Genomic DNA, 47,488 nt, shown 5'->3' with positions numbered 1-47,488 from the left:
GGCCGTCCGCGCCGCCGATAATGCCGATGGCCGCCGCCTGCGGCAGGGTGAAGGCAATCAGGCCGAAGTAGTTCAGCGTCAGCGCCCCCAGCACCGTGGCGAAGATGCCGAACTGCGCCGCCGCGCCCAGCAGCAGGGTGCGCGGGTTGGCCAGCAGCGGGCCGAAGTCGGTCATCGCGCCCACGCCCATAAAGATGACCAGCGGCGCGACACCGGAGCCAATCGCCACTTTGTAGAACAGCGCCAGCACCCCCGGCGTGTAGCCCATGTCCACCGCCAGGTTCTCCATCTGGCTCTGCACCGACGGCAGCGCCAGCGCTAATGCCTCTTTAATGGCGTGCACGTCCGGCGCGCAGTTAAGCTTCGCGGCAATCACCGCCAGCTGCCCGGCGTCGTGATGCGCCAGCAGGCTCTCCAGCGCGGTCAGCGCCATGCCCGCTTCCGGGATGTTGGAGAGCAGCCCGCCGAAGCCAATCGGCAGCAACAACAACGGCTCGAACTTCTTCGCAATCGCCAGCCACAGCAGCAGCAGGCTCACCAGCAGCATGATGGCCTGGCCTGCGCCAAGGTGCATCAGCCCCATGCCCTGAAGCAGGGCGTTCAGACTTTCCATTTCAGTTCTCCGTTACGCCAGCGTCATCAGGGTGTCGCCGACGGAAACCGCGTCCCCGGACTTCACCGCGATACCGCGTACCGTCCCGGCCTGCGCGGCGCGGATTTCGGTTTCCATCTTCATGGCTTCCAGAATCAGCAACACATCGCCTTCGGCCACCGTCTGGCCCTCGGTGGCAATCACCTTCCAGATGTTGCCCGCCAGCGGGGCGGTGACCGGGGTGCCGGCGCCTGCCGGGGCGGTGGCAGGAGCAGAAGAGGCAGCAGGTGCAGCCGCAGTGAGCTGGCTGATATCGCCGCCGTCGCTGACCTTCACCACAAAGGCTTTGCCTTCCACTTCCACGGTGTAGATACCGGAAGCGGCAGGCTTCTCTGCTTTTGCCACCGGCTGCGCGGCTTCCGCCTGCGGCAGTGGCTCAAACGCCGCCGGGTTATGGCGGTTTTCGAGGAATTTCAGCCCAATCTGCGGGAACAGCGCCACGGTGAGCACGTCGTCAATGGCGTTTCCCGCAAGCTGAATGCCCTTCTCCTGCGCCTGGCGCTTCACGTCCGCTTCCAGTTCAGCCAGTTCCGGCTTCAGCAGGTCCGCCGGGCGGCAGGTCACCGGAGCGCCCCCTTCCAGCACGCGGGCCTGTAACGCGGCGTTAACCGGCACCGGGGTGTGGCCGTACTCGCCTTTCAGAATGCCGGCGGTTTCTTTGGCGATGGTTTTGTAGCGTTCCCCGGTCAGGACGTTGAGCACCGCCTGGGTGCCGACAATCTGCGAGGTGGGGGTCACCAGCGGGATGAAGCCGAGGTCCTCGCGCACGCGGGGGATTTCCGCCAGCACCTGGTTCAGTTTGTCCGCCGCGTTCTGCTGCTTCAGCTGGCTTTCGAGGTTAGTGAGCATTCCGCCCGGCACCTGCGCCACCAGAATACGGCTGTCGTAGCCTTTCAGCTGGCCTTCAAAGGCGTGATATTTTTTGCGCACCTCGCGGAAGTACGCGGCGATGTTTTCCAGCTTCAGGATATCCAGCCCGGTGTCATATCCGGTTCCGGCAAGCGTGGCGACCAGCGCTTCGGTGGCCGGGTGGCCGTAGGTGGCGCTCATGGAGGAAATCGCCGTGTCCACGCCGTCAACGCCCGCCTCGATAGCCTTCAGCAGGGCCATCTCCGCCATCCCGGTGGTGGCGTGGCAGTGCAGGTGCAGGCGCACGTCATAGCGTTTTTTGATTTCGCTGACCAGCTCATACGCCGCCACTGGCGTCAGGATACCGGACATATCCTTGATGGCGATGGAATCGACGCCGGTTTCCAGCAGTTGCTCCGTTAAATCCAGCCAGGTCTGCAGGGTGTGGGCCGGGCTGGTGGTGTAGGAGAGGGTGCCCTGGGCGTGCGCCCCGTGGCTGCGTACCGCCTGCAGGGCGGCCTTCATATTGCGCGGGTCGTTCATGGCGTCGAAGACGCGGAAGACGTCCATGCCGTTTTTGACGGCGCGTTCGACGAAGCGTTCCACCACGTCATCGGCGTAGTGGCGATAGCCGAGCAGGTTCTGGCCGCGCAGCAACATCTGCAGCGGGGTTTTCGGCATGGCTTTTTTGAGCTCGCGCAGGCGAACCCACGGGTCTTCGCCGAGGAAGCGGATACAGGCGTCAAAGGTGGCGCCGCCCCAGCACTCCAGCGACCCGTAGCCCACATCATCGAGCTGAGCGGCAATCGGCAGCATATCATCAAGGCGCAGGCGGGTGGCGAACAGGGACTGGTGGGCGTCACGCAGGACGACGTCGGTAATGGCAATAGTCATGGATCCCTCCGGGAAATTAAACGTGGTGGCGGTGATGGTGAATGGCGGCGGCAATCACCGGCTTTAAGCGGGTGAAGTCGTCCACGACGGGAACGGCGCGCGGTGCGGGCGCGGCGACGGGTTCCGGGAAGAAGCGAGTAATCACGGCGGACATGCCGCGGATGGCGAAAATCAGCAGGAACAGAAACGCCAGCACGAACCCCATGCCGAGGAACATCAGGGTGAAGCCTTCACCTAATAGCAGAGCTGCATTAGTCATAAAATAGCCTTCAGGCAGGAGGCACGATAATGGGGCTATTTATGACGATGAAATAATAAGGGTGGATTTCCCTGAGCCGCCCCCGGCCAGAGCCCTTGGTTATTATTATCGTCATAACGTATTACCACCATTATCGTGCAATTTACGTAATCAGGTTTATTTGATGAAACTTACGTTCTGGCATATTTCATCAGCGACGATCTCTTTACGCTGATTAAAAATAATTTTGTTCTGTTCAAACAGATTATTCCCATGGGTATCAATAGAAACAATCAGCGGGCCAAACTCTTTAACCCGACAGACCCACAGCGTTTCCGGCATCCCCAGATCGCGCCATTGGGCATCTTCAATTTCTTCCACGCACACGGCGGCTACAACCGCACAACCGGCAGGGAATACGCAGTGCAGCGCTTTGTGTTCAGCACAGCCCTCTTCGGTACCTTTACCCATACCGCCTTTACCCACAATTAATTTCACGCCAGTCTGCGCAATAAATTCTTTTTCGAATTTCTCCATACGCATGCTGGTGGTTGGGCCAACGGAGACCATTTCAAACTTATCGTCTTCGCCTTTAATTGGGCGGACAATGGGGCCAGCGTGTAAAATAGCGCCGCCGCGAACATCTACCGGAAGTTCGCGACCACCTTCAATTAAACGGCGATGGGCTACGTCACGGCAGGTAACAATATGACCGTTGAGATAAATAATATCGCCAGCCTTAATATCCGCTAAATCTTCATCTTTAATTGGCGTAGTCAGGATTTTTTTAGTCATCAGAAATTCACTCCGCTGTGAGACGTAATGGTGTAATTCAAATCTTTATCGAAAACGATATGCCCTTTACGGTGCGACCAGCAGCCGACGTTTACCGCCACGCCGATGGTAGAAGGATGACGCGCGGTGTTTTCAATGTTCACGCCCATAACGGAGGTATTACCGGACATCCCCTGCGGCCCCAGGCCAATTTTGTTAATGCCGTCTTCCAGCATTTTTTCCAGCGAGGCTGCACGCTCATTCTCGTTATGCGAACCGATCGGACGCATCAGCGCTTTTTTCGATAGCAGTGCCGCCGTTTCAACAGAGGTCGCTACGCCCACGCCAACCAGCAGCGGCGGACACGCGTTGAGGCCGTAGCTGGTCATCACATCCAGTACAAAGCGGGTCACACCTTCATAGCCTGCACCCGGCATCAGCACCATCGCTTTCCCCGGCAGAGAACAACCACCGCCTGCCATATAGGTATAAATGCTGCACTGATCGGAATTGGGAACGATTTCCCAGAAGACCGTCGGCGTACCTTTACCCACGTTTTTACCGGTGTTGTATTCATCAAAAGTTTCTACGCTGTTGTGGCGCAGCGGAGAATCTACAGTTGCTTTGATCACCGCCTCACGCAACAACGCTTCCAGCTCGCCAATCAGCGGAAAGTTCGTCCCGCACTCCACCAGAAACTGAATGACACCGGTGTCCTGGCAGGAAGGTCGATCCAGCTCTTTCGCCAGACGCTGGTTCTCAATCATGGTAGTAAAGATGACGTCGGCCAGTTTACTGGTCTCTTTCTTATGCAAATCTTCCAGTTTTGCAGTGACATCATCAGGCAAAACTTTGCCGGTATATCCCACAAACTTGGCCATAACGTCGGTCATATGGGATATCTGTTCACTTTTACTCATAAATGCTCCTTAGTCAGAACAGCTTCCGTTAATTACGGATGAAAAGGGAAAAGGATTGGCAGCAGGATCAAGCTGACAATGGTTGAAACGATAATCAGGGGGATACCGGCCTTAGCGTAGTCGACAAATTTATAGCCACCCGCGGAGAGCACCATCATGTTGGCAGGCATACCGATAGGGGTTGCGTAGGCGCAGGAACCGCCAATGACCGTCGCCATCAGAACCGCACGCGGGTCGGCCCCCATGCCTGCGGCAATCGACAGACTTACCGGCACCAGCAGCGCGGTCGTGGCGGTATTAGACATAAAGTTGGTCATGATGACGGAGAGCGCAAAAACCGCGACCAGTAGCATGAACGGCGAGGAGTTTTGCCCCAGCATACCGATCACGCAATCCGCAACCAGTTTGCCCGCGCCGGTCATTTCCAGCGCTTTTGCCAGCGCCAGCGTACCGCCGAAGATAAAAATAGTTTGGGAATCAATGGCTTTATACGCCTGTTTTTCACTCAGCACGCCGGTCACCACCAGCACCAGCGCGCCGATACAGCCGGTAACCGCCAGACTAATACCAATCTGCTTTTCAAAAATCATGCCGAGGATCGTGACGATCAGCACAATTAACGACAGGAGTTGCTTCCAGCGCGGAACATGGCTGTAGTCATGCTGCTCGCCGATGCTGCCTACAGCGCCGCTGTTTGGGTTATTCGGCAGGAACTTATAGCCGATGGTCAGGAAATACAGGATACCGCAAACCAGCATCGGCAAACCCACTTTGGCGTATTCAAAGAAACCAAAGCCGCTGCCGATATTCTGCAATGCCGATTGCGCAATCAGGTTGCCCGGCGCGCCAATTAGCGACAGGTTACCGCCAAGCGCAGCAGCGAAAACCAGCGGCATCAGCAGGCGGGAACGGGCAAAACCAGATTTCGCCGCGACGCCGATAACAACGGGAATCAGCACCGCTGCGGTACCGGTATTGGAGAGAAAACCGGACATCACGCCGACCACCACCATGATGGTGAAAATCAGCTGTTTTTCAGTCTTTGCGAAGAGCGTAATCACGCCGCCCACTTTATTCGCCATTCCGGTTTCAAATAGCGCACCGCCGACGATAAACATCGCAACAAAGAGGATGACGTTGGTGTCGATAAAGCCAGCGAACGCCTGCTTCAGGTCCAGCACGCCGGTGAGGACTAACGCCACGCAAACCACCATGGAAGTGACCGCGAGCGGTATTTTCTCCCACACGAACATTGCTATAGCGAACACCAATAAACATAAGGTAAGGGTAATGGGTTCCATATTTATAATTATCCAATCAATGATATATGATATTGTATCCAATATTGACAGGGAGAAATTATTCCCATACAAAAACTAAGTCAAATCGTTTCTCAGGAAAGATGCAGGAGTGGGATCTACATCAAGATCGTGGTTAGATCGTTACTGGACGTGATTAATAGAATTGAAGAATTGGTTGAAGCGCCTGCGATGCTCACGCAGGCGAAAAGATCAGGCAGAAGGGTCACCAACATAGCGGGTCAGCATATTCTCCATCGAGCGAATAATGTGTTCGCGCATGCGCTGGCGTGCCAATGTTTCATCATGAAGTTCAAGAGCTTGCAGAATACTTTTATGTTCCTGAATGGAAATCACGGCATACTCTTCTTCGGTGACCTTATGGCCCATCGACAGGCCGTTCCACATATTACAGAGCAACATTTTCATTTTTTCGTTGCCAGCAACATTCCATATTTCCATATGAAATGCCTGATTCAGGTCGGAGTATTCCGCCGAGTTATTTTCCGCGAGAGCCTTTTCAGCGGCATAATGCACCTGGGCTATCCGCGAGATATCGGTGCCAGGACGAGAAGCTTTAGCCACCGCCTCACTTTCTAACAGCGCGCGAATTTCATAGTGTTCACGGATCGTTTGTTCATTGATGCCCAACACCACCGCCCCTTTATTAGGGCGCACTTTTATCAGCCCATCCGCCGCCAGAATCTGAAACGCCTCGCGCACTGGCATACTGGACACGCCGACCATTCCGGCAATGCCTTCTAACGTAATCTCCTGCCCTTCCACTAACTCCCTCGAAAGAATCGCTTTACGCAGCACTGCCGCGACCTGTTCTTTCGCTGAAAGAAGCTTAATCTTTCCTAACTTAGGCTTCTGCACTTTCCCAATCCTTCATATGTTGACGCATTATTTCTGCTAAAGAGAGGAAATAACGCTGCATAACTTGCCCAATCTCATCACGCCGCCCCTGGCGTATGACGTCAGCCAGTTCAGCGAAAAGCTGCGCCGACTCCTGATTATCTTTTTTCAGATGCAAAATAACATAAGAGACATAACCGTCCAGGAACTGCTGATACACCTTTTCCAGATAGCGGTTATTCACATAAGAAATCAGCATCGCATGACACTCCAGTTCGCAGGATTTATCTTCTGCGACAGCCAGCGCTTGCGCACGTATCAGGAGGGCATCGCCTACTTCGCTGGGTATCAGCGAAAACATTTCGGCAGCCATCGCGGCAATCACGCGAAAAATATGACTCACGCGATCGGCCTCAAGATGCGCGACCTGCATGTGCCTGTTGGGCAGTCGGATTAAAAAACCTTCCTGTTCGAGTGACTGTAGCGCTTCTCGAACCGGCATTCGTGAAAGACCAAGCTGCTCCGCAATACTTTCCTGCGCGAGTTCTTCTCCCGCTTTTATATTGCCGGAAAGAATTTCATAGCGAAGCATTTGCGTAATGTGATCGCGGGTTTGCGTTCTTTGGATCTTTTTCACGACGTTCTCGTTAATAACCGATAAGACGTGAGGAGTTTAGCAGATTTAGTACTTGATTTCGTGGCTTGTTTACAGTCAAAGAAGCCGGAGCAAAAGCCCCGGCATCGGGCAGGAACAGCTTATTTATTAATAAAATCTTCACCCAACTGAATATCTTTTTTCAGCGTATCCAGCATAGCGTCCAGCGAATGTTGCTCGAAAGCGCTCAGTGTGCCGATGGATTTACGCTCTTCTACACCGTTTTTACCCAGCAGCAGCGGCTGAGAGAAGAAACGGGCATACTGACCGTCGCCTTCCACATAGGCGCATTCCACCACGCCTTTTTCGCCCTGCAGAGCGCGAACCAGTGAAAGACCGAAACGCGCGGCAGCCTGACCCATAGAGAGGGTTGCCGATCCGCCGCCGGCTTTCGCCTCGACGACTTCAGTACCGGCGTTCTGAATACGTTTAGTCAGCTCGGCCGCTTCTTGTTCGGTAAAACTTACGCCTGGAATCTGCGACAGCAGCGGCAGAATCGTCACGCCGGAGTGTCCGCCAATCACCGGCACTTCAACTTCCGTTGGCAGCTTACCTTTCAGCTCTGCAACAAAGGTATTAGAGCGGATGATATCCAGCGTGGTAACGCCAAACAGTTTGTTTTTGTCGTATACGCCTGCTTTTTTCAGCACTTCCGCCGCAATCGCAACGGTGGTGTTCACCGGGTTGGTGATAATGCCCACGCACGCTTTCGGGCAGGTTTTAGCGATCTGCTGCACCAGGTTTTTCACGATGCCGGCGTTAACGTTAAACAGGTCGGAACGGTCCATACCCGGCTTACGCGCCACACCCGCAGAAATCAGTACTACGTCAGCGCCTTCAAGCGCCGGGGTTGCGTCTTCACCGGAGAAACCTTTGATTTTTACAGCGGTGGGGATGTGGCTCAAATCAACGGCCACACCGGGAGTCACTGGAGCGATGTCGTACAGGGAGAGTTCTGAACCTGAAGGCAGTTGGTTTTTTAAAAGTAATGCCAGCGCCTGACCGATACCACCAGCAGCGCCGAGGACTGCGACTTTCATCCTAAACTCCTTATTATATGATTAGCTAAGTGTCTATTGCTCCGCGGCGGCGACCTTAATTCACAAATTCAATGATTACAATCCTCACTCATCAAGAATGCGGAGTCGCGCAATTTTGGCTTTTATGCATTTAATTTGCGTAATCCGGATCGACTGCAACCAGAGAGCAACGTTCCTACAGGTGGTGACAATATACCCTACTATCCTCTCAAAACAACATCATTTTGATAACAATTAATTTACTTTTAATCTTATTTGCGAGGCGTGACACAGGCATGTTTCTTGATAACGAAATTTGATAAAATTCCGCTCTTTCATAACATTATTTCAGCCTTAAACAAGGCAGACTGTTTGCATAAAAATTCATCTGTATGCACAATAATGTTGTTTCTACTGCCATATTACGGGTGACTTATGCGAAGCTCGGCTAAACAAGAAGAACTAGTAAGAGCGTTTAAAGCGCTCCTCAAAGAAGAAAAATTCAGCTCACAGGGCGAAATCGTCCTCGCGTTGCAGGATCAGGGCTTTGAAAATATCAATCAGTCCAAGGTCTCGCGCATGTTGACTAAGTTCGGCGCAGTGCGTACACGTAACGCAAAAATGGAAATGGTGTACTGTCTTCCGGCTGAACTGGGCGTCCCAACAACATCCAGTCCGTTGAAAAATCTGGTGCTGGATATCGACTATAACGACGCTGTCGTGGTGATTCATACCAGCCCCGGCGCGGCACAACTCATCGCGCGCCTGCTGGATTCACTGGGGAAAGCAGAAGGTATTCTCGGCACGATTGCCGGCGACGATACTATCTTCACTACGCCTGCCAGCGGCTTTTCCGTAAGAGATCTGTACGAAGCCATTCTGGAACTTTTTGAACAAGAGCTTTAGTCCCACTTCCTCCGTCGTCGTACGGCGGAGGCACCTTTTTGTCCTCTCCCCTCGCCGCTTTCCTGTACAGCTATCATTTGGCAAATCATGCCCTTAAACATTCACCACATGAATGACAAATCAAAAAAACGCACAAAATGTCAAATTTTTTAACCGATTGATTTTCTTTTATTTTTTAAACAGCAGCGGCGAAAAACAGCAATTTTAATTCCATAACGTTATAAAAAATAAAATTTTTAATGTCTTTAAAAAGCAGAAACAATTAGCGTGGTATTAATTAATCGCGTGATTAGTGTATACTTAATTTTGTGATGAGGGTCACGAAACAAAGACCCCAGTAAAGGAATTCGACGAGGTAAAAATCATGAAAATCAAAACCACTGTTGCAACATTAAGTGTTCTGTCCGTTCTCTCTTTTGGCGCTTTCGCCGCAGAACCTATCAGCGCAGAGCAAGCGCAAAATCGTGAAGCAATCGGATCGGTTTCAGTCAGCGCTATCGGCTCATCGCCTATGGATATGAACGCCATGCTGAGCAAAAAAGCGGATGAACAAGGCGCTACGGCCTACCACATTACCGAAGCGCGTAGCGGCAGCAACTGGCACGCCACTGCCGAACTGTACAAATAAAATTCACCTGCCATCGCATATAACGTGTCATTGCTTCGCGGAGATATCGCATAAGAAAAGCCCATTAATCCGCGAGGTTGACCCTATAAAGGAATAAAAGACCATGAAAACGAAATACATTATCGCATCACTCGGCCTGGCCACTCTGCTCTCTTTCGGCGCAAATGCCGCAGTACACCAGGTCAACGCGGAACAGGCGCAGAATCTGCAACCGATGGGCACCATTTCCGTCTCGCAGATTGGCAGTACGCCAATGGATATGCGCCAGGAGATCGTCGCTAAAGCCGAAAAAGCAGGCGCTAATAGCTATCGCATCATCGAATTAAAAGAAGGTGATAACTGGCACGCCACCGCCGAGTTGTATAAGTAAACCCTCGTCGTCTAACCCGACGACTTGCCCCCGCCTGTCGGGGGCTTTTTTATGCTTTTTCAATGCCGGACATTAAATCGTAGCCGTCCCTCCAGCTCTTCTTCCGCTTCATCAAAGAGTAAAATCAGCGCCCCGTAGCGCCTGCGCAGTTTATCAGGCAGGTGAACGAACTCAATCTCTAGCGGTAGGGGTAAGATATCGCTCATTACCGCATCCCATAATGTATCAAGATCGCTTACTTTCTCACTGGCAAGACCAAACGTCTGCGTAAACTCGCGATAAAAATCGCTTTGGTTTTTAATATCATTAAAATCAAAAGTATAGACATTCATAGCCAGCCACCATCCCCGACAGACAATTGTCTGTTTTACTACTAAGCATCATTATGCAGAGGTTTCACTTCCAGAAACGCTTTTAGCCCCGGAGCACTCTTGCGCTGTTTTTGTATCTCAAATAAGTATAGTCATAAAAAAACCGACGCTTTTGGCATCGGTTCTTGTGGGTTAGCTATCGGTAAGCGCGTTCTGGTATTTATGTAACATGCCCGTCAGGCGTTTAACCGGTTCCGTCACCTGCGGCGGCGCCTCCCAGATACGTAATTTCTCCTGATAGATATCCAGCTCATCCAGCAACTGACCAAAGTAGCGTCGCCGTTTATCATCGCTTCCGGCGGAAATAACATGGTCTGCGGTACGACGAAGCTGACGGTGGAACACTGACAGATCTTCATTAACCGGTATCGGCGCGTCGCGCAGACGTTGATGAGCAATGATCATCGTTAGCGCCAGGCGAAACTTCGGCAAATCGCCAGGGAATTTATTCATCAGCAAAAAGAGTTGCTGATATAACGCAGGCAGACGGTTTTCTTTACGACGTACCACGTTGGTCGTCATTGCCGAGACCGCAGCGGAAACAAACTGATTAAGCAGCACGCGACCGGTTCGATCTTTGGATTTATCACGCACCAGCAGGATGACGATAAACGCCAGCATACAGCCGACAATTTGCCCCAACGCGCTATCGAGGAACTGGCTGAAATGGAACGTCATCGGATTATCCAACACAATAATGTTAATCGTACTGGCCAGCGCCCCCATCGACCCCAGACGCCGTTTCTGGACCTCAATGCCGATAAAGAACCCCAATACCGCCAGGCTCAAACATAACAACAGCATACTTTGCTGCGTATTGGGAATAATCACCAGGAAATAGAGCAATCCCAGCGGCAACGCCGCCAGAGTGCCATAAATAAAATCAATGCAGACCATGCGCGGATTGGGTAAACGCATCGCCAGCGAGGTCACCACGGCAATCATCACCATCGCGCCATTACCCGATGTCCAGCCGGTCCATAGCCAGAATAATGTCCCCAGAATGCAGGAAAGCGTGGTGCGCCAGAAGTTCACCATCGCATGGTGACGTTCAGCGGATTCCACTTTAACTACGGGCTCGCCTTGCAGGATCTCTTCTTCCGTCGCGCTGATTTTGGTGTTGCTGATCACGCCGCGTTTAAGCAGCAGATAGCGCGTCGCAGCGCCTACCCAACTATAAAGCGTGACGGGCGTTTCGCGCTCGCCGGTCCAGACAATAACACGCCGCATCCGTTTTAACTGCCTGTGGACGTCCTGTACCGTTTCAACCGGCGTCTCGAACAGTTCCCGGAATGTATCGGTAATCAGTTCCGGCCGCGTGTTTTGAATAAGATAAGTTTCACAGGATTGCGTAATCAGCGTGAGCGAAAGCGTATTCAACGCTTTCAGGCGGCGGTTAGCGCGTACCCAGCGCGAAGATTCCATATTCAGATTACTTCGCATCCCCTCCAGCGCCGCCGTGCGTCGCACCAGATCGCCCCAGGCGTTGTCGACTTCTTCGCTGTCGCCATGCTTAATACAAAGTTGCATTAGCTGATATTGCGCTACCAGTAAACTGTCCAGTTCGCGATCAACCTCCTGCTTTATCGATCGCGGCGAGAAAAGCAGATCCGCTAAAATAGCGCAGCCAATGCCGATGACGATTTCGCTACAGCGCTCAAGCGCAAATTGCGGCGTGAGCAGCGGCTCCGTCTGAATGGTAATCACAATGATCAGCGCAGTATAACCTGACAGTCCCCACGCATAAGAGTTTTCGATCCGTACTAAAGAGGAGATCCAGGTACAAAAACCGGCCCAGACACAGCACACCAGAATCATCAATAGCGGCGCGCGGATCATAGAGATAATAATGATAAGCGCGGCGATACAGCCAATAAACGTCCCGATAATACGCAACATTCCGCGATAACGGATAGCGCCGGAATAGGGTTCCCCGCCGGCGGCAAATGCCGGGCCTGCCGCCACGATCGCGGCGGTCAGCACCGCCCAACGCGGCGTCTCCAGTTGAAAATGGAAGCCGATAAATAATGCCAGCACAATGGCGCACGCCAGCTTTACCGCAAAACGAATGTGCTGGTTGGCAATGGAGAAAATGCCCATGACGATTAACCGAATTCGCGCAGCCGGTGCGCCAGTTTACGGAAGAAGGAGTCCTGGCTTGCGTCACGATCCTGCTTACCGGTGATCACGACGGTTGCCGTCGTACCGGCAGGCCACAAATTCCCCTGCTGCTCGTCGAGCCGGATGCGCACCGGAACACGCTGGGCCAGACGCACCCATTCGAGGTTAGAGTCTATCGTCGCCATCCCTTTCGCATCGCTGGTACTGCTGGCATTCGTTACCCCTGCCGCCACGCTATCGACGGTACCTTTTAATACCCGGTTGCTGCCAAGCGGCGTGATTTCGGCACGATATCCCGGACGCACGCCTTCCAGCTTGGTCTCTTCCATATAGGCCTGCACGTAAAAAGAGTTCTTTTTCACCAGGGCGACGGCCGTGGAACCGCGGGTAATAAATTCACCGGCATAAACATTGAGGTTAGTCACCCAGCCGTCGGCAGGCGCGCGAATGACGGTGCGTTCCAGATCGAGTTTAGCCAGATCGCGCGTCGCCTGGGCTTTAGCCAGTTGATGCAGTACAGTCTGCAAGACATTGTTCGCCTGATCGATCTCTTCCCGGGACATCGCCTGTACGCCGAGGCGATTACGGCGACCGGCTTCCTGGCGTTTTTCCTGCGCCAGGACCTGATAATAGGCTACATCAGCTTCCGCTTCCGCCAGCGCTTTTTGATAGCGTGGCTGATCGATGGTAAACAGGACCTGATCCTTTTTCACCAGTTGGTTATCATGCACGTTTACATGGGTAATCAGGCCCGCGACATCCGGGGCAATAGCGACGACATCGGCGCTAAAACGCGCGTCGCGCGTCCAGGGAGATTCGGTGTAATACACCCAGGCGCGGAAAATGGCGATAAAGGCCAGAATAACCAGTACGAGGGTAATGGCCGTACGGGAGAGTTTTCTTGTTAGTGTTTTCACTTCAACCTCAAACGAACAGGCGCGATATTAAATAAAACAGACAACAATACAGCGCGGTATTGAACAGAGCCGGATGCCAGACAAAATCATAGATACCCGTCGGCACAAGCATCCGACGCACCAGCCAAAAAATAGCCAGTGACAAAAGCAATTCGAAAAATATCGGTGGGAAGGAAAGACCAAACACCACGATAACGGGAAACAGACTCATGTTGACCTTGATTTCTGAGAGAGAGCAGGCGATAGATTGTTAAGCTACATCGCCGCAGAGAAGGGCAAGAGACGCCAGGCGAGAGCGACATAGCTCTTATTCGAATAATAGTATATTAACGTAATTGTTATGCTGTTATCTATATTATGTGATCTAAATCACTTTTAAGCCAGAGTGAATAATGGAACGATTAAAACGAATGTCGGTATTCGCCAAAGTTGTCGAGTTTGGCTCTTTTACCGCCGCAGCCAGACAGCTGCAAATGAGCGTATCGTCCATCAGCCAGACTGTGGCGAAACTGGAAGATGAGCTTCAGGTTAAATTGCTCAACCGCAGCACACGCAGCATTGGGCTCACCGAGGCTGGAAAAATCTATTATCAGGGCTGTCGGCGTATGTTGCATGAAGTGCAGGATGTTCACGAGCAGCTTTACGCTTTTAATAACACGCCTATCGGTACATTGCGTATCGGCTGTTCTTCAACCATGGCTCAAAATGTGCTGGCCGGGCTTACCGCAAAATTATTAAAAGAGTATCCCGGTCTGGCGGTCAATCTGGTGACAGGAATTCCGGCTCCGGATTTAATTGCCGACGGGCTGGACGTGGTGATCCGCGTGGGCGCGCTGCAAGACTCCAGCCTGTTTTCCCGTCGACTCGGCGCGATGCCGATGGTTGTGTGCGCCGCCAAGCCCTACCTCGCTCAGTACGGCGTCCCGGAAAAACCCGCCGATCTCAGTAGCCATTCCTGGCTGGAATATAGCGTGCGCCCGGATAATGAGTTTGAACTTATCGCGCCGGAAGGAATTTCTACCCGACTGATTCCACAGGGGCGGTTCGTCACTAACGATCCGATGACGCTGGTACGCTGGCTGACCGCCGGAACCGGAATCGCTTATGTGCCGCTGATGTGGGTGATCGATGAGATCAATCGTGGCGATCTGGAGATCCTGCTGCCTCGCTATCAGTCCGATCCCCGTCCGGTGTACGCGCTGTACACCGAAAAAGATAAGCTGCCGCTTAAAGTGCAGGTAGTGATTAACGCGTTAACTGACTATTTTGTCGATGTCGCACACCTGTTTCAGGGGATGCACGGGCGAGGGAAAGAAAAATAAAAACACCGGGTAATTGCTGAAGACGATTGTAGGCCAGATGCCACCCGAGGCTGACATTTCCTGATGGCGCTGCGCTTATCAGGCCTGGGCGGCACACACCACAGGCCTGATAAGGCGGGCAGTTATGCGGTGCCGCCAACCGTCAGGTTATCGACTTTCAGCGTCGGCTGGCCTACGCCTACCGGCAGACTTTGCCCCTCTTTACCGCAAACCCCCACCCCGTTATCCAGCTTAAGGTCATTGCCGACCATGGAGATCTGTTGCATCGTTTCAATGCCTGATCCAATCAACGTCGCGCCCTTCACCGGCGTCGTGACTTTGCCGTTTTCAATCAGATACGCTTCCGAGGTAGAGAACACAAACTTGCCGGAGGTGATATCCACCTGACCGCCGCCAAAGTTAGGCGCATAGATGCCGTACTCAACGGATTCGATAATTTCCTGCGGCGTTGACTGCCCCGCCAACATATAGGTATTCGTCATACGCGGCATCGGCAGATGCGCATAAGATTCGCGACGCCCGTTACCGGTCGGCGCAGCGCCCATCAGGCGCGCGTTCAGCTTGTCCTGCATGTATCCTTTCAGCACGCCATTTTCAATCAATACGTTGTACTGGCCTGGCGTACCTTCATCATCGATAGCAACGGAGCCACGACGGTTCATCATTGTGCCGTCATCCACTACGGTGCAAAGCGCGGAGGCAACCTGCTCGCCGATCTGACCGCTAAACACAGACGTCCCACGACGGTTGAAATCACCTTCCAGCCCGTGCCCGACCGCTTCGTGCAGCAATACGCCCGGCCACCCGGCGCCCAGAACCACCGGTAACGTCCCCGCTGGCGCAGCGACCGCGGAGAGATTAACCAGCGCCATGCGTACCGCTTCTTTCGCCCACGCGTCGGCGCGCACCTCGCCGTCGAGATCGGCAAGAAAATACTCATAACCAAAGCGACCGCCGCCGCCGCTGGCGCCGCGCTCGCGTTTACCGTCTTCTTCCACCTGCACGCTAACGGACAACCGCACCAGTGGACGGACATCCGCCGCCAGCGTCCCGTCGGTCGCCGCCACGAGGATTAATTCATATACGCCGGTCAGGCTGGCGTTAACTTCCTGCACGCGTTTATCGGCTTCTCGCGCCACTTTGTCAACGCGTCTGAGGATATCCAGCTTCTCTTCGCGGCTCATACTTTGCAGCGGATCAAGGGTGGTGTAGAGCGGCTGATGCGCTACGGCGGCGAGCGTTTTTACCTTGCCTTCGCCGTTCTCGCGTACAATGGTTCGCGCTGCCTGCGCACTCTGCTCCAGCGCCAGGAGGCTTATCTGGTCAGCATAAGCAAAACCGGTTTTTTCGCCGCTAATGGCGCGAACGCCAACGCCCTGGTCGATATTATATGAGCCATCTTTAATGATGCGGTCTTCTAAAACCCAGGATTCGTGATAGCTCGACTGAAAATAGAGGTCGCCATAATCAAGACGGCGTTCGGCCAGTTGGCCCAAAATAGCGAACAGATCCTGATGGTTCAGGCCATTCGCCGCTAGCAATTGTTCACTTACCAGGTTCAGACTCATCGTTTTTGCTACTCGTTGATTTCTGCCGGATGGCGGTTCACGCCTTATCCGGACTACGTTGTTAGATTGTACAAACCGGATAAACGCAGCGCCGTCCGGCATGACTATTTACTGAGAGTGGGGCAATTCCTCGCCCCCGTCAAATCATTGCTGGCTTTCTTTTCTCGGTTGGCGCAGAACTTCGTTGATCTGCGGCGCATCGACCGGACCGGTAATGCGATAACGCAGAATGGAGACCTTGCTCCATAGCGGCCCCAACACTTTACTGGCGGCAAATACCGCCGCGCCGACAATCGGGTTAACGGCAAACGCGGCAGCGACGCCCACGGTGGCGGAAATTTCCGGCGCGACAACGGCCTCCATATCAAGACGACGACGCACCAGATCAACAGAACCTTTCATTGCAATATCCGCTTCCAGCCCATCCACCAGCGTATCGTCAGTATGCAGGACGCCATCTTTAATCCACGCGGTACTATGAATAGAGTCGAAATAGAAGCCCTCGCTAAAGGTATCTCTGAAGTCAAACCGCAGCTTACGCAGCAACGCATCAAAACTGAGCAGCCGCAGTAACTGTCCGGCATGACCGCTACTGAGATCAGTAAACTCGCCTTTGCCCAGACGCGTACGTAAAATCCCGTTGAGCGTGGCTTCCTCAGGTTGCCAGGGCGGGTTTCGCCAGTGCAGATCGTAATCTACGTTAAAAGACGCGTTCTGGATTGGCGTCGAGATGCCGAAGAACCCGGCAGCCGTGTCGAGGTTACTACCATGCAGACTACCTTTCAGCGAGGTTCGTTCATTACCCGGCGCATTCACCCACTCGCCGTTCGCTTTCAAACGGGCGAATCCGGTATCGATCAGGCCATTCGCCAGAGTCAGCGTATTGCCTTTGATGGCGAAATCGCCATCAATACGCCCATATTTTTGCCCCCATAGCCAGCACTCTTCGCAGCGAAGCTGTAAGTCCGGCCAGCCGCGGAAGCTAATCGTGTTCGCCGAAGCCAACGGCGATGTCGGCGTTGGTGACGAGGCGTGCGTTTTTGCGACACCAGGGTTGTAATACAGGTACTTAATGTTCGCCAGCCACGGCGCATGGTTGCGCATGAGCAGCGTGGCGTTCACCTCACGGCCCTGCGCTTCAATTTTTGTTCCGTTCAGCGAGGGGGCTGAAACGACGCTCAAATTGTTCCACTGCTGGCCGCCCAGCGATAGCGCGGGAGTACGCAACGTGACGCGTTGAGGAAACTCGGCCGAACTGCTCACGTTATCCGCCGCGCCTTTCTGGAATAACGCCAGCCACTGCGCGCCATCCAGCGCCGGCAGATTGAGCTCAACGCCTTGTTGAGCAGGTAATGGCGGAATCGTCCGGCTGTCCGTCGTCCAGATAGCCCGATCCAACGTCAGCTTCTGATTTAATAACCAGCGGCTGTTAAAGTGATTTTTACTCCCTGCGCTCCCCGTTAGCGCAAAACTTTTCAGGTTGCCGTCAGCCTGAATGTTCACCGGAATGGCTTCGCCTGCGGGTTTATTTAGCGGAGAAGGTAAGTGACTGCTCACATTTCTTAGATCGCCGTTCAGCTCGATGTGATAAGTGGTGTCAGCGTGATACGGAAGATCGATGCCGACTTTACCATTCCACGTCACGCTGCCGCTCAGGGCGTCATTCAGTTGCGGCGGTAAGACGCCCATACGCGTTGGCTGCCAGTTACCGTTCAGGTTGACGGCGACCTGATAGGCTTTTGCCCCTTCCGTCGTACTGAAATCCAGGTTAAGCGGCTGATTAAACCAGTTTGCCGTCAGCGGCCCGCTTTTTAGCGCGCCATTCACAAAGCTGAATTTACCGTTCAGATTTTTGAGCGTGCTGTTTAGCGGCTTAATAAACAGGCTGTTGTTACGCAACGAGACATCGCCCTCAGCGGTAACCTGTTCGCCATCCAGCGGAATATCAAGATGTAAGCGAGCATTCACATCGCCATCTAACTGGAGCTCCGCCAGCGTCGAGCCAAGCGAATCTTTTAGCGGCGTCTCGTCAAAATAAGGCCCAACGGCTTTTCCCGGCCCGTTAATATCGGCATCAATGAGCAGTTTCTCTTTGGAATAATCCGGAATCGCCGCCGCGAGTTTACTGGCCTTCACCCCGCCCAAATCGACGCTATCCGAACGCATCCACAGGCCGTCGTTCAGGAAATCCAGTTCAATGTTGAGATTTTTTAGCGCCGGCCAGTCGGGTTGAAAAGCAAACGTCGCATTGCGTAGCGGCACCAGCACTTCGAACTGACCTTCGTTATGCTTATAGGGAAAGAGGTGCGGGTTACCACCGTAAACCAACGTGGCGTTATCCGCCTCGCCGCCCTGAATCGCGCCGCTAAGGTAATCGACCAGCGCTTTGCCCATCAGGTTTTCCGGAAAATAGCGCCACGCCTGAGATCCATCGTCGGTACTGATTCCGGCCAGAATACCCAGCCACGGTTCGTCGCCCGTCGGTTGCAGATAGCGGAACCCGCCGCGCGCATGTACCGCCTTTGCTTTGACGTCAATGTCGCGGCCATCAAGCTGAAAGCCGTTCTCATTCTTCAACCAACTAAGCGTCGCGACGCCGTTTTCAATTTCCAGCGGCGCGCGAAAAACGGTTTCATAGGGCATCTTAGCCTGCTGCATCGCAACCTTCATCTGCCCGTCTTCTACGCTTCCCGCCAGCGTACCGGAAAAATGTTCCGCGCCGGGCAACAGCTTCCACTGTTTCCAGGCAAGATTTTCCCACGATGCCTGAAAACGCGTTTTTTCGGTCGCCTGTAGCGGAATATCCAGCGCCAGTGTGGCGATCTTTCCGCTCGGCTGCGTAGCCTGCCATATTTCGCCCAGCACAGGCGACAGTTTAGCCGCCAGCGGACGTAATGCTTCCAGCCCCGCCAGTTCAAGATTACTGGCGCGAATGCGTAGTTCATCGCTACGTGTGTGATTCTCGCCGCCGACGTCCTGCTGCGGGAGCCAGGCCACGGTTAAGGCTCCGCTCGGCCAGGGTTTACCATCAAGCGTAATCCGTGTGTCCGGAATATAAAACTGCCAGCCCGGCTGCTCGCGGCTAATCTGCGCCGTCAGGTTATCGACAGACAGCGTGTGCGTCGTGTTATCGCCCAGCCAGCTTGCGCCGCCCTGTTTCAGCCAGACGTCCCCTCCGGCGATTTCGCCTTTACTGAGCGTCATCCAGCCTTCCAGACTGAAACGCGCCGTCTGGAGCGCCACATTATCCTGCATCCATTTGCCCAGCCACGGCTTGACGTCAATATCGTCGGCCTGTAACCAGACTCTGCCGTTATTTAGCAAACCGTCGTCATCGCGTAAATCCATCCGCACCTGCATCACGCCGTGCTGGCCGGTCAGGCTGGAGAGGCTGACTTCGCCTTCGGCGCGGTGCCGCTCTTTGCCGTTTAGCCAGGTAAGCTGTGGGATCGCCAGCTCCGCGCGTTGTCCGGAAAGCGTCAGAAAACTGATTTGGCTATCGCGCAGATCGAAATGATCGAACTGACGCAGGAAAAGATCGCTTAAACGGCTGGTTTCGATGCCTTCGCCGTCGCTGCTTTGAAGAGGCGTGTTGGTGCGGAAATTGAGTTGCCAGAAGGTCAGGTCGCGAAACTGCCAGCGCATATGCAACAGGCTTTGCCAGACGTCCAGCGCCAGCGTAACGCGTTTTATCGACAGTTCGCCGCCATCTTTCAGGGCGGCATGAATATTATGCGCTTCCAGCGTAGGGCCAAAATTTTGCCAGCTTGCGGAGAGTTGGCTGGCGGCCACCGGCACGCCGGTCACAGACTCAATTTTATTCAGGATAGCCGGACGCCAGGCGTCAAGATGAGGCAACGCCAGGCGCAGCCCGCTAACCAGCAGCGCTGCAATGACGATGAGCGCGGCTCCAGTGAGCAATAAAATCCCCGGCAATCGCCTCACGCGTCTCTCCTTGTCTGCCAAAAAATACGACTCACAACCTTGCTTTGCCGGACGGCGGCGTGAACGCCTTATCCGGCCTGCAAATGCTCGTACGGGTCGCGGTCTTTTACATCATTACGACGTCAAACTGCTCCTGGTTATAAAGCGGTTCGACCTGAACTTTAACCTGTTTGCCGACAAAGATTTCGACTTCCGCCAGCGCGTGTGATTCTTCGCCTTTCAGCGCTTCCGCCACCGCAGGAGAAGCATAAACCAGGAAGCGATCGGAGTCATAAGCGTGATGAACACGTACAATTTCACGCATGATCTCATAGCAGACGGTTTCCACCGTTTTTACCGTCCCGCGGCCATGACAGGTTGGACACTCGTTACAAAGCACATGTTCCACGCTTTCACGGGTCCGTTTACGGGTCATTTCCACCAGTCCCAGCGGCGAAAAACCGTTAATACTGGTTTTCACGCGATCCTTACTTAACGCCTGTTCCAGCGAATGCAGCACCCGACGGCGATGATCTTCATTATTCATGTCGATAAAATCGATAATGATAATGCCGCCCAGATTACGCAGGCGTAGCTGGCGGGCAATGGCCTGCGTCGCTTCAATATTGGTATTAAAAATGGTGTCGTCGAGATTACGGTGTCCGACAAACGCGCCGGTATTGATATCTACCGTCGTCATCGCTTCGGTTTGGTCGATAATCAGATAACCGCCGGACTTGAGTTCAACCTTACGCTCCAGCGCGCGCTGGATCTCATTTTCCACGTCATAAAGATCGAAGATCGGCTGATGGCCACTGTAATGCTCCAGCTTACTGGTCATTTCCGGGATGTATTCTGCGGTAAACTCCAGCAGCGACTCATAGGTCAGACGTGAGTCGACGCGAATTCGGTCCAACTGCGCATCGGCGAAATCGCGCAGCACGCGCTGCGCCAGCGCCAGTTCGCCATACATCTGGTAGCGCGTTTGCGGACGCTTTTTGCGCTCCATGACTTTCGTCCAGACGCGCTTGAGATAGGCGGCGTCAGACGCGAGATCCTCTTCACACACGCCTTCCGCCGCGGTGCGGATAATAAACCCGCCCTGTTCGTCGCAGTATTCCGCCACCACCTTTTTCAGGCGCTCGCGTTCACTTTCGCTTTCGATACGCTGGGAAACGCCAACGTGTGACGCGCCGGGCATAAAAACAAGGTAACGGGAGGGCAACGTGATGTCCGTGGTCAAACGCGCGCCTTTCGTGCCGAGCGGATCTTTCACTACCTGCACCATCAGATCCTGTCCCTGACGCACCAGTTCGGAGATATCGCGCACGGTAAACTGTTTTTGCTCGTCGCCCGCCACGCATTCGGTATGCGGCATAATGTCGGAAGCGTGAAGAAATGCGGCTTTATCCAGCCCAATATCTACAAAAGCCGCCTGCATACCTGGAAGTACACGACTTACACGACCTTTGTAGATATTGCCTACGATTCCGCGTCGCGCTTCGCGCTCAATATGGATTTCCTGAAGAATACCGCCATCAATGTACGCCACGCGCGTTTCCGATGGCGTTACGTTTACCAACAATTCAGCCGTCATGTTTATCCCTTTTATCACGCAGTGCGTTAAAATGACTCAACAACTCATACGTTTCAACCAGCGGTAAGCCGACCACGGCGTGGTAGCTGCCATTTATCTTCCTGACAAAACAGCCACCCTGCCCCTGAATACCGTATGCACCTGCTTTATCTAAAGGCTCGCCGCTGGCGACATAGCCAGTAATATCCTGCGCAGAAAGCGTGCGGAAAGTCACCTCCGTTACCACCACACAATCCAGCGTCTGCTGCGAGTCCGCAAGCGCAACAGCAGTCATCACCTGATGCGTATTTCCGGAAAGCAAACGCAGCATTTCTGCGGCATGAGCGGCGTCGCGCGGCTTTTCCAGCACCTCGCCGTTTAACACGACTATCGTATCCGCGCCCAACACCGGCAGATCACGGGGAACCAGCGCCACGCCAGCCTGCGCCTTTTCGCGCGCCAGCCGAACAACATACTGCTGCGCGCTTTCCTGAGCACGCCGTTGCTCTTCAATACCAGGCACGACCTGCTCGAATGAAAATCCAAGTTGAGTCAATAATTCCTGGCGACGCGGGGAACCGGAAGCAAGATACAGAGTTGTCATATCGACCTTTATTGCACAGCAAACTGCTGGCGTACTTTACGCATCAGCAAAAAGAGCCAGGGCCACAGCACGCCATTGACTACACTACTCCAGAACACTTCCGGTCTGAAAGAGACGTTGATCACTAAAAACTCGGCCCAGAAAACAATAATGTCCACGGCCAGTGAAAGCAACATTACCACCAGCGCCTGCTGCCAGAGCGCCAGGTTACGGAAGAGCTGGAATTTCAGAGCGACCAGATAGGCGACAATACTCATCGACAGAGCGCGCACGCCAAGTGTGGAACCGCTGATGAGATCAAGTATGGCACCCATCACAAATCCCGTCCCCACATTTACGCGGTGCGGCAGGGCCAGAATCCAGTACAGTAAGATGAGCAAAACCCAGTTTGGCCGGAAAACAATGATGTCGTCCGGCCAGGGCATGATTTGCAGCAACAGCGCAATAAGAAACGAGAGCCAGATAACCCAGCGCCCCTGGCTACGATAGCTCGCCACCATTACCCTCCCGGCGCACGCGCAGGCGGCGTGGTCGCGCCCGAAGGCGATGGTTGCGTTGATACCGGCGCAGTCTGGCCCGCAGATGGCTGAGTAATCCCCGTCGCCGGGTCCGGCACTGGCGCCGGCGGCCCCATCGCATCCGGAGAAGGCAACACCTGCGGCATCATCTGCATCAGGCGCTCATTGGCGACGCGGTGAACCTCTTCCGGCGTCATCGGATTGGCGCCGTTACGATCGGCTCCCCACAACAGCAGCAGATAGCGTAAACGCTGCAAACCCGCGGTTGGACGTGCCTGAATGACGGTATAGGCGCGCTGAGTGTCCAGCTTGACGGAGGAGACCACCGCCACCGGATACCCTTCCGGGAAACGCCCACCAAGTCCGGACGTTACCAGCACATCGCCGACGCGAATATCGGTATTGGCGGGCAGATGTTCAAGCTGAAGATCGTCAGTACAGCCGTTACCGGCGGCAATCACGCGGATGTCATTGCGCAGTACCTGAATCGGCAGCGCATGAGTCGCATCGCAAATCAGCAGTACGCGGCTGGTCAGTTTCGCCACGGCGACAACCTGCCCTACGACGCCTTTGTCGCTAATGACCGGTTGACCTTCATATACGCCATTAACGCTGCCTTTATCGATAACGACCTGATCGCTGTAAGGATCGTTAACCGTTGAAATAACCTGCGTCACCATTTTCTGCTCGTCCTGACGCAGCGGCGACCCCAGCAGCTCGCGCAACCGCGCGTTCTCCTGTTTGTACTGCCCCAGCATCAGCAGGTCGCTGTTTTTTAGCAGTAATTCCTGGCGCAGCGCCCGGTTTTCCAGCTCAAGCTGGTCGCGAGAAGCCAGCGTTTGCGACACGCTGTCGAGCAGTTCACGAGGGCCGTTTGAAATAAAATAGAAAGGACTGACGGCAGTGTCCATGTACGTTCGGATTTGACTGAACGTCCCCAGGCGGCTGTCGGCAATGATAACGCCGAGCGCCACCAGCACCGCCAGAATAAGGCGAATCTGTAGCGACGGGCCACGGCTAAAAATTGGCTTCATAGGCTATGCGTATTCTCGCGTCGGAGAGGCAGGACAATCCAGGGATAATCCTGCCCGTATCCAACTACTCTTCGCTGAACAGGTCGCCGCCGTGCATATCGATCATTTCCAGCGCCTTGCCGCCGCCGCGCGCCACACAGGTCAGCGGATCTTCAGCAACCACGACAGGAATGCCCGTCTCTTCCATTAACAGACGGTCAAGGTTACGCAACAGCGCGCCGCCGCCGGTGAGCACCATACCGCGCTCGGAGATGTCTGACGCCAGCTCCGGCGGACACTGTTCCAGCGCCACCATTACCGCGCTGACGATACCGGTCAACGGTTCCTGCAACGCTTCCAGAATCTCGTTTGAGTTCAGGGTAAAGCCGCGTGGAACGCCTTCCGCCAGGTTACGGCCACGCACTTCGATCTCGCGGACTTCGTCGCCCGGATAAGCGGAACCGATTTCGTGTTTAATACGTTCTGCGGTGGCTTCACCAATCAGAGAACCGTAGTTACGACGAACGTAATTAATGATGGCTTCGTCGAAGCGGTCACCACCAATACGGACAGAAGAAGAGTAAACCACGCCGTTCAGGGAGATCACGGCAACTTCAGTGGTACCACCACCGATATCCACAACCATTGAACCGGTTGCTTCAGAAACTGGCAGACCTGCGCCGATCGCGGCCGCCATCGGCTCTTCGATCAAAAAGACTTCACGGGCGCCTGCGCCCTGAGCGGATTCACGAATTGCGCGGCGTTCTACCTGCGTCGCGCCGACCGGCACGCATACCAGTACGCGCGGGCTTGGGCGCATAAAGCTGTTGCTGTGCACTTGTTTAATAAAGTGCTGGAGCATTTTTTCGGTCACAAAGAAGTCAGCGATAACGCCGTCTTTCATCGGACGGATCGCAGCGATATTGCCCGGCGTACGGCCCAGCATCTGCTTCGCATCATGACCGACTGCAGCCACGCTTTTCGGCGAACCGGCACGATCCTGACGAATGGCCACAACGGAAGGCTCATTCAATACGATGCCTTGTCCTTTTACATAAATGAGGGTATTCGCGGTACCCAGGTCAATGGACAGGTCATTGGAAAACATGCCACGAAATTTTTTCAACATACTAAGGGATAATCCTGAAAGCTGGGGCGGAAAACAAAATCCGCTTACTTTACCAACCACACGCAGCAGCGACAAGGCGCAAAAATCATCTGCTACGGTGAAAATTAGTGCAGTTCGTTTCCTTTGTTACAAATCTCGGCCTGAGTCCCTCAGGGCTGAAAAAATCAGCAGCAATCCTCGCCTTCGTTTGCAACCTGTCAAAGGTCATTCACCTGCATATTTGCTGCAACAATCTGGCGAGCAGACAAGCACACCCCCATGAGGCGCAGCGCGCGTTATTCTACGTGAAAACAAATTAAACGGCAGGTTAAACCGAGTATCTTTGCGAATATTTTTTCACGTTTGTGTCAAGTAGTTGGGAGGAGGCAAAAAAATCACCCTGCCCGCCAGCCACGCCGCGTTTTGTCAGCGTCTGCCACTCGCCGCGCGAACGGACGCCCGTCGCGTAAACCTGCGTAGGCGTGCCCGCGCAGGCCTCTACCAGACTTTGAACCAGAAGCTGGTTTTCCGTTCGCTTCTCAATGTTTCTGACCAGACTCGGATGCAGCTTGAGTAATTCCACATTGAGCGCTTTAATCCAGCTCGTGCTAACCAGCGTCAAACCCGCCTGTGTCACCGCCACCCGAACGCCAAGCGCATTGACTAAGCGAAGGATAGGTTGTAACCGGCTGATGTGTTGACAAACATCTGCCTCCGCAAGTTCAATAATTATGCGATTTCGCTGTGATTTTTCACACTGCATTAACGTATCGCGCAACCAGCGCTGAAAACGCGGACGAATCAGCGACTCAACCGTCAACTGCATTGCCAGATTTTCATCCGGCCAGTAGCCCAGCAACGTAATCAGGCGGCTAATTTGTAATCTGTCATACTCTTCCGATAAACCAAATTGCAACACCATCGGCATATACTCCGCCGAGCTCACCTCTTCTTTACCGTCATAGATGCGACACATCAATTCCCGATGATGTACGCGACCTTCTCGCGTGACCGCCGGTTTTTGATAAAGTCGCGGTCCGCCCCGGTTCAGCATCTGCTCAATCAATGTGCGCCAGCGCACATTGCCGCGCCCTTTTTCCGGCAGAGTGTCGTCGTAGATAGCCCAGCTATTTCCCCCCTGCAGGGCGGCATTCCGCGCCGCGGCTTCAGCATGTTCCATCACCTGCTCGGTGGACTGTCCGCTGCGCCAGGCGCAAATGCCGATATGTACCATATCGTCACGATCGAGCATTTTGTTAGCCGGTAGCGCATCGACAGCTTTTAAAAGCTGTCCGGCAATACTTTCCGCTTCTTTCAGCGTTCGATGCGGTAGCAGCACGGCAAAGTCGCTGCGGTGATAACGCGCCAGCAGCGAGCCTGGGTAACGCATAATAAATGTCGATAGCAGATTGATAAGCATAAACATCTGCTCTTCCGCCTGATTGCCTCCCAGGCTGTCGCGCAGAAGATTGAAGTCTGGCAAGCGGATCATCATCACCACGCCATGCACTCCCACTTTTTCCTGATCTTCCAGCAGCGTCGCCAGCTGGTTATCAAAGAACAGACGGTTACCGAGTCCGGTTTTGGTGTCCTGCGCGGCGTAGGAGCGAATGAGGGTGTCCAGGCGACTACGCTGTTCGTGAGCAAACTGAATTTCGGAAAGCAATACATCAAGCGCGCTACTGGTGCGCGCTGGCCATTCGTAAACAGAACCGCGGACATTCGCCCCGCGTTCGCCGTTCAGAATACGCGTTGAGCGAATTTCCAGAAGCTCCTGCCCGGAAAGCTGCCGCTGCAGCCAGCGCACCGATAAAAACAAAATCAGAACGATAAAACCGATCGCCAGCGTCAGCGGTGCCGTGGTGATCAGTGAGTGAAAATAATTACCCATCGGGTCCTGATAAACCAGACGTAGCGACATTCCTGGATGTTTTATCAGCGGTACGACCAGCTCGCGATACATGTCGCTGGTGCCGGCTGGCCGATAACCTCTGGCGCGAGAATGGCTGTAGACGCTGCGCTCCCCCTGCAACAGATCGACACACACAATATCGGAAGCGATCATGAGCTCGTCGATTTGCGGCGTCAGCGAGACAATATCATGGGTCACCAGGTGCGTATCAATGGCTGTCGCCGTCGCCTGCACACGGCTGACATACTTATACTGTACGGCGTTATAAAAGCTTAGCGAGCAACCTATCAGAGTCACGAAGATCGTTAACCCCGTGAGCAGCGTGATAAAAGCTGAGAATTTCGTCGTTAATCGCATCCTTGAGTTAACTCCGACGGTTATAAACAGTATGAAAAAGCGAATCTGAAGGCGGAATTCGCCACGGCGCGCAATGAAGCAGGCATACTACCAAAATGGATCTATCTGGCAATTTATTGCGTTGCATCGGCATCACGTTTTAATTAGCGAGTATAGTCTTCGTAGCTATTTTTCCAATCTACCATGTAAAGTGAGGACAGGTTATGCAGGCGTTGATCTTAGAACAGCAGGACGGTAAAACCCTCGCATCCGTGCAACATCTCGAAGAGAGTCAACTGCCGGCAGGTGATGTGACGGTGGATGTCCACTGGTCCAGCCTGAATTATAAAGATGCTCTGGCTATCACCGGAAAAGGGAAAATTATCCGTCATTTTCCGATGATTCCTGGTATTGATTTCGCCGGCACCGTTCACGCAAGCGAAGATCCTCGCTTTCATGCAGGCCAGGAAGTACTACTGACTGGCTGGGGCGTGGGCGAAAACCACTGGGGCGGCCTGGCCGAACGCGCACGCGTTAAAGGCGACTGGCTGGTCGCGCTGCCTGCGGGACTGAGCAGCCGTAACGCCATGATCATCGGCACCGCCGGTTTTACCGCCATGCTGTGCGTCATGGCGCTTGAAGATGCAGGTATTCGCCCGCAAGACGGTGAGGTTGTCGTCACCGGCGCCAGCGGCGGCGTGGGCAGCACTGCCGTTGCATTACTGCATAAGCTGGGCTATCAGGTTGCAGCAGTATCAGGACGTGAAAGCACCCACGGCTATCTTAAGAGCCTGGGAGCTAACCGTATTCTCAGCCGCGATGAGTTTGCTGAATCTCGCCCGTTGGAAAAACAGCTATGGGCCGGTGCAATTGATACCGTTGGCGATAAAGTGCTGGCGAAAGTCCTGGCACAGATGAACTATGGCGGTTGCGTGGCCGCCTGCGGCCTGGCGGGCGGCTTCGCGCTGCCGACCACCGTTATGCCATTCATTCTGCGTAATGTGCGTTTGCAAGGGGTGGACTCGGTGATGACCCCACCGGCACGTCGCGCAGAAGCCTGGGCGCGTTTGGTTAAGGATCTGCCGGAATCGTTCTATGCTCAGGCCGCCACAGAGATTACGCTGGCGGATGCGCCGAAGTTCGCCGATGCCATCATCAATAATCAGGTTCAGGGCCGTACGCTGGTGAAGATAAAATAACGTCACGTATAAAAAAATTTACACTTAATTAACTATTTATTTTTACACATTGACACACTCCCTGTCATATTCACTACACGCCATGTTGTGGTGGGTAGACCGGGAGTCTGTGATGAAAAAGATACGTCTATTAACAGAAGCCGATGTGACTGCGGAATCGGCTTTTTTTATGCAGCGCCGACAGGTGCTAAAAGCATTAGGCATCAGCGCGGCCGCCTTATCCTTACCCTCAACGGCGCAGGCCGATCTCTTCAGTTGGTTTAAAGGCAACGATCGTCCGAAAGCGCCTGCCGGTAAACCGCTTGAGTTTAGTCAGCCTGCCGCCTGGCGAAGCGATTTAGCGTTAACGCCGGAAGATAAGGTGACGGGCTACAACAATTTCTATGAGTTTGGCCTTGATAAAGCCGACCCGGCGGCCAATGCCGGAAGTCTGAAAACCGAACCGTGGACGTTGAAAATCAGCGGGGAAGTCGCGAAGCCATTTACGCTGGATTATGACGATTTAACACATCGTTTCCCATTAGAAGAGCGTATCTATCGAATGCGCTGCGTCGAAGCGTGGTCCATGGTCGTGCCGTGGATTGGTTTCCCTTTATATAAGCTACTCGCGCAGGCACAGCCCACCAGCCACGCTAAATATGTGGCATTCGAAACGCTATACGCGCCGGATGATATGCCAGGACAGAAAGATCGTTTTATTGGCGGCGGACTGAAATACCCTTATGTCGAAGGGCTACGTCTGGACGAAGCCATGCATCCGCTGACTCTGATGACCGTTGGCGTCTATGGTAAGGCGTTACCCCCGCAAAACGGTGCGCCTATTCGACTCATCGTTCCATGGAAGTATGGTTTTAAAGGTATTAAATCTATTGTCAGCATTAAACTCACCCGCGAACGTCCGCCAACCACCTGGAATTTGTCGGCTCCCAACGAATATGGTTTTTACGCCAATGTGAACCCGCATGTGGATCATCCACGCTGGTCTCAGGCTACCGAACGCTTTATTGGTTCAGGCGGTATCCTTGATGTGCAAAGGCAGCCGACGCTGCTGTTTAACGGCTACGCCAATGAAGTCGCTTCGCTGTATCGCGGTCTCAATTTGCGGGAGAATTTTTAAGTGCGTCTGACAGTAAAACAGATAACCTGGCTAAAAGTTTGTCTGCATCTTGCCGGTTTTTTGCCGCTTCTGTGGCTCTTTTGGGCGATAAATCACGGTGGACTCAGCGCAGACCCGGTAAAGGATATCCAACACTTTACCGGCAGAACCGCGCTCAAATTTTTGCTCGCCACCTTGCTGGTTTCACCGCTGGCGCGCTACGCTAAACAGCCATTATTGATACGCACACGCCGCCTGTTAGGATTATGGTGTTTCGTTTGGGCTACGCTGCATTTAACCAGCTATGCCTTGCTGGAACTGGGGATACATAACCTGGCGCTGTTAGGAAGCGAGTTGATTTCACGCCCTTATTTGACGCTTGGGATCATTAGCTGGCTGGTGTTACTAGCGCTGACGTTGACCTCAACGCAATTTGCGCAGCGTAAATTGGGTAAACGCTGGCAAACACTGCATAACGTCGTCTATCTTGTCGCGATCCTGGCTCCCATACATTACCTGTGGTCGGTAAAGATTTTATCACCGCAACCGGTCATCTACGCGGCATTAGCGTTAGCCCTTTTAGCGTTGCGTTACCGGAAGTTTCGCCAGTGGTGGCGCTAGTTCGGTGAACTGTGCGGTCGATTGCAAAACGCAAAACAGGTAATGTCCTTTTTATGTTTCGGGTTGATTATCTTCCCTGATAAGACCAGTATTTAGCTGCCAATTGCGACGAAATAGTTATAATGTGCGACTTTACATTGCCCAACGGCGATTTTCGTTCGCAGAAAGGGTGACAATCGAGCAATGAAGGTATATTTTGTTTTTTGCCCGAAAATGGCAGAAGATAGCCACACAATGACTGGCAAATCATGAATTTCACCTTCGGGTGCTACGGCATAACAGGCAAATCAAAGATGCGCGGTATTTTACCCGCGGCAGTCATTCACATGCTTTACAGACGGCGCTAAAACGCCTGTCACAATCACACTAAACAAAGAGTACGGAACCCACTCATGGATATTCGTAAGATTAAAAAACTGATCGAGCTGGTTGAAGAATCAGGTATCTCCGAACTGGAAATTTCTGAAGGCGAAGAATCTGTTCGCATCAGCCGCACAACGGCAAACGCCGGTTTTCCGGTGATGCAGCAGGCTTATGCGGCGCCGATGATGCAGCAACCCGCTCTGTCTAACGCTGTCGCGCCAGCGGCTACTCCAGCAATGGAAGCGCCTGCCGCAGCGGAAATCAGTGGTCACATCGTACGCTCCCCAATGGTTGGTACTTTCTACCGCACCCCAAGCCCGGACGCGAAAGCGTTCATCGAAGTGGGCCAGAAAGTGAACGTGGGCGATACCCTGTGCATCGTTGAAGCCATGAAAATGATGAACCAGATCGAAGCTGACAAAGCAGGTACTGTGAAAGCGATTCTGGTCGAAAGTGGTCAACCGGTAGAATTTGACGAGCCACTGGTCGTCATCGAGTAACGAGGCGAACATGTTGGATAAAATTGTCATCGCCAACCGCGGCGAGATCGCACTACGTATTCTTCGAGCCTGTAAAGAACTCGGCATCAAGACCGTCGCTGTGCACTCAAGCGCGGATCGCGATTTAAAACACGTATTGCTGGCGGATGAGACGGTCTGTATTGGTCCGGCACCGTCCGTAAAAAGTTATCTGAACATCCCGGCTATCATTAGCGCCGCTGAAATCACCGGCGCGGTGGCAATCCACCCGGGTTACGGCTTCCTTTCTGAGAACGCCAATTTTGCCGAGCAGGTTGAACGCTCCGGCTTTATCTTTATCGGCCCGAAAGCGGACACCATCCGCCTGATGGGCGATAAAGTGTCCGCGATTACCGCGATGAAAAAAGCGGGCGTGCCGACCGTACCAGGATCTGACGGCCCGCTGGGCGACGATATGAATGCGAACCGCGCTCATGCCAAACGTATTGGCTATCCGGTGATCATCAAAGCGTCCGGCGGCGGCGGCGGCCGCGGTATGCGCGTAGTTCGTAGCGATGCTGAACTGGCGCAGTCCATCTCCATGACCAAAGCGGAAGCGAAAGCAGCTTTCAGCAACGACATGGTATACATGGAAAAATACCTGGAAAATCCACGCCACATCGAAATTCAGGTGCTGGCGGACGGCCAGGGCAACGCTATCTATCTGGCGGAACGCGACTGTTCCATGCAGCGTCGCCACCAGAAAGTGGTTGAAGAAGCCCCGGCGCCAGGCATTACGCCGGAACTGCGTCGCTATATCGGCGAACGCTGCGCGAAAGCGTGCGTAGACATCGGCTATCGCGGCGCAGGGACGTTCGAATTCCTGTTCGAAAACGGCGAGTTCTATTTCATCGAAATGAACACCCGTATTCAGGTTGAACACCCGGTGACTGAAATGATTACCGGCGTCGATTTGATCAAAGAGCAGTTGCGCATCGCGGCGGGTCAGCCGCTGTCGATCACACAGGACGAAGTTGTCGTTCGAGGCCATGCGGTAGAATGCCGTATCAATGCCGAAGATCCGAACACCTTCCTGCCAAGCCCAGGCAAAATCACGCGCTTCCATGCGCCTGGCGGCTTTGGCGTTCGCTGGGAATCTCATATCTACGCGGGCTACACGGTGCCGCCGTACTATGATTCCATGATCGGCAAACTCATCTGCTACGGTGAAAACCGCGACGTGGCGATTGCCCGTATGAAAAATGCCCTGCAGGAACTGATTATCGATGGTATCAAAACCAATATCGATCTGCAGACCCGCATCATGAATGACGAGCACTTCCAGCACGGTGGAACCAACATCCACTATCTGGAGAAAAAACTCGGTCTTCAGGAAAAGTAATCGCACGTTAATCTCAAAAGGCCGGTGAATCCGGCCTTTTTTATTTCTGGGGATAGCGATGCCCCATCATGTACAATTCCCGCTTTCTTCACCCATAAGGGACAAAAAATGGACGCTCGTTTTGTTCAGGCCCATAAAGAGGCGCGCTGGGCGCTGTGGCTGACCCTTTGCTATCTGGCGGCATGGTTAGTGGCTGCTTACTTACCTGGAGACTCGCCGGGAATTACCGGTCTGCCGCACTGGTTCGAGATGGCCTGCTTATTGACGCCACTGGTCTTTATTTTGCTGTGCTGGGCGATGGTGAAATTCATTTATCGCGATATTTCGCTGGAGGATGACGATGCAGCTTGAGGTCATTCTACCGCTGGTAGCCTATCTGATCGTGGTCTTCGGGGTCTCGATTTACGCTATGCGCAAGCGTACCGCCGGCACCTTTTTAAACGAATATTTTCTTGGCAGCCGTTCGATGGGCGGGATCGTGCTCGCGATGACGCTTACCGCCACCTATATTAGCGCCAGTTCATTTATCGGCGGTCCCGGCGCGGCTTATAAATACGGTCTGGGCTGGGTCTTGCTGGCGATGATCCAGCTTCCCGCCGTCTGGCTTTCACTGGGTATTCTGGGTAAAAAATTCGCTATCCTGGCGCGTCGCTATAATGCCGTCACGCTTAACGATATGCTATTCGCGCGTTACCAAAGCCGCCTGCTGGTGTGGTTGGCAAGCCTGAGTTTATTGGTCGCGTTTATTGGCGCAATGACCGTACAATTTATCGGCGGCGCGCGACTGCTGGAAACCGCGGCGGGAATTCCCTACGAAACCGGCCTGCTAATATTTGGCGTCAGTATCGCACTCTATACGGCGTTTGGCGGCTTTCGCGCCAGCGTACTTAACGATACGCTACAGGGCCTGGTGATGCTGGTCGGCACGATAGTGCTGCTGGTGGGCGTGATCCATGCGGCGGGCGGTCTAAGTCAGGCCGTTGACACGCTGCACGCTCTCGACCCCAAACTGGTAACGCCGCAGGGCGCCGATGACATACTTTCTCCCGCCTTTATGACCTCTTTTTGGGTACTGGTCTGTTTTGGTGTGATTGGCCTGCCGCATACGGCGGTGCGCTGCATCTCCTATAAAGACAGTAAAGCGGTACACCGGGGCATTATTATCGGTACGATTGTCGTGGCGATTTTAATGTTCGGGATGCACCTTGCCGGCGCGCTGGGTCGCGCGGTGCTTCCGGATCTGACGGTGCCGGATCTGGTGATCCCAACGCTAATGGTGAAAGTTTTGCCGCCGTTTGCCGCCGGGATCTTCCTCGCTGCGCCAATGGCGGCGATCATGTCAACAATTAACGCCCAACTGCTGCAAAGTTCCGCGACGATCATTAAAGATCTCTATCTCAACCTGCGCCCCGATCAGATGCAAAATGAGATCCGGCTGAAGCGTATGTCGGCAGCGATTACATTACTGCTAGGCGCGCTGTTGCTGCTGGCCGCGTGGAAACCGCCAGAGATGATCATTTGGCTCAACCTGCTGGCGTTTGGCGGCCTGGAAGCGGTGTTCTTATGGCCGCTGGTATTGGGCCTTTACTGGGAGCGGGCAAACGCGGCAGGTGCGCTAAGCGCCATGATCGTGGGCGGCGTGCTATATGCCCTGCTTGCCACATTTAATATTCAGTACCTGGGCTTTCATCCGATTGTGCCCGCCTTACTGTTAAGTTTATTGGCTTTTCTGATCGGAAACCGATTCGGCTCTTCCGCTTCGCAAGCCACCGTATTGTCTTCTGATAAATAAAGAGTTTTGCCATGCCATGGATCCAATTGAAACTGAATACCACCGGCGCGAATGCTGAAGAGCTGAGTGATGCGCTGATGGAAGCGGGCGCCGTTTCCATTACCTTTCAGGATACGCACGATACGCCGGTTTTTGAGCCGTTGCCGGGCGAAACCCGTCTGTGGGGCGATACCGATGTGATCGGTCTGTTCGACGCCGAAACCGACATGAAAGACGTTGTCGCTATTCTGGAGCAACATCCGCTGCTGGGTGCCGGATTTGCCCATAAAATCGAACAACTGGAAGATAAAGACTGGGAACGCGAATGGATGGATAATTTCCATCCGATGCGTTTTGGCGAGCGTCTGTGGATTTGTCCCAGCTGGCGCGACATTCCGGACGAGAATGCCGTCAACGTGATGCTCGACCCGGGACTGGCGTTCGGTACGGGTACGCACCCCACCACCTCTTTATGTCTGCAATGGCTGGACGGGCTCGATCTCAACGGCAAAACCGTGATCGACTTTGGCTGCGGTTCAGGCATTCTGGCGATTGCCGCGCTGAAGCTGGGAGCGGCAAAGGCGATTGGTATTGATATCGATCCGCAAGCTATTCAGGCCAGTCGCGATAATGCCGAACGCAACGGCGTGTCTGACCGGCTGGAGCTGTACCTGCCGAAAGACCAGCCAGAAGCCATGAAAGCCGACGTGGTCGTCGCTAACATCCTGGCAGGCCCATTACGCGAACTGGCCCCGTTAATCAGCGTACTGCCCGTTGAGGGCGGTCTGCTGGGGCTTTCAGGTATTCTCGCCAGCCAGGCGGAAAGCGTCTGTGATGCTTACGCCGAGCTTTTCACTCTCGACCCGGTCGTCGAAAAAGAAGAGTGGTGCCGCATTACTGGCCGTAAGAAATAATTCTTGTCAGCGTGGTCGCCCGGCCACGCTTTTCTCCACACAACTGCCTTAACGCCTTTCAGGCACCGAGACATCATTAAATTCATCAAATGAATGCCTGAAATAACTTCTTTGTCACTATCCGTCTGGATAAACAGCTGCTACCAGCGGACAAAAGATACTGGCGTTTTAACGGGTGGCAGCCATCGCCCTCGTACTTAGTAATGCTGTCCGGGTTGTTCTGCAGCATCCGCTAACGCGCTCTTCAGCACAGCTGGAAAAATTTATGCGTGCCATTCATGAACACAAAAGCGCATCTGTGCGCCCCCTTCCGACTGGCAATGGAGAAAAGTCACGCGCAGCGGGAAGTGATCTTGTCCTGAAACGAGACGGCGATCCCATTCATTTGGGGTAATTAGCTTATAAAAAAAGCAGATTATTCCGCTTATCTTGTTTCTGGACGAAGAAATAGAGAGAAGTTACGGGAATTTGTAAGCGCGTACAAAACCGCCGACAATAAATAACCCTATGATTTTACTGAATTATAAATTTATTTTGCTGTTTTTAAGCACGATTCATTGATCTACAACAGTGGATTGTTCAAAGTTTGGCCTTTCATCTCGTGCAAAAAATGCGTAATATACGCCGCCTTGCAGTCACAGTATGGTCATTTCTTAACTCATGCGCATCGGACAATATCAGCTCAGAAATCGCCTGATCGCAGCGCCCATGGCTGGCATTACTGACAGACCTTTCCGGACGCTGTGCTATGAGATGGGAGCAGGATTGACAGTATCCGAGATGATGTCTTCTAACCCGCAAGTGTGGGAAAGCGATAAATCTCGTTTACGGATGGTGCACGTTGATGAGCCAGGAATTCGCACGGTGCAAATTGCCGGTAGCGACCCTGTTGAGATGGCCGATGCCGCACGTATTAACGTGGAAAGCGGCGCCCAGATTATTGATATCAATATGGGGTGCCCGGCGAAGAAAGTGAATCGTAAGCTGGCAGGTTCAGCCCTCTTGCAGTACCCGGATTTAGTGAAGTCTATACTCATCGGGGTCGTAAACGCAGTGGACGTTCCTGTGACTCTCAAGATTCGCACCGGCTGGGCGCCGGAACACCGTAACTGCGTAGAGATTGCCCAACTGGCTGAAGATTGTGGTATTCAGGCTCTGACCATCCATGGCCGCACCCGCGCCTGTTTGTTCAACGGAGAAGCTGAATACGACAGTATTCGGGCAGTTAAGCAGAAAGTTTCCATTCCGATTATCGCGAATGGCGACATTACTAACCCGCATAAAGCCAGAGCTGTTCTCGACTATACAGGGGCGGATGCCCTGATGATAGGCCGCGCAGCTCAGGGAAGACCCTGGATCTTTCGGGAAATCCAGCATTATCTGGACACTGGGGAGCTGCTTCCGCCGCTGCCGCTGGCAGAGGTAAAGCGCTTGCTTTGCACGCATGTTCGGGAACTGCATGACTTTTACGGTCAGGCAAAAGGGTACCGAATCGCGCGTAAACACGTCTCCTGGTATCTCCAGGAGCACGCTCCAGACGACCAGTTTCGGCGCACATTCAACGCTATTGAGGACGCCAGCGAACAGCTGGAGGCGTTGGAGGCATACTTCGAAAATTTTGCGTAAACAGAAATAAAGAGCTGACAGAACTATGTTCGAACAACGCGTAAATTCTGACGTACTGACCGTTTCTACCGTTAACTCTCAGGATCAGGTAACCCAAAAACCCCTGCGTGACTCGGTTAAACAGGCACTGAAGAACTATTTTGCTCAACTGAATGGTCAGGACGTTAATGACCTGTATGAGCTGGTACTGGCTGAAGTAGAACAGCCCCTGTTGGACATGGTGATGCAATACACCCGTGGTAACCAGACCCGTGCTGCTCTGATGATGGGCATCAACCGTGGTACGCTGCGTAAAAAATTAAAAAAATACGGCATGAACTAATTTCGATTAGCTAACTGCTTGTTTAAAAAGGCGCTACTCGGCATGGGGAAGCGCCTTTTTTATACGCATCACATGGAATTTGGTCATGAAAGCGGAATGTGAACCTCAGTACTTTGGCGATGAATCGAAGAAGATTATTCACGGTGACGCGCTAACAGAACTTAAAAAACTGCCTTCTGAAAGCATTGACTTAATTTTTGCCGATCCGCCTTACAATATCGGAAAAGATTTCGACGGTATGGTGGAGTCCTGGGACGAAGCGTCTTTTCTGGCCTGGCTGTATGAATGCATTGATGAGTGCCACCGCGTACTGAAGAAACACGGCACCATGTACATCATGAATAGCACAGAAAATATGCCGTATATCGATCTCAAATGCCGAACGCTTTTTACCATCAAAAGCCGTATCGTCTGGTCCTATGATAGTTCCGGGGTGCAGGCGAAAAAATACTTTGGTTCTATGTATGAACCGATCCTGATGATGGTAAAAAACCCGAAAAGCTATACCTTTAACCGTGATGCGATTCTGGTCGAAACCACTACGGGCGCTAAGCGCGCGCTAATCGATTATCGAAAAAACCCGCCCCAACCATACAATCAGAAAAAAGTGCCGGGCAACGTCTGGTCATTTCCTCGCGTACGTTATCTGATGGATGAATATGAAAACCATCCTACGCAAAAGCCCAGCGCGCTGTTAAAACGGATCATACTGGCCTCTTCTAACCCGAGCGATACCGTATTGGACCCTTTCGCGGGCAGTTTCACCACAGGCGCTGTCGCAGCGGCGTCAGGTCGTAAGTTTATCGGTATTGAACTCAATAATGAGTACGTAAAAATGGGGCTCAGAAGATTGAGCGTCACTTCGCATTATTCAGAAAATGAACTTGCAAAAGTCAAAAAGAGAAAAACACAAAACCTGTCCAAAAAGCAGCGAAATGTCGGGATAAACGCGCTATCTTCAGAGAAGTAAAAGCATTGTAAGTCCGCTTTTCAGCGTCAAAATTTCATGTATATTCCCAGCACGCATGGGCATGAATACACAGGATTTGACGATGATACGTAAGTATTGGTGGCTGGTTGTTTTTGCCGTCTCCGTTTTTCTTTTTGATGCGCTTTTGATGCAATGGATCGAATTGATGGCGACTGAACAGGATAAGTGCCGAAACATGGACTCGGTTAACCCTCTTAAATTGATCAATTGTACCGATCTGGAGTAGCGAACCGGGCGATTTAACCTATGATTATTTATCACCCGGATTTCTTTTATCCCTTATAAAAACAGGGAATTAAAACACGTTGAGGATAAAAGAAGGGGTGATACTGTCTCGTCCTGTTCTTTTCCTGCATAACCAATGAGCTAATGATACATGCCGGTTAGTGAGTACAACCACATCCTTGTGGCGGTTTCATTTGCTGTCGCTATTTTTGCGTCCTATACCGCATTAAATATGGCCGGACGCGTAGCCGGAAGCGCCCGATCAAACGCCAGAATATGGCTAATGGGCGGCGGCTTCGCGCTGGGCGTCGGTATTTGGGCGATGCATTTTGTCGGGATGCTGGCGATGGATCACGCGATGAACATGCGCTTCGATCCGTTCCTCACCGGCCTCTCCATGCTGATCGCGATCGGCTCCTCCCTGTTTGCGCTATGGCTGGTTAGCGCTGAAAAACTGCGCCTGCGCCGTTTACTACCGGGCGCGCTGGTGATGGGACTGGGCATCAGCGCAATGCATTATACCGGGATGGCGGCGTTGCAATTTGCTTCCATTATCGCCTGGAATAGCGCATGGGTTGCCCTCTCTATCATTATCGCGCTACTGGCGTCCTGCGGCGCGCTGTGGCTCACGTTCCGCCTGCGTCATGAGGGAACAGATGTCGCCCTGAGGCGAGCAGGCGCCGCGGTATTAATGGGGATAGCTATCGCCGGCATGCATTACGCCGGCATGAAGGCCGCACACTTTCCCCAAAACTGGCCGATGGAGCATCGTGGCGTCGATAGCAACTGGCTGGCCGTTCTTGTCAGCGTGGTCGCGCTGACTATCCTGGGCATTACTCTGCTGGTTTCTTTATTTGACGCCCGGCTTCAGGCCCGTACCGCACTACTTGCCTCTTCGCTGGCGCAGGCGAACCAGGAACTGGCGCAGTTGGCGCTGCATGATACGCTCACCCGTTTACCAAACCGGGTACTTCTTGAGGATCGTCTGGAACAGGCCATCAGCAAAGCGAATCGGGAAGGCACGTCTTTCGCGCTACTGTTTATGGATCTGGATGGCTTTAAAGCCGTTAATGACGCTTATGGTCATGATATCGGCGATAAGCTACTGGTGGCGGTCACGCATCGTCTGAACCAACCACTGAGCGGTCAGTTTACCCTGGCGCGGATTGGCGGCGACGAATTTGTGCTGCTTGCAGAAGTCAGCGCGCCTGACGAAGCGGCTTCCCTTGCCAGCGCGCTGGTACATTCGATAGATGCGCCCTTTACGATAGATCCGTATGAACTGGTCGTCACCCTTAGCGTGGGAATAGCGCTCTATCCGCTGGACGGAAAAAACGAACGGGAACTGATGTTCAACGCCGATGCCGCGATGTACCACACGAAGCATACAGGGCGTAACGGATACCATTTCTTTCAGCCATCAATGAATATGCTGGCGCAAACCCAACTTCAGCTAATGAATGACCTGTGGCTGGCGCTGGAAAGACAAGAGCTCAGGCTGGTGTATCAGCCTAAATTTCAGGCCCCTGCCGGCCCCATTGTAGGATTTGAGGCCCTGTTGCGCTGGTATCATCCAAAACAAGGCGTACTGAATCCTGACCAGTTTTTACCGCTGGCGGAAAAAACGGGTCTTATCGTCACTATCGGTAGCTGGGTGATAGACGAGGCGTGTCGACAGCTCCGCGAGTGGCACTTACAGGGATACGCCTTATGGTCAGTGGCGGTAAATCTGTCCGCCTTACAATTTGAGCAGCCCGGGCTTGTGGACACCATTACGCGGAGCCTGGCCCGACACAGTATCCGTCCCGATTTATTGATTCTGGAAATCACCGAAACCACGGCGATGAACAAGCCAGAGCAAAGCGTCGCTATACTCACCAGATTAACGGAAATGGGGGTTAAGGCCTCTATTGACGACTTTGGCACCGGTTATTCCAGCCTTCTCTATCTGAAACGTCTTCCGGCGTGCGAACTAAAAATTGATCGCGCTTTCGTACATGAACTCAGCGAGGCAGGCGACGGCGCGACCATTGTTGCGGCTATTGTCGCGCTGGCGAAAGCGTTAAATCTGCAAATTGTGGCAGAAGGGGTAGAAAATGAAACGCAGCAACAATTTTTGACCCAGTTAGGATGCCATACGCTTCAGGGGTTCCTGCTTGGCAAGCCGCGTACGGCAGAGGAAATTGCTCGCGATATTCGGGACCCTGCCAATATATTCACAAGGCCAATATATAATATCAACTCAAAATAATCTCAGGCTTCTTCCGCCTGTTGTTCATTTGGCATTAATTGCCTCACACTGCCATCCGGGCTTAGCATTTTTAATACATTATCGACTAATGCAGGCGCCTGCTTATAAAGATCATAACTTGTGGGATTCATTAACCAGTTCTTTACTATTCCGCTAAAACTACCATGCAGAATAATTAATATGACATCCAGATCAAGACTGCCTGAGATCAGCTTTTTATCCATACATCGCTGTAATACTTCAAGCAGCGACTGATGATGGAAACCCATCTTCTCCCGAATGGCCTGTTCCGATATCATACCATTATGGAATTCACATTTATGATATAAAATCTGCATTAATGCCTGCTGACGAGGCACTGCCGCAATATATTGTAAGGCTGCAATAAATTTCTCTCGTAGATCCTGTAAAGGATTATCATTCCAGCATCCCGTAAGCCTATCCTGAATAAGTTCGCGTAAAGGTGGTTGCTGTAACCAAACCTCATTAAACAACTGCGTTTTATTCTCAAAGTGCCAGTAGATGGCGCCCCGCGTGACATCAGCGGCATCAGCGATATCATTCAACGTCGTGTTGGCAACGCCGCGCAAAGCGAACTGCGCAATAGCGGTTTCAATCAAATGTTGCCGCGTTTTAAGCGCATCCGCCTTCGTTTTCTTCGCCATAATTAAGATATCCTGGACCATAAAAACGATAAATACGCTGATAAAATACTCAGCACAAAAAACAACTTTACCATGTCCTTTTTAGTCAGACGAGAGACAGCTATTTTTATTTCGCACAATATCGCCAAATCAATAATAAAAACAAATAAATTAATAAAATATATTCATATAAAATATATATTTCTAATTATGTTATTCAACATCATGATTTTACTAATCGGGACATTATGAAACGACAGGGAATAGTTCTTTTTTTTTGCTTTTATGTGCCGTGAACCCCATCCCAAAATAAGTATTGCTTACATCACAAGCTAATAATTTGTAGGATACCCCACTGCTATTCTATTTTTCGCGCGTTAACGCCTTACCGTTATCCGGTGAATAACGAGCTTTCGGTTTTTTAAGGAACAGTAATGACGAAACATGCCAGGTTTTCACTCCTGCCCTCATTCATCATATTCTCTGCTGCGCTGCTGGCCGGTTGTAATGACCAGGGAGATACCCAGGCTCATGCCGGCGAGCCGCAAGTCACCGTCCATGTGGTCGAAACAGCGCCGCTAGCCGTAACGACCGAACTTCCCGGACGTACGTCCGCATTTCGCATTGCGGAGGTTCGCCCCCAGGTGAGCGGGATCGTGCTTAAAAGAAACTTCACCGAAGGTAGCGATGTAGAGGCCGGACAGTCGCTTTATCAGATCGATCCTGCCACTTATCAGGCCGATTATGACAGCGCTAAAGGCGAACTTGCTAAAAGCGAAGCGGCTGCGGCTATCGCGCACCTGACGGTCAAACGCTATGTTCCACTGGTCGGCACAAAATATATCAGCCAACAGGAATATGATCAGGCGATTGCCGACGCCCGCCAGGCCGATGCCGCCGTTGTGGCGGCAAAAGCCGCTGTTGAAAGCGCGCGTATTAACCTTGCGTATACCAAAGTCACCTCACCCATCAGCGGGCGTATAGGAAAATCTAATGTGACTGAAGGCGCGCTGGTGACTAATGGTCAGTCAACTGAACTGGCTACCGTGCAACAACTCGACCCGATTTATGTCGACGTGACGCAATCAAGCAACGACTTTATGCGACTCAAGCAATCCGTCGAACAAGGTAACCTGCATAAAGACAGCGCCAGTAGCACGGTTCAACTGGTAATGGAAAATGGTCAGGTCTACCCGATTAAAGGCACGCTGCAATTTTCCGACGTTACCGTAGATGAAAGCACCGGCTCTATCACGCTCAGGGCGGTTTTCCCTAACCCGCAACATAGTCTGCTTCCCGGTATGTTTGTTCGCGCCCGCATTGATGAAGGCGTCCAGCCCAATGCCATCCTTGTCCCCCAGCAGGGCGTAACCCGCACGCCGCGCGGCGACGCAATGGTGATGGTGGTTAACGATAAAAGCCAGGTCGAAGCCCGCAATGTCGTGGCGGCGCAGGCTATTGGCGATAAATGGCTCATCAGCGAAGGGTTAAAACCGGGCGATAAGGTCATCGTCAGCGGCTTACAAAAAGCGCGACCGGGCGTCCAGGTGAAAGCCACTACCGATGCTCCTGCAGCGAAAACGGCGCAATAAGGTAACCGTACATGGCAAACTTTTTTATTAGACGTCCTATTTTCGCCTGGGTTCTGGCCATTATCCTGATGATGGCTGGCGCACTGGCAATAATGCAACTTCCCGTTGCGCAGTATCCAACCATTGCGCCGCCAGCGGTTTCTATTTCTGCAACCTATCCTGGCGCGGATGCGCAGACGGTACAGGATACGGTTACTCAGGTTATCGAACAAAATATGAACGGTATCGATAACCTGATGTATATGTCCTCTACCAGCGACTCTGCTGGTAGCGTGACCATCACCCTGACCTTCCAGTCCGGCACCGATCCGGATATCGCGCAGGTTCAGGTGCAAAATAAATTGCAGCTCGCCACGCCTTTACTGCCGCAAGAAGTCCAGCAGCAGGGGATTAGCGTTGAAAAGTCCAGCAGCAGCTTTTTGATGGTCGCCGGGTTCGTCTCGGATAATCCGAACACTACCCAGGACGACATCTCTGACTATGTCGCCTCTAACATTAAGGATTCTATCAGCCGTCTGAATGGTGTGGGCGACGTTCAGCTATTTGGCGCACAGTACGCCATGCGTATCTGGCTGGATGCGAATCTGCTAAATAAATACCAGCTCACGCCAGTTGACGTCATCAACCAGTTAAAAGTACAGAACGACCAGATTGCGGCAGGCCAACTGGGCGGTACGCCAGCATTACCGGGCCAGCAGCTTAACGCCTCAATCATCGCCCAAACGCGTCTGAAAGATCCGGAAGAGTTCGGCAAAGTTACGTTGCGCGTCAATACCGACGGCTCTGTCGTCCATCTCAAAGATGTCGCGCGTATTGAGCTTGGCGGTGAAAACTATAACGTTGTAGCGCGCATTAACGGTAAACCGGCCTCCGGTCTCGGTATTAAACTGGCGACCGGCGCTAACGCGCTGGATACCGCAACCGCAATCAAAGCGAAACTGGCGGAACTGCAGCCTTTCTTCCCGCAGGGAATGAAGGTGGTTTATCCTTATGACACAACGCCCTTCGTAAAAATATCTATCCACGAAGTAGTAAAAACGCTGTTTGAAGCGATTATTCTGGTGTTCCTGGTAATGTATCTGTTTTTACAGAATATCCGGGCAACCCTGATTCCTACCATCGCTGTTCCTGTCGTGTTGCTAGGCACTTTTGCGGTACTCGCCGCCTTTGGCTACTCCATCAATACCCTGACGATGTTCGGCATGGTACTGGCGATAGGGCTGTTGGTTGACGATGCGATAGTGGTCGTAGAAAACGTTGAACGTGTAATGATGGAGGATAACCTTTCTCCCCGAGAGGCGACGGAAAAATCCATGTCGCAGATTCAGGGAGCGCTGGTTGGTATCGCGATGGTACTGTCTGCGGTATTTATCCCGATGGCCTTTTTTGGCGGCTCGACCGGGGCAATTTATCGCCAGTTCTCTATTACTATTGTTTCAGCAATGGCGCTATCCGTTCTGGTTGCGTTGATTCTGACGCCAGCGCTGTGCGCTACGCTGCTTAAACCCGTATCTGCTGAACATCACGAGAAAAAAAGCGGCTTCTTTGGCTGGTTCAATACCAAGTTTGATCACAGCGTTAACCACTATACTAACAGCGTAAGCGGTATCGTGCGTAATACGGGTCGCTATCTCATTATCTATCTACTTATTGTAGTCGGAATGGCGGTTCTGTTTTTACGCCTCCCGACCTCCTTCCTGCCGGAAGAAGATCAGGGGGTATTCCTGACCATGATTCAGCTCCCCTCTGGCGCTACGCAAGAACGTACGCAGAAAGTGCTGGATCAAGTCACTCATTACTACCTGAATAATGAAAAAGCGAACGTCGAAAGCGTGTTTACCGTAAACGGCTTTAGCTTTAGCGGTCAGGGACAAAACTCAGGGATGGCATTTGTCAGCCTTAAACCCTGGGAAGAACGTAACGGTGAAGAAAATAGCGTCGAAGCCGTTATCGCCAGAGCGACACGCGCCTTTAGCCAGATTCGCGACGGGTTGGTGTTCCCCTTCAACATGCCGGCAATTGTCGAGTTAGGTACCGCGACAGGTTTCGACTTTGAACTGATTGATCAGGGAGGACTCGGTCACGATGCGTTAACGAAAGCGCGTAATCAACTCCTGGGTATGGTCGCGAAGCATCCTGATCTATTAGTACGCGTACGCCCGAACGGGCTGGAAGACACGCCACAGTTCAAGCTGGATGTCGATCAAGAAAAAGCGCAGGCGCTCGGTGTTTCGCTGTCTGATATCAACGAAACCATCTCCGCGGCGTTGGGCGGCTATTACGTTAACGACTTTATCGATCGCGGACGAGTGAAAAAAGTATACGTTCAGGCTGACGCTCAGTTCCGTATGCTGCCGGGAGATATCAACAATCTTTATGTGCGCAGCGCCAATGGCGAGATGGTGCCCTTCTCTACCTTTAGCTCAGCACGGTGGATTTATGGTTCGCCACGCCTGGAACGCTATAACGGGATGCCGTCAATGGAACTGCTCGGCGAAGCAGCGCCCGGACGAAGTACCGGTGAAGCCATGTCGTTAATGGAAAACCTGGCTTCACAGCTGCCAAACGGTATTGGCTATGACTGGACAGGTATGTCGTATCAGGAACGGTTGTCAGGTAACCAGGCACCGGCGCTGTACGCAATCTCACTCATTGTCGTTTTCCTCTGCCTTGCCGCTCTGTATGAAAGCTGGTCAATTCCGTTCTCGGTAATGCTGGTCGTACCGCTCGGCGTGGTTGGCGCTCTGCTTGCAGCGTCATTGCGCGGTCTGAACAATGACGTTTACTTCCAGGTTGGCTTGTTAACCACTATTGGCCTTTCTGCTAAAAACGCCATCCTGATTGTCGAGTTCGCCAAAGATCTCATGGAAAAAGAAGGACGTGGATTGATTGAAGCGACGCTGGAAGCATCCCGTATGCGTTTACGTCCTATTCTAATGACCTCGCTGGCCTTTATTCTCGGGGTAATGCCGTTAGTTATCAGTCGTGGCGCAGGTAGTGGGGCACAGAACGCAGTAGGCACAGGGGTTATGGGGGGAATGTTAACCGCAACCTTATTAGCTATCTTCTTCGTGCCAGTATTCTTCGTTGTTGTAAAACGCCGATTTAATCGCCATCATGATTAACCGGTAAACAGAGGCGTCTTCGGACGCCTTTTTAAACGGTACGTCTTTATCTCCGCTATTCCCCCTCTCCGCTTACCTCTGCATTCTCCATAGTTTTTACAATTCACATGAATTGAGATGATTCCTCATGTCGGCCATTTTTTCTGTGGTGGTAAAATAACTCTCGTTTTCGCAGCGGTTAGAGCCAGCATTTACGTTGCTGTACTTCGCGAAACGCTGATTAATGAGGTAACACCATGAAAAGACTAATTCCAGTTGCATTGCTTACCACCTTATTGGCAGGTTGTGCACATGATTCTCCCTGCGTACCGGTTTATGACGATCAAGGGCGGCTGGTTCATACCAATACATGTATGAAAGGTACAACGCAGGATAACTGGGAGACAGCAGGCGCTATCGCTGGCGGCGCTGCGGCGGTAGCAGGGTTGACGATGGGTATCATTGCGCTTTCTAAATGATACATGCAGGCGCGGCAATGCCGCGCTTTCAGTAATAATATAAAGGTCGTAAGGATACTCAGCGACGTAATCTATTCAGCCTATCCCCCGAAAGTTAACACGATAAAACGCTCTCTTTTCTTACTCGCCCATCCCGATGGTATTTATTCTATTCCTTGTCCGATGCAGACAAAATTGTAGCTTGATAGCATCGTAAGCCGCATTACAAACAGGCTTTATACAGTAAGACTTAGAGCGTGGTCATTAGGCGTAATTATTACAGACAGTCTGGATATAAACCGGAGCATACACGTAATACATGAGGATTTTGAGCACTGTCCCAGGGCCAAACTGGCAAATAAAATAGCCTAATGGACCAGATTCTTAGTCCTCAGCGAATATCTCTATTGCTTATTAGTGGCGTAAGTAAAAGCCGTTTGTACATCTACTTCAGCACGGTTCACATTCGATGATTCAGGCGGCTATATGGCGGGAAATCACGTTGACTAAAACGGTTTTTATCCACTCTACGAAGATGTTATATATACCCAAAATAATTCGAGTTGCTTAAAGGCGGCAAGGGAGTGAGTCCCCAGGAGCATAGATAACTATGTGACTGGGGTGAACGACAAATCTGCCGGGAGCAGATTTGTCCTCCTCAGGAGAGTACTCACCGACAAACAACAGATAAAACAAAAGGCCCAGTCGAAAGACTGGGCCTTTTGTTTTATTTGATGTCTGGCAGTTCCCTACTCTCGCATGGGGAGACCCCACACTACCATCGGCGCTACGGCGTTTCACTTCTGAGTTCGGCATGGGGTCAGGTGGGACCACCGCGCTACTGCCGCCAGACAAATTCTTTTTCAAATGCCGAACTTTAACCGTATTAAGTGGTGCTGATACCCAGAGTCGAACTGGGGACCTCACCCTTACCAAGGGTGCGCTCTACCAACTGAGCCATATCAGCACACTAAATTTGATGCCTGGCAGTTCCCTACTCTCGCATGGGGAGACCCCACACTACCATCGGCGCTACGGCGTTTCACTTCTGAGTTCGGCATGGGGTCAGGTGGGACCACCGCGCTAGTGCCGCCAGGCAA

General features: G+C 52.7%; 42 protein-coding genes, 1 tRNA gene and 2 rRNA genes. 20 read left to right on the top strand and 25 right to left on the bottom strand.

The genetic code is table 11. The annotated features are described in order from the left end of the window. The 9 genes from J4650_RS22035 to mdh all read right to left on the bottom strand — a co-directional run. Positions 1-613: sodium ion-translocating decarboxylase subunit beta (locus J4650_RS22035; protein WP_047658667.1), on the bottom strand; the 613-nt coding region annotated here is incomplete at its 3' end. Between the two features lie 12 nt (positions 614-625). Then, positions 626-2,395, bottom strand: coding sequence for a sodium-extruding oxaloacetate decarboxylase subunit alpha (oadA, locus tag J4650_RS22030; RefSeq protein WP_039511895.1), 1,770 nt, complete (start codon positions 2,393-2,395; stop codon positions 626-628). Between the two features lie 16 nt (positions 2,396-2,411). Continuing rightward, positions 2,412-2,654, bottom strand: coding sequence for an oxaloacetate decarboxylase subunit gamma (locus J4650_RS22025; protein WP_000180122.1), 243 nt, complete (start codon positions 2,652-2,654; stop codon positions 2,412-2,414). A gap of 156 nt (positions 2,655-2,810) precedes the next feature. Next, on the bottom strand, positions 2,811-3,428 hold the full coding sequence (gene ttdB / locus J4650_RS22020) for a L(+)-tartrate dehydratase subunit beta (protein WP_000162405.1): 618 nt from the start codon (positions 3,426-3,428) through the stop codon (positions 2,811-2,813). Continuing rightward, complete coding sequence (ttdA, locus tag J4650_RS22015) at positions 3,428-4,327, bottom strand: L(+)-tartrate dehydratase subunit alpha (protein ID WP_000045349.1); 900 nt, start codon at positions 4,325-4,327, stop codon at positions 3,428-3,430. Before ttdA ends, ttdB begins: the two co-directional genes overlap by 1 nt. Positions 4,328-4,359: 32 nt before the next feature. Further along, positions 4,360-5,628 carry an SLC13 family permease gene (locus J4650_RS22010; protein WP_023993978.1) on the bottom strand — a complete coding sequence of 423 codons (1,269 nt, stop codon included), beginning with the start codon at positions 5,626-5,628 and terminating at the stop codon, positions 4,360-4,362. A 210-nt stretch (positions 5,629-5,838) separates the two neighbouring features. Then, the gene (locus J4650_RS22005; protein ID WP_001171581.1) at positions 5,839-6,504 is read right to left on the bottom strand and encodes a GntR family transcriptional regulator; all 666 of its coding nucleotides are present in this window, start codon (positions 6,502-6,504) and stop codon (positions 5,839-5,841) included. Further along, positions 6,491-7,120: a GntR family transcriptional regulator gene (locus J4650_RS22000; RefSeq protein WP_000723776.1), complete on the bottom strand. Its 630-nt coding sequence runs from the start codon at positions 7,118-7,120 to the stop codon at positions 6,491-6,493. Before J4650_RS22000 ends, J4650_RS22005 begins: the two co-directional genes overlap by 14 nt. Positions 7,121-7,239: 119 nt before the next feature. Continuing rightward, complete coding sequence (mdh, locus tag J4650_RS21995; RefSeq protein WP_000861586.1) at positions 7,240-8,178, bottom strand: malate dehydrogenase; 939 nt, start codon at positions 8,176-8,178, stop codon at positions 7,240-7,242. Between the two features lie 414 nt (positions 8,179-8,592). On the opposite strand from mdh, the gene argR reads away from it, so the two are divergent. From argR to yhcN-B, 3 genes are all read left to right on the top strand, one after another. Beyond that, the gene (argR, locus tag J4650_RS21990) at positions 8,593-9,063 is read left to right on the top strand and encodes a transcriptional regulator ArgR (RefSeq protein ID WP_001257852.1); all 471 of its coding nucleotides are present in this window, start codon (positions 8,593-8,595) and stop codon (positions 9,061-9,063) included. 364 nt (positions 9,064-9,427) lie between these two features. Further along, the gene (gene yhcN / locus J4650_RS21985; RefSeq protein WP_000695695.1) at positions 9,428-9,691 is read left to right on the top strand and encodes a peroxide/acid stress response protein YhcN; all 264 of its coding nucleotides are present in this window, start codon (positions 9,428-9,430) and stop codon (positions 9,689-9,691) included. A 103-nt stretch (positions 9,692-9,794) separates the two neighbouring features. Further along, positions 9,795-10,061 carry a DUF1471 family stress response protein YhcN-B gene (gene yhcN-B, locus J4650_RS21980; protein WP_000853277.1) on the top strand — a complete coding sequence of 89 codons (267 nt, stop codon included), beginning with the start codon at positions 9,795-9,797 and terminating at the stop codon, positions 10,059-10,061. A 59-nt stretch (positions 10,062-10,120) separates the two neighbouring features. Here yhcN-B and J4650_RS21975 read toward each other — a convergent pair whose 3' ends face one another. The 4 genes from J4650_RS21975 to aaeX all read right to left on the bottom strand — a co-directional run bounded on the left by J4650_RS21975 (position 10,121) and on the right by aaeX (position 13,681). Further along, positions 10,121-10,393 (bottom strand): hypothetical protein, encoded by a 273-nt coding sequence (locus J4650_RS21975; RefSeq protein WP_001103887.1) that lies wholly within the window; start codon positions 10,391-10,393, stop codon positions 10,121-10,123. Between the two features lie 171 nt (positions 10,394-10,564). Continuing rightward, positions 10,565-12,532, bottom strand: coding sequence for a p-hydroxybenzoic acid efflux pump subunit AaeB (gene aaeB / locus J4650_RS21970; protein WP_000510913.1), 1,968 nt, complete (start codon positions 12,530-12,532; stop codon positions 10,565-10,567). A gap of 5 nt (positions 12,533-12,537) precedes the next feature. After that, positions 12,538-13,470 (bottom strand): p-hydroxybenzoic acid efflux pump subunit AaeA, encoded by a 933-nt coding sequence (aaeA, locus tag J4650_RS21965; protein WP_000855134.1) that lies wholly within the window; start codon positions 13,468-13,470, stop codon positions 12,538-12,540. Between the two features lie 7 nt (positions 13,471-13,477). Continuing rightward, positions 13,478-13,681 carry a p-hydroxybenzoic acid efflux pump operon protein AaeX gene (aaeX, locus tag J4650_RS21960; RefSeq protein ID WP_000051840.1) on the bottom strand — a complete coding sequence of 68 codons (204 nt, stop codon included), beginning with the start codon at positions 13,679-13,681 and terminating at the stop codon, positions 13,478-13,480. A gap of 181 nt (positions 13,682-13,862) precedes the next feature. Between aaeX and aaeR the strand changes: the two genes are divergently transcribed. Continuing rightward, positions 13,863-14,792, top strand: coding sequence for an HTH-type transcriptional activator AaeR (gene aaeR / locus J4650_RS21955; RefSeq protein ID WP_000440300.1), 930 nt, complete (start codon positions 13,863-13,865; stop codon positions 14,790-14,792). 122 nt (positions 14,793-14,914) lie between these two features. Here the strand turns inward: aaeR and tldD are convergent, their stop codons facing one another. The 8 genes from tldD to csrD form a co-directional block, all read right to left on the bottom strand. Then, positions 14,915-16,360: a metalloprotease TldD gene (tldD, locus tag J4650_RS21950; RefSeq protein WP_000055940.1), complete on the bottom strand. Its 1,446-nt coding sequence runs from the start codon at positions 16,358-16,360 to the stop codon at positions 14,915-14,917. A gap of 144 nt (positions 16,361-16,504) precedes the next feature. Continuing rightward, positions 16,505-20,305 carry an AsmA2 domain-containing protein YhdP gene (gene yhdP / locus J4650_RS21945; protein ID WP_001253503.1) on the bottom strand — a complete coding sequence of 1,267 codons (3,801 nt, stop codon included), beginning with the start codon at positions 20,303-20,305 and terminating at the stop codon, positions 16,505-16,507. Between the two features lie 106 nt (positions 20,306-20,411). Then, positions 20,412-21,881 carry a ribonuclease G gene (gene rng, locus J4650_RS21940; RefSeq protein WP_000123188.1) on the bottom strand — a complete coding sequence of 490 codons (1,470 nt, stop codon included), beginning with the start codon at positions 21,879-21,881 and terminating at the stop codon, positions 20,412-20,414. Then, positions 21,871-22,464: a nucleoside triphosphate pyrophosphatase gene (locus J4650_RS21935; protein WP_000210307.1), complete on the bottom strand. Its 594-nt coding sequence runs from the start codon at positions 22,462-22,464 to the stop codon at positions 21,871-21,873. The genes rng and J4650_RS21935 overlap by 11 nt, the downstream gene beginning before the upstream one ends. Positions 22,465-22,472: 8 nt before the next feature. After that, on the bottom strand, positions 22,473-22,961 hold the full coding sequence (mreD, locus tag J4650_RS21930) for a rod shape-determining protein MreD (RefSeq protein ID WP_000179403.1): 489 nt from the start codon (positions 22,959-22,961) through the stop codon (positions 22,473-22,475). Positions 22,962-22,963: 2 nt separating this feature from the next. Beyond that, a complete protein-coding gene (gene mreC, locus J4650_RS21925) occupies positions 22,964-24,016 on the bottom strand; it encodes a rod shape-determining protein MreC (RefSeq protein WP_000802538.1) in 1,053 nt (350 codons plus the stop codon). Between the two features lie 64 nt (positions 24,017-24,080). Further along, the gene (mreB, locus tag J4650_RS21920; RefSeq protein ID WP_000913396.1) at positions 24,081-25,124 is read right to left on the bottom strand and encodes a rod shape-determining protein MreB; all 1,044 of its coding nucleotides are present in this window, start codon (positions 25,122-25,124) and stop codon (positions 24,081-24,083) included. Positions 25,125-25,431: 307 nt separating this feature from the next. Further along, on the bottom strand, positions 25,432-27,372 hold the full coding sequence (gene csrD / locus J4650_RS21915; protein WP_023993977.1) for an RNase E specificity factor CsrD: 1,941 nt from the start codon (positions 27,370-27,372) through the stop codon (positions 25,432-25,434). 203 nt (positions 27,373-27,575) lie between these two features. On the opposite strand from csrD, the gene J4650_RS21910 reads away from it, so the two are divergent. The 13 genes from J4650_RS21910 (at position 27,576) to J4650_RS21850 (ending at position 40,590) form a co-directional block, all read left to right on the top strand. After that, positions 27,576-28,550 carry an MDR family oxidoreductase gene (locus tag J4650_RS21910; protein WP_001148246.1) on the top strand — a complete coding sequence of 325 codons (975 nt, stop codon included), beginning with the start codon at positions 27,576-27,578 and terminating at the stop codon, positions 28,548-28,550. A 112-nt stretch (positions 28,551-28,662) separates the two neighbouring features. Beyond that, positions 28,663-29,667, top strand: a complete 1,005-nt coding sequence (gene msrP / locus J4650_RS21905; protein ID WP_000723850.1) for a protein-methionine-sulfoxide reductase catalytic subunit MsrP — start codon at positions 28,663-28,665, stop codon at positions 29,665-29,667. Then, entirely contained in the window at positions 29,668-30,267 is a 600-nt protein-coding gene (msrQ, locus tag J4650_RS21900; RefSeq protein WP_001241496.1) for a protein-methionine-sulfoxide reductase heme-binding subunit MsrQ, read from the top strand. It abuts the gene before it with no gap. Between the two features lie 392 nt (positions 30,268-30,659). After that, complete coding sequence (gene accB, locus J4650_RS21895) at positions 30,660-31,130, top strand: acetyl-CoA carboxylase biotin carboxyl carrier protein (RefSeq protein WP_000354626.1); 471 nt, start codon at positions 30,660-30,662, stop codon at positions 31,128-31,130. 10 nt (positions 31,131-31,140) lie between these two features. Further along, positions 31,141-32,490 (top strand): acetyl-CoA carboxylase biotin carboxylase subunit, encoded by a 1,350-nt coding sequence (accC, locus tag J4650_RS21890; RefSeq protein ID WP_000884627.1) that lies wholly within the window; start codon positions 31,141-31,143, stop codon positions 32,488-32,490. 108 nt (positions 32,491-32,598) lie between these two features. Next, entirely contained in the window at positions 32,599-32,841 is a 243-nt protein-coding gene (locus J4650_RS21885; protein WP_000340018.1) for a YhdT family protein, read from the top strand. Beyond that, positions 32,831-34,282, top strand: coding sequence for a sodium/pantothenate symporter (gene panF / locus J4650_RS21880; protein WP_023993976.1), 1,452 nt, complete (start codon positions 32,831-32,833; stop codon positions 34,280-34,282). The genes J4650_RS21885 and panF overlap by 11 nt, the downstream gene beginning before the upstream one ends. A gap of 11 nt (positions 34,283-34,293) precedes the next feature. After that, positions 34,294-35,175, top strand: coding sequence for a 50S ribosomal protein L11 methyltransferase (prmA, locus tag J4650_RS21875; protein WP_001145849.1), 882 nt, complete (start codon positions 34,294-34,296; stop codon positions 35,173-35,175). A 660-nt stretch (positions 35,176-35,835) separates the two neighbouring features. Beyond that, positions 35,836-36,801 carry a tRNA dihydrouridine synthase DusB gene (dusB, locus tag J4650_RS21870; protein ID WP_001219664.1) on the top strand — a complete coding sequence of 322 codons (966 nt, stop codon included), beginning with the start codon at positions 35,836-35,838 and terminating at the stop codon, positions 36,799-36,801. Between the two features lie 25 nt (positions 36,802-36,826). Next, positions 36,827-37,123, top strand: a complete 297-nt coding sequence (gene fis / locus J4650_RS21865) for a DNA-binding transcriptional regulator Fis (RefSeq protein ID WP_000462905.1) — start codon at positions 36,827-36,829, stop codon at positions 37,121-37,123. 85 nt (positions 37,124-37,208) lie between these two features. Continuing rightward, on the top strand, positions 37,209-38,093 hold the full coding sequence (gene yhdJ, locus J4650_RS21860; RefSeq protein WP_000642611.1) for an adenine-specific DNA-methyltransferase: 885 nt from the start codon (positions 37,209-37,211) through the stop codon (positions 38,091-38,093). 82 nt (positions 38,094-38,175) lie between these two features. Next, positions 38,176-38,340 (top strand): DUF2556 family protein, encoded by a 165-nt coding sequence (locus tag J4650_RS21855; RefSeq protein ID WP_000620015.1) that lies wholly within the window; start codon positions 38,176-38,178, stop codon positions 38,338-38,340. 150 nt (positions 38,341-38,490) lie between these two features. Continuing rightward, complete coding sequence (locus tag J4650_RS21850; protein WP_023993975.1) at positions 38,491-40,590, top strand: bifunctional diguanylate cyclase/phosphodiesterase; 2,100 nt, start codon at positions 38,491-38,493, stop codon at positions 40,588-40,590. Between the two features lie 2 nt (positions 40,591-40,592). On the opposite strand, the gene envR is transcribed toward J4650_RS21850, so the two are convergent. Then, positions 40,593-41,255 (bottom strand): acrEF/envCD operon transcriptional regulator, encoded by a 663-nt coding sequence (gene envR, locus J4650_RS21845; RefSeq protein ID WP_001085725.1) that lies wholly within the window; start codon positions 41,253-41,255, stop codon positions 40,593-40,595. A 413-nt stretch (positions 41,256-41,668) separates the two neighbouring features. Here envR and J4650_RS21840 point away from each other — a divergent pair, with 413 nt between their 5' ends. From J4650_RS21840 to J4650_RS21830, 3 genes are all read left to right on the top strand, one after another. After that, positions 41,669-42,826 (top strand): efflux RND transporter periplasmic adaptor subunit, encoded by a 1,158-nt coding sequence (locus J4650_RS21840; protein WP_000160383.1) that lies wholly within the window; start codon positions 41,669-41,671, stop codon positions 42,824-42,826. An 11-nt stretch (positions 42,827-42,837) separates the two neighbouring features. After that, positions 42,838-45,951, top strand: a complete 3,114-nt coding sequence (locus J4650_RS21835; RefSeq protein ID WP_001524677.1) for an efflux RND transporter permease subunit — start codon at positions 42,838-42,840, stop codon at positions 45,949-45,951. A gap of 236 nt (positions 45,952-46,187) precedes the next feature. Continuing rightward, a complete protein-coding gene (locus J4650_RS21830; protein WP_000825645.1) occupies positions 46,188-46,409 on the top strand; it encodes a membrane protein in 222 nt (73 codons plus the stop codon). A gap of 715 nt (positions 46,410-47,124) precedes the next feature. Here the strand turns inward: J4650_RS21830 and rrf (J4650_RS21825) are convergent. From rrf (J4650_RS21825) to rrf (J4650_RS21815), 3 genes are all read right to left on the bottom strand, one after another. Beyond that, positions 47,125-47,240, bottom strand: a 5S ribosomal RNA gene (rrf, locus tag J4650_RS21825). 39 nt (positions 47,241-47,279) lie between these two features. Then, a tRNA-Thr gene (locus tag J4650_RS21820) sits at positions 47,280-47,355 on the bottom strand. A gap of 14 nt (positions 47,356-47,369) precedes the next feature. After that, positions 47,370-47,485 (bottom strand): 5S ribosomal RNA (gene rrf, locus J4650_RS21815). Between the last annotated feature and the right edge of the window lie 3 nt (positions 47,486-47,488).

Origin of the sequence: Salmonella sp. 32120201201600049SM (genome assembly GCF_017572835.1) — a bacterium.
GTDB lineage: Bacteria > Pseudomonadota > Gammaproteobacteria > Enterobacterales > Enterobacteriaceae > Salmonella > Salmonella enterica.
Note: the sequence above shows the minus strand (reverse complement) of the source record. Positions and strands in the feature narration are given on the sequence as shown.

Coding starts and splice junctions, on each gene's coding strand:
- J4650_RS21840 (WP_000160383.1), top strand. CDS start 41,669: ATGACGAAACATGCCAGGTTTTCACTCCTGCCCTCATTCATCATATTC.
- J4650_RS21910 (WP_001148246.1), top strand. CDS start 27,576: ATGCAGGCGTTGATCTTAGAACAGCAGGACGGTAAAACCCTCGCATCC.
- csrD (WP_023993977.1), bottom strand. CDS start 27,372: ATGCGATTAACGACGAAATTCTCAGCTTTTATCACGCTGCTCACGGGG.
- J4650_RS22010 (WP_023993978.1), bottom strand. CDS start 5,628: ATGGAACCCATTACCCTTACCTTATGTTTATTGGTGTTCGCTATAGCA.
- yhcN (WP_000695695.1), top strand. CDS start 9,428: ATGAAAATCAAAACCACTGTTGCAACATTAAGTGTTCTGTCCGTTCTC.
- accB (WP_000354626.1), top strand. CDS start 30,660: ATGGATATTCGTAAGATTAAAAAACTGATCGAGCTGGTTGAAGAATCA.
- tldD (WP_000055940.1), bottom strand. CDS start 16,360: ATGAGTCTGAACCTGGTAAGTGAACAATTGCTAGCGGCGAATGGCCTG.
- rng (WP_000123188.1), bottom strand. CDS start 21,881: ATGACGGCTGAATTGTTGGTAAACGTAACGCCATCGGAAACGCGCGTG.
- mreB (WP_000913396.1), bottom strand. CDS start 25,124: ATGTTGAAAAAATTTCGTGGCATGTTTTCCAATGACCTGTCCATTGAC.
- ttdA (WP_000045349.1), bottom strand. CDS start 4,327: ATGAGTAAAAGTGAACAGATATCCCATATGACCGACGTTATGGCCAAG.
- J4650_RS21850 (WP_023993975.1), top strand. CDS start 38,491: ATGCCGGTTAGTGAGTACAACCACATCCTTGTGGCGGTTTCATTTGCT.
- yhcN-B (WP_000853277.1), top strand. CDS start 9,795: ATGAAAACGAAATACATTATCGCATCACTCGGCCTGGCCACTCTGCTC.
- aaeR (WP_000440300.1), top strand. CDS start 13,863: ATGGAACGATTAAAACGAATGTCGGTATTCGCCAAAGTTGTCGAGTTT.
- mreC (WP_000802538.1), bottom strand. CDS start 24,016: ATGAAGCCAATTTTTAGCCGTGGCCCGTCGCTACAGATTCGCCTTATT.
- msrP (WP_000723850.1), top strand. CDS start 28,663: ATGAAAAAGATACGTCTATTAACAGAAGCCGATGTGACTGCGGAATCG.
- envR (WP_001085725.1), bottom strand. CDS start 41,255: ATGGCGAAGAAAACGAAGGCGGATGCGCTTAAAACGCGGCAACATTTG.
- accC (WP_000884627.1), top strand. CDS start 31,141: ATGTTGGATAAAATTGTCATCGCCAACCGCGGCGAGATCGCACTACGT.
- mdh (WP_000861586.1), bottom strand. CDS start 8,178: ATGAAAGTCGCAGTCCTCGGCGCTGCTGGTGGTATCGGTCAGGCGCTG.
- fis (WP_000462905.1), top strand. CDS start 36,827: ATGTTCGAACAACGCGTAAATTCTGACGTACTGACCGTTTCTACCGTT.
- J4650_RS21835 (WP_001524677.1), top strand. CDS start 42,838: ATGGCAAACTTTTTTATTAGACGTCCTATTTTCGCCTGGGTTCTGGCC.
- J4650_RS21935 (WP_000210307.1), bottom strand. CDS start 22,464: ATGACAACTCTGTATCTTGCTTCCGGTTCCCCGCGTCGCCAGGAATTA.
- J4650_RS21830 (WP_000825645.1), top strand. CDS start 46,188: ATGAAAAGACTAATTCCAGTTGCATTGCTTACCACCTTATTGGCAGGT.
- ttdB (WP_000162405.1), bottom strand. CDS start 3,428: ATGACTAAAAAAATCCTGACTACGCCAATTAAAGATGAAGATTTAGCG.
- prmA (WP_001145849.1), top strand. CDS start 34,294: ATGCCATGGATCCAATTGAAACTGAATACCACCGGCGCGAATGCTGAA.
- J4650_RS21885 (WP_000340018.1), top strand. CDS start 32,599: ATGGACGCTCGTTTTGTTCAGGCCCATAAAGAGGCGCGCTGGGCGCTG.
- dusB (WP_001219664.1), top strand. CDS start 35,836: ATGCGCATCGGACAATATCAGCTCAGAAATCGCCTGATCGCAGCGCCC.
- argR (WP_001257852.1), top strand. CDS start 8,593: ATGCGAAGCTCGGCTAAACAAGAAGAACTAGTAAGAGCGTTTAAAGCG.
- J4650_RS22025 (WP_000180122.1), bottom strand. CDS start 2,654: ATGACTAATGCAGCTCTGCTATTAGGTGAAGGCTTCACCCTGATGTTC.
- oadA (WP_039511895.1), bottom strand. CDS start 2,395: ATGACTATTGCCATTACCGACGTCGTCCTGCGTGACGCCCACCAGTCC.
- J4650_RS21855 (WP_000620015.1), top strand. CDS start 38,176: ATGATACGTAAGTATTGGTGGCTGGTTGTTTTTGCCGTCTCCGTTTTT.
- J4650_RS21975 (WP_001103887.1), bottom strand. CDS start 10,393: ATGAATGTCTATACTTTTGATTTTAATGATATTAAAAACCAAAGCGAT.
- aaeB (WP_000510913.1), bottom strand. CDS start 12,532: ATGGGCATTTTCTCCATTGCCAACCAGCACATTCGTTTTGCGGTAAAG.
- panF (WP_023993976.1), top strand. CDS start 32,831: ATGCAGCTTGAGGTCATTCTACCGCTGGTAGCCTATCTGATCGTGGTC.
- yhdJ (WP_000642611.1), top strand. CDS start 37,209: ATGAAAGCGGAATGTGAACCTCAGTACTTTGGCGATGAATCGAAGAAG.
- aaeX (WP_000051840.1), bottom strand. CDS start 13,681: ATGAGTCTGTTTCCCGTTATCGTGGTGTTTGGTCTTTCCTTCCCACCG.